This is a genomic window from Kitasatospora sp. NPDC053308, from assembly GCF_055585785.1.
Window position 1 is genome coordinate 1 of record NZ_JBVJJY010000027.1, and the last position, 55,623, is coordinate 55,623.

At 72.4% G+C, this 55,623-nt stretch carries 53 protein-coding genes and 1 pseudogene; 17 read left to right on the forward strand and 37 right to left on the reverse strand.

From position 1 onward, the window contains the following. Positions 1-1,212: 1,212 nt before the first annotated feature. Together ACZ6Y7_RS34770 and ACZ6Y7_RS34775 are read left to right on the forward strand one after the other, a co-directional pair. On the forward strand, positions 1,213-1,725 hold the full coding sequence (locus ACZ6Y7_RS34770) for a hypothetical protein (RefSeq protein WP_465761944.1): 513 nt from the start codon (positions 1,213-1,215) through the stop codon (positions 1,723-1,725). 572 nt (positions 1,726-2,297) lie between these two features. Next, the gene (locus tag ACZ6Y7_RS34775) at positions 2,298-2,660 is read left to right on the forward strand and encodes a hypothetical protein (RefSeq protein ID WP_465761945.1); all 363 of its coding nucleotides are present in this window, start codon (positions 2,298-2,300) and stop codon (positions 2,658-2,660) included. Between the two features lie 83 nt (positions 2,661-2,743). Here ACZ6Y7_RS34775 and ACZ6Y7_RS34780 read toward each other — a convergent pair whose 3' ends face one another. The 8 genes from ACZ6Y7_RS34780 to ACZ6Y7_RS34815 all read right to left on the reverse strand — a co-directional run bounded on the left by ACZ6Y7_RS34780 (position 2,744) and on the right by ACZ6Y7_RS34815 (position 9,420). Continuing rightward, a complete protein-coding gene (locus ACZ6Y7_RS34780) occupies positions 2,744-2,938 on the reverse strand; it encodes a hypothetical protein (protein WP_465761946.1) in 195 nt (64 codons plus the stop codon). Between the two features lie 616 nt (positions 2,939-3,554). Then, complete coding sequence (locus ACZ6Y7_RS34785; protein ID WP_465762005.1) at positions 3,555-3,965, reverse strand: hypothetical protein; 411 nt, start codon at positions 3,963-3,965, stop codon at positions 3,555-3,557. A gap of 329 nt (positions 3,966-4,294) precedes the next feature. Then, complete coding sequence (locus ACZ6Y7_RS34790) at positions 4,295-5,008, reverse strand: hypothetical protein (RefSeq protein ID WP_465761947.1); 714 nt, start codon at positions 5,006-5,008, stop codon at positions 4,295-4,297. Between the two features lie 189 nt (positions 5,009-5,197). Further along, positions 5,198-6,172, reverse strand: a complete 975-nt coding sequence (locus ACZ6Y7_RS34795; protein WP_465761948.1) for a S41 family peptidase — start codon at positions 6,170-6,172, stop codon at positions 5,198-5,200. Between the two features lie 809 nt (positions 6,173-6,981). Further along, positions 6,982-7,551 carry a hypothetical protein gene (locus ACZ6Y7_RS34800; protein WP_465761949.1) on the reverse strand — a complete coding sequence of 190 codons (570 nt, stop codon included), beginning with the start codon at positions 7,549-7,551 and terminating at the stop codon, positions 6,982-6,984. Further along, positions 7,548-7,865, reverse strand: coding sequence for a hypothetical protein (locus tag ACZ6Y7_RS34805; RefSeq protein WP_465761950.1), 318 nt, complete (start codon positions 7,863-7,865; stop codon positions 7,548-7,550). The genes ACZ6Y7_RS34800 and ACZ6Y7_RS34805 overlap by 4 nt, the downstream gene beginning before the upstream one ends. A 173-nt stretch (positions 7,866-8,038) precedes the next feature. After that, a complete protein-coding gene (locus tag ACZ6Y7_RS34810; protein WP_465761951.1) occupies positions 8,039-8,656 on the reverse strand; it encodes a LysE family translocator in 618 nt (205 codons plus the stop codon). A 20-nt stretch (positions 8,657-8,676) separates the two neighbouring features. Continuing rightward, on the reverse strand, positions 8,677-9,420 hold the full coding sequence (locus tag ACZ6Y7_RS34815; RefSeq protein ID WP_465761952.1) for a metallophosphoesterase: 744 nt from the start codon (positions 9,418-9,420) through the stop codon (positions 8,677-8,679). Between the two features lie 178 nt (positions 9,421-9,598). On the opposite strand from ACZ6Y7_RS34815, the gene ACZ6Y7_RS34820 reads away from it, so the two are divergent. Then, entirely contained in the window at positions 9,599-10,195 is a 597-nt protein-coding gene (locus ACZ6Y7_RS34820) for a CGNR zinc finger domain-containing protein (protein ID WP_465761953.1), read from the forward strand. Here ACZ6Y7_RS34820 and ACZ6Y7_RS34825 read toward each other — a convergent pair. Beyond that, entirely contained in the window at positions 10,162-10,791 is a 630-nt protein-coding gene (locus tag ACZ6Y7_RS34825) for a replication-relaxation family protein (protein ID WP_465762006.1), read from the reverse strand. The two genes, ACZ6Y7_RS34820 and ACZ6Y7_RS34825, sit on opposite strands and share 34 nt — an antisense overlap. Continuing rightward, complete coding sequence (locus tag ACZ6Y7_RS34830) at positions 10,739-10,888, reverse strand: hypothetical protein (protein ID WP_465761954.1); 150 nt, start codon at positions 10,886-10,888, stop codon at positions 10,739-10,741. Before ACZ6Y7_RS34830 ends, ACZ6Y7_RS34825 begins: the two co-directional genes overlap by 53 nt. A gap of 701 nt (positions 10,889-11,589) precedes the next feature. On the opposite strand from ACZ6Y7_RS34830, the gene ACZ6Y7_RS34835 reads away from it, so the two are divergent. After that, a complete protein-coding gene (locus ACZ6Y7_RS34835) occupies positions 11,590-12,438 on the forward strand; it encodes a replication-relaxation family protein (protein ID WP_465761955.1) in 849 nt (282 codons plus the stop codon). A 32-nt stretch (positions 12,439-12,470) separates the two neighbouring features. Here the strand turns inward: ACZ6Y7_RS34835 and ACZ6Y7_RS34840 are convergent, their stop codons facing one another. The 6 genes from ACZ6Y7_RS34840 to ACZ6Y7_RS34865 form a co-directional block, all read right to left on the reverse strand. Then, complete coding sequence (locus ACZ6Y7_RS34840) at positions 12,471-12,632, reverse strand: hypothetical protein (protein WP_465761956.1); 162 nt, start codon at positions 12,630-12,632, stop codon at positions 12,471-12,473. 2,601 nt (positions 12,633-15,233) lie between these two features. Beyond that, complete coding sequence (locus tag ACZ6Y7_RS34845) at positions 15,234-15,617, reverse strand: hypothetical protein (protein WP_465761957.1); 384 nt, start codon at positions 15,615-15,617, stop codon at positions 15,234-15,236. A 469-nt stretch (positions 15,618-16,086) separates the two neighbouring features. Then, positions 16,087-16,524, reverse strand: coding sequence for a hypothetical protein (locus tag ACZ6Y7_RS34850; protein ID WP_465761958.1), 438 nt, complete (start codon positions 16,522-16,524; stop codon positions 16,087-16,089). A 572-nt stretch (positions 16,525-17,096) separates the two neighbouring features. After that, positions 17,097-17,606, reverse strand: coding sequence for a hypothetical protein (locus tag ACZ6Y7_RS34855; protein WP_465761959.1), 510 nt, complete (start codon positions 17,604-17,606; stop codon positions 17,097-17,099). Continuing rightward, the gene (locus tag ACZ6Y7_RS34860) at positions 17,603-17,944 is read right to left on the reverse strand and encodes a hypothetical protein (RefSeq protein WP_465761960.1); all 342 of its coding nucleotides are present in this window, start codon (positions 17,942-17,944) and stop codon (positions 17,603-17,605) included. Before ACZ6Y7_RS34860 ends, ACZ6Y7_RS34855 begins: the two co-directional genes overlap by 4 nt. A 100-nt stretch (positions 17,945-18,044) precedes the next feature. Next, positions 18,045-18,752, reverse strand: coding sequence for a helicase associated domain-containing protein (locus ACZ6Y7_RS34865; protein WP_465761961.1), 708 nt, complete (start codon positions 18,750-18,752; stop codon positions 18,045-18,047). A gap of 168 nt (positions 18,753-18,920) precedes the next feature. Here ACZ6Y7_RS34865 and ACZ6Y7_RS34870 point away from each other — a divergent pair, with 168 nt between their 5' ends. The 4 genes from ACZ6Y7_RS34870 (at position 18,921) to ACZ6Y7_RS34885 (ending at position 23,120) form a co-directional block, all read left to right on the forward strand. Further along, positions 18,921-19,667 carry a DUF6193 family natural product biosynthesis protein gene (locus tag ACZ6Y7_RS34870; RefSeq protein WP_465761962.1) on the forward strand — a complete coding sequence of 249 codons (747 nt, stop codon included), beginning with the start codon at positions 18,921-18,923 and terminating at the stop codon, positions 19,665-19,667. A 695-nt stretch (positions 19,668-20,362) separates the two neighbouring features. Continuing rightward, positions 20,363-20,866: an allene oxide cyclase barrel-like domain-containing protein gene (locus tag ACZ6Y7_RS34875; protein ID WP_465761963.1), complete on the forward strand. Its 504-nt coding sequence runs from the start codon at positions 20,363-20,365 to the stop codon at positions 20,864-20,866. Positions 20,867-21,155: 289 nt separating this feature from the next. Beyond that, positions 21,156-22,538 carry a hypothetical protein gene (locus ACZ6Y7_RS34880; RefSeq protein ID WP_465761964.1) on the forward strand — a complete coding sequence of 461 codons (1,383 nt, stop codon included), beginning with the start codon at positions 21,156-21,158 and terminating at the stop codon, positions 22,536-22,538. A 162-nt stretch (positions 22,539-22,700) separates the two neighbouring features. Next, positions 22,701-23,120: a hypothetical protein gene (locus ACZ6Y7_RS34885; RefSeq protein WP_465761965.1), complete on the forward strand. Its 420-nt coding sequence runs from the start codon at positions 22,701-22,703 to the stop codon at positions 23,118-23,120. A gap of 11 nt (positions 23,121-23,131) precedes the next feature. Here the strand turns inward: ACZ6Y7_RS34885 and ACZ6Y7_RS34890 are convergent, their stop codons facing one another. The 5 genes from ACZ6Y7_RS34890 to ACZ6Y7_RS34910 all read right to left on the reverse strand — a co-directional run bounded on the left by ACZ6Y7_RS34890 (position 23,132) and on the right by ACZ6Y7_RS34910 (position 28,963). Continuing rightward, on the reverse strand, positions 23,132-23,320 hold the full coding sequence (locus tag ACZ6Y7_RS34890; RefSeq protein WP_465761966.1) for a hypothetical protein: 189 nt from the start codon (positions 23,318-23,320) through the stop codon (positions 23,132-23,134). A gap of 8 nt (positions 23,321-23,328) precedes the next feature. Beyond that, positions 23,329-23,529 carry a hypothetical protein gene (locus ACZ6Y7_RS34895; protein WP_465761967.1) on the reverse strand — a complete coding sequence of 67 codons (201 nt, stop codon included), beginning with the start codon at positions 23,527-23,529 and terminating at the stop codon, positions 23,329-23,331. A gap of 634 nt (positions 23,530-24,163) precedes the next feature. Then, positions 24,164-25,510: a Fic family protein gene (locus ACZ6Y7_RS34900; protein WP_465761968.1), complete on the reverse strand. Its 1,347-nt coding sequence runs from the start codon at positions 25,508-25,510 to the stop codon at positions 24,164-24,166. A 235-nt stretch (positions 25,511-25,745) separates the two neighbouring features. Continuing rightward, the gene (locus tag ACZ6Y7_RS34905) at positions 25,746-26,114 is read right to left on the reverse strand and encodes a WhiB family transcriptional regulator (protein ID WP_465761969.1); all 369 of its coding nucleotides are present in this window, start codon (positions 26,112-26,114) and stop codon (positions 25,746-25,748) included. Between the two features lie 35 nt (positions 26,115-26,149). Further along, positions 26,150-28,963: an AAA family ATPase gene (locus ACZ6Y7_RS34910; RefSeq protein WP_465761970.1), complete on the reverse strand. Its 2,814-nt coding sequence runs from the start codon at positions 28,961-28,963 to the stop codon at positions 26,150-26,152. 1,471 nt (positions 28,964-30,434) lie between these two features. On the opposite strand from ACZ6Y7_RS34910, the gene ACZ6Y7_RS34915 reads away from it, so the two are divergent. Next, positions 30,435-31,409 carry a hypothetical protein gene (locus ACZ6Y7_RS34915; RefSeq protein ID WP_465761971.1) on the forward strand — a complete coding sequence of 325 codons (975 nt, stop codon included), beginning with the start codon at positions 30,435-30,437 and terminating at the stop codon, positions 31,407-31,409. Between the two features lie 388 nt (positions 31,410-31,797). Here ACZ6Y7_RS34915 and ACZ6Y7_RS34920 read toward each other — a convergent pair whose 3' ends face one another. From ACZ6Y7_RS34920 to ACZ6Y7_RS34935, 4 genes are all read right to left on the reverse strand, one after another. Beyond that, positions 31,798-32,103 carry a helicase associated domain-containing protein gene (locus tag ACZ6Y7_RS34920; RefSeq protein ID WP_465761972.1) on the reverse strand — a complete coding sequence of 102 codons (306 nt, stop codon included), beginning with the start codon at positions 32,101-32,103 and terminating at the stop codon, positions 31,798-31,800. A 611-nt stretch (positions 32,104-32,714) separates the two neighbouring features. Next, positions 32,715-33,656, reverse strand: coding sequence for an ABC transporter permease subunit (locus ACZ6Y7_RS34925; protein ID WP_465761973.1), 942 nt, complete (start codon positions 33,654-33,656; stop codon positions 32,715-32,717). A 53-nt stretch (positions 33,657-33,709) separates the two neighbouring features. After that, a complete protein-coding gene (locus ACZ6Y7_RS34930) occupies positions 33,710-34,606 on the reverse strand; it encodes an ABC transporter ATP-binding protein (protein WP_465761974.1) in 897 nt (298 codons plus the stop codon). Then, complete coding sequence (locus ACZ6Y7_RS34935; protein WP_465761975.1) at positions 34,603-34,992, reverse strand: GntR family transcriptional regulator; 390 nt, start codon at positions 34,990-34,992, stop codon at positions 34,603-34,605. Before ACZ6Y7_RS34935 ends, ACZ6Y7_RS34930 begins: the two co-directional genes overlap by 4 nt. 509 nt (positions 34,993-35,501) lie before the next feature. Between ACZ6Y7_RS34935 and ACZ6Y7_RS34940 the strand changes: the two genes are divergently transcribed. From ACZ6Y7_RS34940 to ACZ6Y7_RS34950, 3 genes are read left to right on the forward strand one after another with little or no spacing between them, the layout of a single operon-like run. After that, positions 35,502-35,813 carry a YaaC family protein gene (locus ACZ6Y7_RS34940; RefSeq protein WP_465761976.1) on the forward strand — a complete coding sequence of 104 codons (312 nt, stop codon included), beginning with the start codon at positions 35,502-35,504 and terminating at the stop codon, positions 35,811-35,813. After that, positions 35,783-36,187: a hypothetical protein gene (locus ACZ6Y7_RS34945; RefSeq protein WP_465761977.1), complete on the forward strand. Its 405-nt coding sequence runs from the start codon at positions 35,783-35,785 to the stop codon at positions 36,185-36,187. Before ACZ6Y7_RS34940 ends, ACZ6Y7_RS34945 begins: the two co-directional genes overlap by 31 nt. A gap of 30 nt (positions 36,188-36,217) precedes the next feature. Further along, on the forward strand, positions 36,218-36,919 hold the full coding sequence (locus ACZ6Y7_RS34950) for an SMI1/KNR4 family protein (RefSeq protein ID WP_465761978.1): 702 nt from the start codon (positions 36,218-36,220) through the stop codon (positions 36,917-36,919). A gap of 376 nt (positions 36,920-37,295) precedes the next feature. On the opposite strand, the gene ACZ6Y7_RS34955 is transcribed toward ACZ6Y7_RS34950, so the two are convergent. The 3 genes from ACZ6Y7_RS34955 to ACZ6Y7_RS34965 form a co-directional block, all read right to left on the reverse strand. Beyond that, positions 37,296-37,859, reverse strand: coding sequence for a DUF6193 family natural product biosynthesis protein (locus tag ACZ6Y7_RS34955; RefSeq protein ID WP_465761979.1), 564 nt, complete (start codon positions 37,857-37,859; stop codon positions 37,296-37,298). A gap of 589 nt (positions 37,860-38,448) precedes the next feature. Further along, positions 38,449-39,132, reverse strand: a complete 684-nt coding sequence (locus tag ACZ6Y7_RS34960) for a response regulator (protein WP_465761980.1) — start codon at positions 39,130-39,132, stop codon at positions 38,449-38,451. Between the two features lie 98 nt (positions 39,133-39,230). Next, the gene (locus tag ACZ6Y7_RS34965; RefSeq protein WP_465761981.1) at positions 39,231-40,523 is read right to left on the reverse strand and encodes a sensor histidine kinase; all 1,293 of its coding nucleotides are present in this window, start codon (positions 40,521-40,523) and stop codon (positions 39,231-39,233) included. Between the two features lie 397 nt (positions 40,524-40,920). Here ACZ6Y7_RS34965 and ACZ6Y7_RS34970 point away from each other — a divergent pair, with 397 nt between their 5' ends. The 3 genes from ACZ6Y7_RS34970 to ACZ6Y7_RS34980 all read left to right on the forward strand — a co-directional run bounded on the left by ACZ6Y7_RS34970 (position 40,921) and on the right by ACZ6Y7_RS34980 (position 44,443). After that, positions 40,921-43,113, forward strand: coding sequence for an MMPL family transporter (locus tag ACZ6Y7_RS34970; protein WP_465761982.1), 2,193 nt, complete (start codon positions 40,921-40,923; stop codon positions 43,111-43,113). A 59-nt stretch (positions 43,114-43,172) separates the two neighbouring features. After that, positions 43,173-43,334: a hypothetical protein gene (locus ACZ6Y7_RS34975; RefSeq protein WP_465761983.1), complete on the forward strand. Its 162-nt coding sequence runs from the start codon at positions 43,173-43,175 to the stop codon at positions 43,332-43,334. A 749-nt stretch (positions 43,335-44,083) separates the two neighbouring features. Continuing rightward, positions 44,084-44,443 carry a hypothetical protein gene (locus tag ACZ6Y7_RS34980; protein ID WP_465761984.1) on the forward strand — a complete coding sequence of 120 codons (360 nt, stop codon included), beginning with the start codon at positions 44,084-44,086 and terminating at the stop codon, positions 44,441-44,443. 332 nt (positions 44,444-44,775) lie between these two features. Here ACZ6Y7_RS34980 and ACZ6Y7_RS34985 read toward each other — a convergent pair. The 3 genes and pseudogenes from ACZ6Y7_RS34985 to ACZ6Y7_RS34995 all read right to left on the reverse strand — a co-directional run. Next, positions 44,776-45,051 (reverse strand): annotated as a pseudogene (locus ACZ6Y7_RS34985) (NF041680 family putative transposase); the annotation flags it as partial. A 217-nt stretch (positions 45,052-45,268) separates the two neighbouring features. Next, positions 45,269-45,556 carry a hypothetical protein gene (locus ACZ6Y7_RS34990; RefSeq protein ID WP_465761985.1) on the reverse strand — a complete coding sequence of 96 codons (288 nt, stop codon included), beginning with the start codon at positions 45,554-45,556 and terminating at the stop codon, positions 45,269-45,271. 290 nt (positions 45,557-45,846) lie between these two features. Beyond that, positions 45,847-46,305 (reverse strand): hypothetical protein, encoded by a 459-nt coding sequence (locus ACZ6Y7_RS34995; RefSeq protein WP_465761986.1) that lies wholly within the window; start codon positions 46,303-46,305, stop codon positions 45,847-45,849. A gap of 478 nt (positions 46,306-46,783) precedes the next feature. Between ACZ6Y7_RS34995 and ACZ6Y7_RS35000 the strand changes: the two genes are divergently transcribed. Both ACZ6Y7_RS35000 and ACZ6Y7_RS35005 read left to right on the forward strand, forming a co-directional pair. Beyond that, a complete protein-coding gene (locus ACZ6Y7_RS35000) occupies positions 46,784-47,071 on the forward strand; it encodes a response regulator transcription factor (RefSeq protein ID WP_465761987.1) in 288 nt (95 codons plus the stop codon). Between the two features lie 256 nt (positions 47,072-47,327). Then, complete coding sequence (locus ACZ6Y7_RS35005; RefSeq protein WP_465761988.1) at positions 47,328-48,671, forward strand: hypothetical protein; 1,344 nt, start codon at positions 47,328-47,330, stop codon at positions 48,669-48,671. 304 nt (positions 48,672-48,975) lie between these two features. Here ACZ6Y7_RS35005 and ACZ6Y7_RS35010 read toward each other — a convergent pair whose 3' ends face one another. The 6 genes from ACZ6Y7_RS35010 to ACZ6Y7_RS35035 form a co-directional block, all read right to left on the reverse strand. After that, entirely contained in the window at positions 48,976-49,281 is a 306-nt protein-coding gene (locus ACZ6Y7_RS35010; protein WP_465761989.1) for an FtsX-like permease family protein, read from the reverse strand. A gap of 297 nt (positions 49,282-49,578) precedes the next feature. Next, positions 49,579-50,652 carry a Fic family protein gene (locus ACZ6Y7_RS35015; RefSeq protein ID WP_465761990.1) on the reverse strand — a complete coding sequence of 358 codons (1,074 nt, stop codon included), beginning with the start codon at positions 50,650-50,652 and terminating at the stop codon, positions 49,579-49,581. Next, entirely contained in the window at positions 50,649-51,233 is a 585-nt protein-coding gene (locus ACZ6Y7_RS35020; protein ID WP_465761991.1) for a DUF6426 family protein, read from the reverse strand. The genes ACZ6Y7_RS35015 and ACZ6Y7_RS35020 overlap by 4 nt, the downstream gene beginning before the upstream one ends. Before the next feature lie 115 nt (positions 51,234-51,348). Next, entirely contained in the window at positions 51,349-54,198 is a 2,850-nt protein-coding gene (locus tag ACZ6Y7_RS35025; RefSeq protein ID WP_465761992.1) for a helix-turn-helix transcriptional regulator, read from the reverse strand. A gap of 170 nt (positions 54,199-54,368) precedes the next feature. Beyond that, a complete protein-coding gene (locus ACZ6Y7_RS35030; RefSeq protein WP_465761993.1) occupies positions 54,369-55,190 on the reverse strand; it encodes a phytanoyl-CoA dioxygenase family protein in 822 nt (273 codons plus the stop codon). Positions 55,191-55,256: 66 nt separating this feature from the next. Beyond that, a complete protein-coding gene (locus ACZ6Y7_RS35035; protein ID WP_465761994.1) occupies positions 55,257-55,472 on the reverse strand; it encodes a hypothetical protein in 216 nt (71 codons plus the stop codon). Positions 55,473-55,623 lie beyond the last annotated feature (151 nt).

The following is a 55,623-nucleotide window of genomic DNA, read 5'->3' on the forward strand; positions in this document are numbered from 1 at the left end:
CGGAAGCCTGCGGCTTAGGCAATCGCTGGCGCGATTGCGGCGGTGCTGACGCACCGCCAGGTGCGGGGGTGCCGCCTGGCGGCGTCACCGTGGGTGGTGGCCGAGGCTGCGCCTCGGGGCCCGGCTGCGCCGGGCGGTGGTGAGTGGGCCTATTCGCCTGCGGCGAATTGGTGGGCGGGTGGCGGCCCCTGGCGGGGCCTTATGTGACGGGTGGTTGGGCACGGGCCTGCGGCCCGCCATCGGGTGCGTTGACGATGTGACGTGAATTTCCGGTAGCAGGCCCCTCCCTCCGGCCGGGACCGCGCGTTGACGATATGGCGCGAACTTCCGGTAAAGAGCCCACCCCTGACGGGGCGGCCCGATATCCCCAACGCCACCGTTAACGGTATGGCGCAAAATCCCCGGAGAAAACACGAAGCCCCGGACCGGGAACGCCACTGCGGGGCGTCCGAGGCTGTGCCCCGGACGGCACTCCGAGGTGGCCAGCCCGCCCTCGCCCCCACTTGCACGTCTGCTCCCGCCGGGCCCGCAGCCCCGGCGGGAGCGGGGATCGGGCGCAGCACCAGGCCCTCGCGTACGCAACAGGCCCCGGCCTGGCGGGGCCTGGCCGGGGCACTGGGGGGCAGCTGGATCCAACTCGAAGCTGGGTGCTGGAGACACTGCTGAGCTAGATCACGAGTGTTATCTGCGATGTCGACCGATATTGCTAGATATTCGGACGATCTCTCGGTCAAGGGTTCTTTCTTTCTCTCTTTTGATATTCTCTTTTCGTCGAATGGAGGGTATTTCGTAAATTGGCTTAGATCATCCATCGGAATCACTTTCCCTTTCTTTGGAATCGCGAACGAATCAGAAGAATGAAACTAGCGCCCAGAAGTACGAGTACGGCCTCTAATGACATCGAGTTGGACCCAGCTGCCAAGGACCACCATATCAAAGGCCGTCAATCGATTGACGCGGTTCCGGAAGTGACGAACAGGCAGTCATCCGCCGTCGCCAGCATCCAAATCCGGCGCCGGAAAACCCCTCACAACGGGGGCTTCTGACACGTGATCTTGACTGGTTGACAGGTGAGTTTGGTTGCCTGGTCCAACGAGCAGGTTTCACACCTCCTTGGAGGTGAGCCGGCTCTACCAGACCTGGCAGCCGTGGCGCGCACCGTGCCATCGGCACCCGGTCACGCGGCGGCCTTCCCTGTTCGGACTGCCTCCCATGAACATGGTGTCCACGGGGGAGCGCAATCGTGCGACCCCACCGCCGTTTGGAGGGACCGTGCCCCGACCTGCGCGACTGATCTGGGCCAACAACCGCGATAACCCGACGGGTGTCACGCTCACCGGGACCGGCCACTCGGAGCCCATAGATCTGACCGAGGTGGAGACGGTCCTCTTCTCCGTCGTCGTCGGCGACCCGCCCGAGGACATGGCACAGGGATCCACGGAGATCGGTACCCGTCTGACCGTGAGCCTCCAGGTCCAGGACGCCGGCAACACCTGGCTCCCCGTCGCCTTTCTGGAGCCCTATCGGCGGACGATCCTCCCAGCCGGGCACTGGATGCGCGCCGACCAGCCACACAGTTGCGTGTCCGTGGGGCTGTTCCTGCCGGACACCGGCAGCGGCGGGTTCTTGTCCACCGTGCCGATGCTCCTCCCGCCGACCGCGAGAATCCGCTGGGACGCCTCCGCGGCGTTCAACCAGACCGTGATCTCTCTGTACGGGCGTTGATCCCACCGCACTACCTGCCCGAACACAGCACAGGCCGGGCCACCCGACAGCGAGGACGGGACGAGACGGCGGCGCGGCACGGAGGACGGGGTCGAGGCCAACGGGACCACCCGGACGGCGGGACGGCGGGCGGCCCGGGCCTGGACAACAGCCAGGCCGACACGAACACCGGTCCGGAAAACACCCTACGAAATCCCACCGGAGAACCAGTCGGAAAATCCCCCGATAACCGCTCCCATAACCGTCCGGAGAACCGGCTCATAAACCACCGGGAAAACCCCCGGACACCCGCCACCGAACACCCCCGAATTCCACGGGCACCCGACCCTCCACCTCACAGGCCTGACATGCTCACATCAAATACTGAAAGTAACCAAAACCAGGCCCCGACGCGCCACCACCCCCGCCTGGACACCCCCGGTCCCACCCATCGGGCAGTACCGAGAAAAGCCTAAAACACCCAAAACGACACCCGAACCAGGAAAAGGTCACACCCTGCTCCCGTGACGGACACAGCCGACCCACCGACGGCCAGTACCGTCGGCGCAGGACCCACCCCATGGAGTGCCGACGTGCCCCGCTACCTGCCCGACCCGTCCGTCCCCACCGTCAACCCGGACCAGGCCGTCCTGGCGGCCCTGCGCGCCGCCGACCAGGCCCACGCCGCCCTACTGGCCGTCGCCTACCCTCCCAACGCCTCCCACCCCGGATGGCTCGTCACCGGAATCGACCCCGCCACCGGCGACATCGCCTTCCGCTTCGACACCGGCACCGCCGGGTGGGACCAGCCGGCCGTCGAGGCGCAGCTCCGCCACCGCGCCTACACCTCCATGGCCGGCCTGCTCCGCGAGGACTGGACGCCCCTGCCCGACGGCGCCGGGCGCAGCACCCACCTTCTGGACGCCCGGCCCCGAGGCGACGCCGACACCTGGTAGACCCGGCACACCCCCGGGACCGCGCCGCCGGGACGCAATCCGCCTCGGCGGTGCGGAAGCGGTGCCGAGGCCGCCGTCGTCCCTCACATGGCGTTGCGGATGTCGCCGAGCTCGGAGCCGATGCGGTCGATGTCGTAGCCCGTTTCCAGGACCGCCTCGGTCAACGCGAGCAGCGCCAGCGTGATCGCCCTGTGCCCGGGATCGGCGACCTCCCCGATCGCGGTCTTGGCCTCCTGCGCGTAGTACTTGGCCCACTCCAGGTGCTTGTCCTTCGGCACGGCTTCCCCTTCACTCCGGTCGGTTCGTGGCACGACGGTAGGGGCGGGCACGGGCCGCGGGGACCGGTTCGCCGGAATCCGGGACGAATCCGCCTCAGCCGAGCTGTCGTTGGACATGAAAACGTCAACGGGTTGGACACCCGGGAAGGCCTGCCACACCGCTGTCATCCATGGCCAAACCCACTGACGTTCCGTGTCCAACCCCGGGACATCACCACGTCCAACGGCAGTCGCCTGGCACCGCGCGCAGCGCTGTTCCAGCCGGCCGCAGGCCACCCGACCCGACAGCGCACCACCCCCGCCTCCACCACCAGGAGAACAGGGCGCGCAGGAAGGGTTGTCGGAATTTCCGGGGACCTTGGTGGGCCCGCTGACCTGCGCAGATGCCGCCAGCCACCCGAGGCAGGGGTGCTGGCATCAGGAGCTACATCAGGAGGTGCAGCAGGGGCTACATCGGGAGCTGCATCAGGAGCCGCCGCAAGAGGCCCTGGACGGGCCGTTTCCGGGCCGCACGGACGCCGGGCCACACTCCCGGGGGCCGGACAGTGCGTCAGGGCGCGGGGGCCGCTCCGGGGGCCGTCCAGGGGGTTCGGCTTCCCCTGGAGGGCCGGAAGTGTCAGCCGGTGGTGATGCGAGCGAGGGTGTCCTGGAGATGGCGGACGGCGGCCTCGGCCTGGGTGTACTGCTCGGGACTCGCGGGGACGGTGCCGAAGGTGCTGCCGTGATCGGCGTCCAGGGCGCGCCAGCGCAGGACGGGTTCGAGCGCCGCGATGGCTCCGGAGAGGAACCAGGCCAGGCGTCCGTGGGTGCGGGCAAGGACGATGGCAAGGACAGCGAGCACCTCCCGCAGATGCTCCAGCCGGTCCTTCTCGGACAGCAGTTCCTGGGTGTCCGGCGCACCGACGGCTTCCCGCAGCCCGGCCTCGGCCTGGAGCGCGAGGCTCCGGTCGCCGGGGCTCAGGTCCCATACCCCGTCGCGGATCTGCTGCTCGGCTTCGTCGGCAAGGCTCGCGACCGTCGTCTGCATATTCACTGCCTCACCGTAGTGGTGCGCCCCCGACCCGGCACAGCCCGAGGTGCGTCCGGCCTGCGCCGGGCGCTCACCAACCATCACGGCTCCGCAGGGTGGGGACCCCCTGCCGTCCGGACGACACGCACCAACGCACCACCCACCACCAGCAACCAGGGCAGAGGGATGGACCAGAGGGGGTACGTCTGATTTTCCGGCCGCCCGGAAACCCGCTCTGAGCTGCGGAAACGCGCGACACCGGCCGGACGCGAGGGGGTACCTACGGTGGTACCTACGCACGTACCTGCGGTGGTACCCACGGTGGTACCTGCGGTGGCACCTACGTGCTACCGCCGCGGCGCCGGGAACAGTCGGCTCGCCGCTGGGACCGGGCCCGTAACCGGGCCGGCGGGCCGGGGGTCGGACCCGTCATGACGAACCTCCCGCGCCTGGCCGCTGTCCCGACCACCACCGCCCCCGCTCACGACGCCGACGCCGAGCCGGCGGTGTCGCTCTTCGCCGCCGAACGAGCGGCCTTCGCCGCCCACCACGCCGCCCAGGCCCAGCGCGACCTGGAACAGCAGGCCGAGGACGAGGCATGGGAGGAGCAGCGGCGCGCCGAGACGGCGGCGGCGCTGCGGACGGCGGGGCGTGCGGCGGCGGAGGCCGCCGGGTGGGTGGTGGAGCTGGCCGTGCGGACCGGTGATCCGGTGCTGGGCGAGTTCGCCGAGGCCGTTCTGGTGTGTGGGCGGGACCTCGCCCCCGAGGACGGTGAAGAGGGCGGCGTGCCCCCGCGGGCCACCCGGGTGCTCGACGGGTCGGTGCCGCTCGACGACCGGCTCACCGTCCAGGAGAGCCTGCTCCTGGCGGCGGTCGGGGCGGTGGGCCCGTTGCTGCTCGTCCTCGCGGGCGGCCTGGCGAAGGTCGTAGGCGGCCCGGTTGTCCGGGTTCTCCAGCGCCTCGATGAGGGAGTGCCGGCCCGAGCGGCCGAAGCGCCACCACACCGGCCCGAGCGGCCCGTGCTCGGCCAGCAGCTGAAGGGTGGTCGCGACGATGGGCACGGCGTCCTCGTACTCGCACCACCCGTCGTCGTTGTAGTCGCGGACCTCCCGGCACCACCGGCCGCGCCAGCAGTCGGCGGACAGGTCCGCGACGGCCTGCTGCCGGCCCTCCAGCGCGACCGGTCCGGCGTCGGTGACGACCAGCGCGACCGGCGGGTACCCGGGCCGGGCGTGGGGGCCGGGCCAGGTTCAACGACGCAAGCAGTCCGGCTGCTGGTGGAGCCACGCCCTGGCGGCCGCCAGCACCCGGTCCCGATCGCCGCCCACGGCAGCGGTGGGGTCGTTGTCCACCTCTTCGTCAGGCCTGATCGGACCGTTGTACGTGCGGCCGGCGCGGTCGACGTCATCGGCGGTGGTGAGGACCAGGGCCGCTCCGTCGGACAGGTGGTACACCCCGTTCCCGGTGGGAACACCGTAGGTCGGCTCACCGAAGAAACGGGTGTCGGCACGGCCACGAAAGGCGACCGCGACCGCCTCACCGGAACTGCCGGTCCGGTGGCTGATCAACACGGCGACAGGCGGGGCACTGCGGGCGAGCGGTTCACCGTCCGTCCAGCCCACGGGCTCGCCGTCCGCGTACGCGTTGCCGTGCTGAATCGACCACGTCGAGCGGTTGCCGTCGGCGTCCACGAAGCCCCCCACCGGCCCGTCGCCCAGCACCGGCCCCAACACTGCCAGCATCGGCCACAGGTTTCCCCCGCGATCGTCGCGCAGGTCCACGATCCAGCCGCAGGCGCCGGCCCCGCCTGCCGTCGCGACTGCCGCCCGGCCCTGTCGCACGTACGCGTCGTAGGTCTGCCGGGTCCCCTGGACCTGCGGCAGCGAGACGTAGCCGAGGCCGTCCTCCAGCGCGCGGCCCGTCAGGCCCTCGAACGACAACGCGGTGGTTTCGTATCTCGCCCCGGCCTGTTGCGGATTGAGGAAGAAGCTGTGGCCGTCGCCCAGGGAGTTCAGCGCCAGGGCGATGACCCCGTAGGTGTCGGCCGCCGTCCGCGCGCCGTGCGCCTGCTCCAGCGCCCGCCGTCGCAGCTGGGCCCAGTTCACCTCGTGGCGCTGGACGGAGTGGTGTTCCATCAGGTCCAGCGCCGTCGTCAGGTAGGTCCGGGCGGCATGCGACACGCCGTCGTCCGGGCCCTGCGACAACCCGCTCGCGGACCCGGCCACCGGCAACAGGACTCCCACAGCCGCCACCAGGGCAGCCAGGCGCAGCGAACGTTTCCGTGCCATGTGTTCCCCCCAGTGTTACCCCAAGGCGTCGCGGGGCGTGCACCACTGTAGGACCGCCCGGCACCACCGGCACCGTGCTCTGCGCCACCGCTAACCACAACGTCCCGACCATCCCGCGGCCGTACTGGCGCGCTCCGGTCCCTCACCCGGCCCTCGCCAGGAACGTCACCCGCACGTGTCCCTGACCGCGCCAGGTTGAACCGCGCACAGTGAGCGGAACCGGGGCGGACGTTCTCACCGGCCGCTGACCTGCACCAACACCCGAAACTCACCGGGCAGCGCCCGAAACTCACCGGCGGGTGGCCGCCCGGGGCAGGTAAAGCAGGAGGTCCATGCGGTCGCCGTCGGTGAGCGCGTGGAGGCCGGCTCAGTCGAGGGCGGTGTCGAGGGCTGGGTGACAGTACCGGCGAGGCGGCGGTGGGCGGCGGCGGTGGTCTGGCGGGACCGGTGGGCTGCCTCGCGGGCGCAGGCCGCGACGGATCGTCCGGGGTGGAGACCAGGGCGGCCACCTGCTCGCGCTTCGTCGGGACGGGCAGCACCAGCGGGCCCAACTCCTCGACGGCGCGGTTCCGTTCGCACCGCGGGCACTCCAGCCGATCCGGGCCGGCCTTCTCCCGCAGCTCCAGCTTCGAGCCCTCCTTCCCCCCGACCGAGCCCCGGCACGTCCAGCACGGGCGCAGCGCGGCGTTCGCCACCCGGGCTGGACGGAGGGGCAGTTCCCCTTGAGAGATCGGTGGAGGACTGCGCTAAGCCTTGGGAGAGGCCATCGCCCCGCGCGCGATGCGGGCGCGGCCCTCGGCTGGCAGGACGACGAGGTACTGCCGGTCGGCGTCCTCGACGCGGGCCAGCGTGATGGAGGTGCCTCCCGCCGCGAGCGCCTCGGCGGCCGGGCCGGCCTCCTCCGTCATCTCGTCGATCCGCGAGTAGGAGCGGGTGAGGCCTTTCGCCGGGCCGGTGATCCAGATCGCGATCCGCGCACCCCGGCGCAGCGCGGCGAGCAGGTCCGTGCGCAGCGGCCCGTCGTCGGCCTCTTGGAGGAGCAGGTCGTGCAGGCGTTCCTGCCCGCACGGCCGGGACGGCGCCCCCTCGGCCAGCACCCGGCACTTGCGGCACGAGGCCAGAGCCCGCGGCTGGAAGTGGTGCAGGAAGATCTTCAGGTACCGGCCGCGGATCCCGCACAGGGTACGCCCCGCTCCCCCGGCGTGCTCGACCCCCGGTACGCCTTCGACCTCGGCCGCGGGGAACTCGGCCGGCTCGCGCGCGGTCGCGAAGGACCACTCCCCGCCCGAGGCGTCGATATCGGGTTTGTCGATCATGCGAGGCATGATGCCACCCACCCCTGGGAATCCACCGCCCGTGTAAGAAACGGGATCCACCCGGCATCAGTCGATCTCGTCGCGCTCAGACCATGCTGCTCATCCTCGCGGACGGCCTGGCGCAGGTCGTAGGCGGCCCGGTTGTCCGGGTTCTCCAGCGCGTCGAGCAGGGAGTGCCGGCCGGGGCGGCGGTAGCGCCACCAGACGGGGCCGAGGGGGCCGCGGGTGGCCAGCGGCTCCAGGGTGGTCGCGACGATGGGCACGGCGTCGTCGTACTCGCGCCACCCGTCGCCATCGTTGTCGTCGTGGGTCACGGTCCACCCGGTGCCGCGCCAGCACTCGGCCGACAGGACCGCGACAGTGCGCTTGCGGCTGGCGGGTTCAGTGTTTACGCAGAAGTGACAGCACCGGGACCAGGCGGAGAGCCTGGCCCGCCGTGCACCGCGAGTGCCACGTAGATCCTGCGGGGAACCCGCGCAAGTGGCGCTTAGGCAATGGAGTGGATGCCCATGGCGAGCAGGACGACGGCCGTGGCTCTCGTGCCCCAGTACCGCGGCCGCGGGTCGCGTAGTGCCTGCGTTGTCCGGCCGAGCAGGACGGTCCATGCCAGCAGCCAGCTGGCTACGAGCAGTGCGTGGGCGCTGGCGAGGGTGAGGATCGGGCCGGCGAGCGGCTGGTGCGGGTCCAGGAACTGTGGGACGACGGTGAGGTAGATCGAGGCCGCCTTGGGGTTGAGGACGTTGGCCAGCAGCGCCTGGAGGAGGGCGGGTCCGGGTCGTCGGGAGGCTGCCCGGTCGGGCCGGTCGGCGGCCGGACCGGCCCGGGCGGACCGCCAGGTCCATACGCCGAGACCGATGAGGTAGGCGGCGCCGCCGAGCCGGACGGCGGTGAAGGCCCAGGCGGAGTGCACGGCCATGGTGGCCAGCCCGGCGATGGCGAGGGTGGCGTGCACGTACAGGCCGCCGGCGGTGCCGAGGATGACGGGCAGCGCTTGGCGGCGGCCCTGTTCGGTGACCTGCTGGATCAGCAGGGCCAGGCTGGCGCCGGGGGTGGCGATCATCGGGAAGACCGACGTCAGGAATCCGGCGACGGCATACGGGTGCACCACGGTGTCCGCGCGGGGAGTCAGAGCACGACGCGGAAGTGCGTGGTGAGGCGGCCCGCGTCGTCCAGGACGTGGAAGGCGAGCGCGGGCGGCTGGTCGCGGTCGGCGGGCCGGTCTCCCTCCCAGGGCATCCGCAGGGTCCAGGTGACGGCCGGTCCGACGATCAGCGGGCGGCCCGCGAAGGTGGACGAGGCGGCGGTGTGCGCGTGCCCGGTGATCACCGCGGCGGCCTGTGGATGCGAGTCGAGCACGGCGGCGAGGCGTTCCGGCTGCCGGAGCATGCCGGAGTCGGGCAGGGGGTGATGGAGCGCCACCGGCGGCTGGTGGAAGGCGACCAGGGCCGGGGTGGTCGACGGCAGGGCGGTGAGGGTGGTGTCGATCCAGTCGAGCGTCTGCTGCTCCAACAGCCCTTCGTCACGGCCCGGGATGGTGGAGTCGCACATCAGGACCGCCGTGCCGGCGATGTGGTGGAGCCGGTTGATCGGATGCTCGCCGGGTGCCTCGCCGAGCAGGGTCTTGCGGTAGGCCGGGCGCACGTCGTGGTTGCCGGGGCAGGTGAGCACGGGGAACGGCGCGGACAGCAGCCGGGCCGCCTCCTCGTATTCGCTCTGCGCGCCGTGGTCGGCGATGTCGCCGGTGACCAGGAGTGCGTCGATCGGGCGCGGCAGGTTGCGCAGGTAATCCATGACCCGCGTGGCCCGCTCGGTCGCCCGTTCGCTGCCGTCCAGGTGCAGGTCGCTGATCTGGGCGAGCAGGACTGTCATTGATCTGTCTCCTTCGCTTGCCCGGTCACGCTTCCGCTCGGGGCAGGGTGGGGTCCGACCAGGACAACTAATGGTTAGTTCTCACTTTGGCGTTAGTGACCTTAGGGTAGGGACGTGCAGGTGATCAAGAGGATGTGATCAAGTAGGACTCGATCGGCCGGTGGAGAGGAGAAGCGGCATGGAGCGCTGTCTTGCCCTGGAGTTGGTGAGCACCATCCGCCACGACGGCAACGGAGGCGTCCTCGACGACCTGACCACGTCCGAGCAGACGGCTGCCTGGCTGGCGGAGCACAGCGAAACGGTGGCCGACACGACGGCGCGGCTCATCGTGGACGAGCAGCTGCACGACGAGATCATCGCGCTGCGCCGGGCCGCCCGAGCCCTGTTCGCCCGGGCGGTCAGCCCGGCTCCGCCGAGCCCGGCGGATGCGCGCCGACTCATGCCGGTCACCGAGGCGCTCGAGCTGCTGAACGCGCTGGCCGCGGCCGAGCCGGTCGTCCCGCAGCTGGACTGGCCGGGCGACGGCGAGCCCACCGTCCGACTGGCCCCCTCGGCGGTCGACTCGCGGACCCGGCTGGTCGCCGGACTGGCACGGGACGTGATCGACTTCCTGACCGGCCCGCACCGGGCGCAACTGCGGGCCTGTACGGCCCCTCGATGCGTCCGGTACTTCCTGAAGACCCACGGCCGGCAGGAATGGTGCAAACCCTCCTGCGGCAACCGGGCCCGGGTCGCCCGCCACTACGGGCGGCAACGCGCGGCCACGAGCACGTAAGGGTCCTGCTCGGCCAGCGCGGGGTCGGTGCTCTTCACCTTGATGCGGAACAGCTCGCGGTAAGCGGTGAACGTCGCAGCCACCCGCTCCGGCGCCCTGATCTCCGGGGCCCGCCCCACGCCGTCCGGGCGAACCTTGCGGCGGCCGCCCGGCAGCAGGAACTCCACCCCGGCCGCCCAGTCGGTCACGGTGCCGATCCCGCCCGCGGCTTCGGGCGCGGTGCTGCCGAGGACGAACGCGGTGATCGTCTCGTTGACCGCCATCGCGTGCCGGGCGCCGGAGCGGCCTGCGCCCCGGGCCGTTGAGCCCATGTCGGAGCGGGGAAGGCCGAGCACCTGCCCGGCCGCCTCCAGTCCGGCCGTTCCCTCCAGCCGCCAGATCTTGTGCCGGTCCCGGGTGTTGCCGTCGGAGGCGACCAGGCCGTGCAGCGCGAGATCGCGCAGCGCCTGCCGGATCACGGTGTTCGACGCCGCCTGCGGGCGCAGCAGCCGCTGGAGCTGATCAACGGTGGCGACCTTGAGGACACCCAGCGCGCCGAGGACATCAAGCCCGCAGCGCGGTGGTCGAGCCGTTCGGGTTGGCGGCGCCGCGCCGATACGCGGTCCGACCCGGCCGGGACGGCCCGGCGAGTTCGACGGCGTCGGCCTGGTCGTCGTTGTCGTCGGGCTGGGCGAGGCTCTGACGGGTGCTCACGGGCCTCTCCCGGTGGTCGCGGTCGGGCGTGCCTTCGAGGGATATCCGGCGCTCCCGACAGCCGCCAAGCCCGTTGTCGGCCCGCGCGCCGCGCCCTCTCCAACCATCCTGATTCCGGCCCCGCCGCCCCCGACCAGCGAGCGCCCGGCACCAGCCGGACGCGAGAAAAGGAAAAGCCCACCGCAGGTGCAACAACCCGAACCGACCAACCGACAACGCCACAACCACAAACCAAAAGCAGAAAGACGAGAGAAGAGGGTTGTCAGAATGCGGCGGCGGCCGGGATTCGGGCGCTGAGCTGGGCGGGTTCGCCTCTCGGGCCCGAGGTGGCCGGTAGGGGCAGCGGAGGGGGAAACGGCAGGGGGAACGGAAGCACTCCGGCAAACTAACCAGGCCCACCAAGGTATCGGTGAGTTTCCTTGATAAGCCGTCAAGGAAACTCACCGGGCAACCTTGATGGTCATCCCAGCAGGTCAGAGACGTGCCAGCCGGGCCACCGAGGGCCCCGAGGTCGGGACCGATTGGCGGACGGGATTACGGACCGCATTTCGGACCGATTAGAACGCAGGATACCTTGGTACCGGAAGTTGCCGAATCGTTATGGACTACCAACCTTGATCGCGAGAGATCCGGTGAGTTTCGTGGGGTTCCATTCTCCGAGCACGGGATAAGCCCGCGCTCGGGAATGAGGAAGCACATTCGTGCACGGGGATCTGGAGACCGACCACGACGTCTTGGTCACGCTTCATCGCTTCACGCTCGCGACCGCCGAGCAGCTCCACCAGCTGCACGGCGGCACCGCAGGGACCAAGCAGACCCAGAAGCGTCTGACCCGCCTGCACACCGACGGCCTGGCCGACTTCGTGACCCTGCCCCAGGCCGGCCGGGCGAAGGCCTGGCACCTCACCGCCCAGGGCGCGGCGGTGGCGGCCACCTTCCCCGAGGCCCGCCGCACGGACGCCCAGACACTGGACGGCGAGCAGTTGGCCGTCCGGCACGGTCGCGAGCACCTGCTCGACGTCGGCCGGATCCACGCCGCCTTCGTGGTCGACGCCCGCCGGCGCGGCGAGGACTGCGGCCCGCTCGACCTCCGCCCCGCCCCCGAGCTGCCGGTCGGCGCAGCGGCGTACCGGTCCGCCGCCGAGCTCACGTACACGACGGGCACCGGCGAGGAGCGGCACCGGCTGCGGGCGTTCGTCGAACGGCACCGCCCCGGGGTCGGCGCCGAGGAGACCGCGGCGCAGCTGGCGGCCTGCGCCGCCGTGTGGGAGCAGGCCGGGCCGGGCGGCCGGGGCCGGGCGTGGGAGCGGCGCTGGCGCTGCTTCCCGCGGCTGCTGGTGGTCCTGGTCGGCACGGCGGCCGCCGGGGTGCGCGGCGCGGTGGCGGACCTGCGGCTGGCCGCCGAGGAGAACCCGGTCGTCGCCGAGATGCTGGCCGCCGTCCCGGCCGACGCCGCCCGGATCGAGGACCTGGTCCAGCGCGGCCCGTCCGCACCCGTCTGGCATCCGCTCAGCAGCGGCGGGCGGGCGTGCGGGTGGACGGAGCTGTAGACGGCGAGTGAGAGCCGCGGGTGGCCTGTCGCTCAGTCGAGGTCAGCGGATGCCAGGGCCACGGCGAGCACCAGGTACGGGACGGCTGCCAGGCACCGCTCGGCCATCATGCTCGGATCCGGCGCCGTGCCTGCCTCGTTCAGCGCCAGCAGCCCGGCACCGATGGCCGCATCGACCACCGGCAGCCACACCACCGGCGCCTGGTCGGGGTCGTCCTGCTCGACCGCCGCGACAGCCGCCGCCAGGTGGTCGGGCAGGTGGGCAACATAGACCAGGTGCCGGCGGAGGTGGGGCCGGGGCCGTTGCCATCGCCAGGCGAGGCCTTCTCCTGGCGGTTGGTCGAGTGCCCGGTACCTGGTCGCCGTCGTGGTGCCCCTGGCCGGGTCGGGATGGTCCGGTCCGGGTGGGCGGCTTCCTGATGGCGGTGTTACGACCCAGCTCCGCGTATCCCGGCTGATACTTCGAGTCGTGGTCGGCCCCTGCACCCCACCGCACAGTGTCTTCGAAGTGCACCAGCCTCAACCAGGCCTCTGGCCTCCTCTGACATCCGGGTCTCCGCGTTCACCCTTAAGGGTGGTGCTTGAGCTGTAGCCATGCCTGGGCACTGCAGCCTCACTAGAATTGCCACAGCGCCGGAAAGCTATAGGCACCCGTCTCCTACTCCCCGACCGGATGTCAAGGGAACTCCACTGACACACCGAAACGGGTGGGCCAGTGTGCTCTCCCCTCCGTGGGAAGATCGAGGAGATCGGGGTGGAATTGATCGAGTGGACCAGCGAGCGGGGCAGGAGCGAGGAAAGTCGGCATCTCGGCGCCTCAGTCACCACTCCCCCTCGCGAGGGCATTGCGGGCAGGTGCCGGTCCCACCGGACGCATGACACTTACCGATTCCCGGAGATGGCGCTGCTTTCCCTGCGGAGCGCCACGTCGGCACACCGAATGTGTAGACCCGCGTCAGGGCAACGGCGTCGGAACGCTGTCCCGTGAGCAGGGAAGCCGGATTTTCACTTTGCATGGTGGAAGTTCACGCCGTTCGGTAGCCCTTCCCCGGCCCCGGGCCTGAATCGAAAACCCACGAGGAGTCATAATGCAGACTTGGAAGAAATGCGGACTTCAGACCGTCATCGCCGTCAGCGGCCTGCTGACGCTCGGCACTGGTGTCGCGTTCGCCGACAGTGTCCAACACCATGCGGGGCCGCTGATGGCCGACGCCGCACCGGTGGTGCCCTCGGCTGAAGGGGCCACTGCCGTCCAGGTCCCCACCGGTGACGGGGCCGGCCGGACGCGCGGCACTTCCACAGCACCCGATGGCCCGCCCGCGAAGAGCAACGCGCCGGCTCACCGCGATCGAGGTCCGGTCTCAAGCAACACGCAGACCGCCCCTACGGCAGCAGCTGCTCAGGTATACGGCTACACCGCGGGCCTTGTGGGCAACACCGTCTCAGACTCCGCCAACGACGTTACGGCCCCCGGAAGGGGTGAGCCAGTCACCCCGGCAACCATGGGCCTAAACAATCCGTTCGCGGACGGTGCCACGCTTGTCGGCGGGGGATCCTCGGATGAGTGAAGGCCTTCTGGGGCGGTGTGGATGACGACAGCCGCATCACGCCCGAAAAGGCCCTATGTGACACCGTAACGCACCACTGTGTAACGGGAGCTCTACACCCGGGCCTGGTGCGTGGTGGCGTTCGGTGGAGCGCCGTAGCGGTCCGCCGAACGCCACCAGACTTCCACCGAGGGCAAACACGGGGCGAACCGCGAGCACGCTCTCGGCGAGAGCGCGGTCGGAACGATCTTTCCAGCAGCACGCACCGAAGTCAGCACCGGCCGCCCACGACACACCGAGCGGCGGATCGTCAGGGACCGCTTCGCGCTCGGCCGGCACCGGGCCCACAACTGTGGCCTGCTCCACCTCGACAAGGCGACCATCCATCTGCCCTGCTATCGCCTCGCTCGCTTTACCCATCTCGACCGAGCCCTCGCCTGGCCGGTCCGCCCCTCACGGACACCCCGCAGAGGGCCGGTTGTCCCCATCGGCATCAAGGGGCTCAGCACCTCCTCCGACCGCGGGACCACGAGGCGCCGACCGCCAGCGGCTCCGGAGCACCAACCGGCGCCCGAACAACGCCCTGGACGACCGCACCCCCGACTCACAGCACGATCCCCGTAGGACACGAAGACCCGCCAGCAGGCCCTGAACCTGCGCCAAGGACGCCTCCCGCGGGCCCGGGACCACTGTCCAACGAGTACTCACTGACAACGACTCCTGCCACCACGGGCTCGGCCCCATGCCCTTCCGGCCGCAGGCTCCACAAATCGGCGCACCAAATCCCACCGGCTCCGGGCACGTCCGCCGCATCCTGGCCGGTACCGAGCGACACGACGAGTTCCTGCGGATCCACGCCGAACTACCGAGCACGGGCGATCAGGGGAACCTCACACAGGACGAGCACGTGACACACCAGGTCGGCTTCCGAAGCGCCAGCCCGCCGCCCTGGACCTGTTCGCGCATGCCTTCGCCACGCCGACACCTCGGACCGTCCGGGAGTCGCCGGCAGCTCACCGACCCGGCCGACACGCTCCCCACCGGCATGACAGAGAAGGAATCAAGCCAGACAGGGGTGGCACCGGATCGTACGACGCCACCCCTGCGAAAGACTTGTACGAGGCCCGGAAAACCTCGAGCGTCTCACCGCCCAGGCAACCTCACCGACGCCAACCTCACGCCGCCCGCGTTCACCGACGGCGCGCGACGTCGGCACGCGCTCTACGTGCCCCCTTGTCGTCAGGTCGGTTCATCCACCCGCGCGACAATAGGTGGCGAGCTTGTTGTCATCGCTCTTCACAGGCACAGACGCCGCGACATCGACCGCCGGCGGCGCCGCATCCGGGTCATCGGGACCGAGAGGGGTGGCAGGCTGGACGCAGTCGGCCTTGGGACGAACGACCTGCGGCGCCAAAGCGCTGTTGGGGTCACTGGTCATGTCGCCAGGCGTGACGAGCTTGTTGCCATCGCTCCTCACAGGCACAGACGCCGCGACATCGACCGCCGGCGGCGCCGCATCCGGGTCGACGTCGGCGGACGCACTACCGGTGCCCAGCAGGAACAGTCCAGCCGTGAGCGATACCACTCGGATTCCGCGCTTCATCCTGAACGACGTCAGGGACATTTTCTTCATTTCGAGGAAAGCCTTCCAAGAGTTCGAGGATCGCAACGGCCCGGACGGCTCGTACGCCGATCGGCCGTGATCAGGTCGACCGGAAATGCGAGAAGACGGCGCTTCTACGGACCCGTAAGGTTCAGATAAAGAGGTCCGCGACGAGAAGCCAACCAACAGCTGCTCCTTGCAGGATGCCTCGTCTGCATAGAACGCATTCCAGGGCCGCCCACTCGCCCGGGAGTCTCCCGGGCGAGCAGATGCCCTGCCGATCCGGGCGTGGCGTTCACGGATTCGACGCTCCGCGCAGGAGACCCGCAGGCCCCGACGTCGGGGCCCAGGAACGCCAGAACTCCGCCCAAGCGGTCATCCAAAGCCGCACGACCGCCGTACACTTCCGCCTCGGCCACCGGGTGCCCCGAACGAACCCGTACTTAGGCGGCCTCCGCAGCCGGAGCGCGGAAGTGGTTCATCCAGGACGATCCGGCTCTCAGGAGCGGGTGATGTGGAACGTTCCCCCGCCGGCCTTGCCGTCGATGGCCGTGACCCGGGTGCCCACCGAGCAGGCGACGGAGTAGCTGGCAGCCGGCCCGCGCGGCGTGCTGAAGAAGATGCCGCCACGGCCGTCCGTGCTGACCACGATGGCCACGGGGGCTTCGACGGCAAGGTCGTCGGCGGAACCGCTGGAAAGCTCTGTGCGGACCTGGCCACTGAGGCCGATCGGCGTGACGGACATGGTGAAGGTGTTTCCGTCCTTGGCGTAGGTACCGGTGAACGGGGTGTCGAGAGCGAGGATCCCGACGTAGTCCGAGGTCGTTCCGCCACAGGCGTCGGCAATGGACGCGGAAGCCGGCGACGGCGCCATGGCCACCACCAAAGAAGCGACCGCGGCAGCGACAACGGTCGACACACGGAGCGAAGAACGCATCAGAACTCCTAAAGACGAGGAACGGACCTGAACGCAGAGGCTAATCAGCCGTCAATCATCGGTCACGGCGGCACGCGAGTCGAAAATCGACCTTCCCGCGGCAGCGGGTCAAAAACGCCTACCTCTACAGGCTCGCCAAGCAAGAAGAATTTCGATGCAAAAGCGACGCATTAACCCGGGGCCTCGCCCGGGCCTACCAGGGAGCTGGGAGCTGACGGCCGGTTCACGTCATCCACCAAGTCCTCGGCCCGGCGAAAGCGAAACCCTTTCCTCCCGGACGAAGGCGGTCAGAGTGTCGGTGCAGCCGGGGCGAGTGGTGAGCGGGGCGAGCGCGGCGAGGACGACGAGGACGGCGTCGTCAGCCCGGCGCCGTGCGGCTGCGGGCCGGCCACAAGGCCGTGGAACAGCTCCAATGCCGCCTCCACACGCCGCCGGCCGCTGCCCGCCTACCGCGCCCGACCGCACCCGTGCCAGCCTCTACGACCACACCGTGCGCCTGACCGGCCCCGCACCACCGGCCTGCTGTGCGGGTTCAACGCGGCCGCCACCAGGTAGTGGCGGCCGGTGGGCGGTCAGCGCCTCCACGGCTTCGGGGCAGGATCGGGCGGCGCTGCGGGGGTGAGCGACTGGTCGGCGCAGCGGCTGATCTGGTGGTTGCGTAGGCCGCACCCCCCGGGGCCGCGGTCGAAGGCGACGACGTACGGGAACGGGGTCGGGTAGCGGCGGACTCGGGTGATGACGCCGAGGGTCCCGGCCGGGACATATACGCGGACGCGGGAGTCTTCCTCCCAGTACTCCTCGGCCTCCAGGTCCTCGTCGATCCACGACGCGCGCACCGGTTTCAGCAGCTCGACCCTGTCCCCATCCTTCAGGCGCACGTGGCTGGTGAGGACTTGGGCCTGGTAGCGGAGCAGCTGCACGAACGCCTGCTCCCGCTCGGCCGGGTCGGCCAGGGCGCCGGGATCCAGCGCCAGCATCCGCGGGGAACTGGGTGCGCTCGTACCGGTGGAGGCCGGGGAGCGCTGGGCACCCGGCCGGGCCGCTGTCGGCGCCAGGGTGGTTGGGGTGGTGGTGTCGGTCATCGCGCGGTGGCCCCGTCGCCGCCCGCGCCGAACAGGTCTTCCACCGTGTCAAGGTCGAGACCGGCGGCGACATCGGTCAGATACTCCCGCTGCTCGCCGGTGAGGCCGAGTTCGGGATCGTCGGCCAGCCGGACGAGCGCTGCGGCTACCAGGCCGGGCGCGGCGGTGGCGAGGGCGTTGTGGAGTGCCTCTTGGCAGGCCTCGGGGGTGCAGGCGTCCTGGTAGTGGAGGGCGATCTCGAAGGCGTCGTGTGCTCGTTGGGCCAGGGCGTGGTAGGCGGGGTCGTCGAGGGGATCGGTGCGGTGGTCGCCGAGCATCGGCACAGGACGGGGGGTCATGAGAGCTGCGTCCCTTCGGGGTGTTGGGAAGGAGGTTGGGGAGCGGGCGGCCGTCCCGGCCCGAGGCGGGGCCGGGACGGCGGGATCGGTGTCGTGTGGGTCAGCCGCTGACGGTTTCGGCGTGCCGGGTGAGTGCGTCCAGGAGCGCGGTCTGCTGCTCGGTCAGCTTGCCCTCGGCGCGGGCCTTGTCCTGCTTGCGCAGCCAGGTGCCGGGGCGGAAGGTCGGGTCGTCGCCCAGGCCGGTGCGGTTGGCGGGGCCGTCGAGGGTTCCGCCGGCGGCGAGGTAGGCGAGCAGGCGGCGGTAGGAGCGGTTCCAGTCCGGCTCCAGGCGCCACAGCTCGTCCAGGCCGTCGAGCTTCGCCTCCTGGTCGGCGGTGAGGCCCGCGGCCTTGCGCTGGCGGCGCATCCACGCGCCCACCGCGTAGTCGTCCAGCTTCGCGGTCGCCGGGATGGCCAGGTGGCCGTGCTGGCGGTGGAACGCGGCGGCGTAGGCAGCCCCGCGTTCCCAGGCGTTGGCGTTCTTCGACCAGATCATGCCGAGCGCGTCCAGCTCCGAGACGCGGGCCGCATCCAGCAGGCCCTGGCCGTTCAGGTGGCGCTGGCGGGTGAGCCAGGAGATCAGCTCGGCATGCTTGCTCTTGTCGGTGGGGTCGAGGTGGCCGTGCTCCAGGTGGAACCGGGCGGCGACGGCGTGCATCCGCTGCCACTCGACCGCGCGCGGGTTGAACGCCCGCAGCTTCACCGTCTGCAGGATCGCGCCGGCGTGCCGCTTCGCGTCGATCCGCAGCCACTCCGCCGGCGACTCCACCGGCGCCGCCGGCTCGCCCTCCCCCACCCCGGCCGGCCCGACGCCCCGCCAGATCGGAATACCCCCAAACGCCGCCTTGCTTCCTCTCGTCGAAGTCCGACGCAGCGCGCCGTCGGGAAGCGCCAAAGGGCCGACCGCACCCGGAGTGCATCGGCGGAAGGGGGAATCATGACACCTGGCCCCGACACGGATGACTTGGTCAGCGTCTATCCCGAACTCGGGCGGGACGAAACGCTCCAGAGCATCCTGCACACGGCCGTTCACCGAGCTGGACACGGGCTGGACGTACTCCCCGAACGGGCGCCAGGGTGGTGGCGGTCCGGAGCCCGCGTAGACGGTGACAGCCGGACGACCAACGTTCACCTCGGCATCGCAGAGCGCGCCTTCATCGTGAACTTCTGGGAACGCGGCGTCACGATGGCCAAGGGCACAACGACCAGCTTGGACGCTGTCGTGTCGGCCATCGGAGCCTGGCAGTCCGGCGCCACCTTGGCACGTCTGAAGTCCGCCTGCCCGTTCGTCGACTACAGTCCGCTCGCCGAAGCCCACGAGCGCGGTGTCGCAGTCGAAGCCCAATGGACGAGCTATCGGCACACCACAGCACGGCACGTGGACCATGGACTCATCGAGGCTGCATACGCCCAGCCACAGCTGCGAGCCCTGTTCCCCTTCCACAGCCACCGGACCCTGAACTTCAGCCGCTGCACCGGGTTCCCCTACACCCACGACGTTCCAGTGATTACTCCCGTGGACGGGAAGTACCGCGTCACCTGGTGGAAGACCCGCTCGCCGCACGGACCGGCGGACATCGGAGAGACTGACAACCCGCGTGACGCCGTTGCCCTGGTCCTCGTCCACCTTCCCGCCAACTGCGGGCCAGCAGTCGCCGGCACTGCCAATGATCTTGACAAATAAGATTCCACATAATGATCTTGTTGTTGACGCCCCCGGTGCGGCCGTTGTGTCAGGGCATGGTGAGGGCATGGTCGACGCCGGCGCGGTCGCGCTCAAGACCGGTGGCGTAGGCGTGCAGGAACGGCAGATCCGCCGCCCGGACCCGTGTGATCCATCCGGTCAGCGGCTCGGCGTTGGCCGAGTTCGGGATCGTCGGCCAGCCGGACGAGCGCTGCGGCTACCAGGCCGGGCGCGGCGATGGCGTCGGCGGCCTGCTCGGCGGGCCCTGGGGCGGGCTGCGGGGCGTCGGGGCGGGTTGGTGGGGCGGGAGACGGCGGCGGGGGTGCCCAGGGCGGCTGTGGGCGGCCTGGACGGTGTTGGGGGCCGAGGGGCGGGCGGCCTTCGCCGGTCCTGGCCGCCGGCGCAGATAGCGGCCAGGGGCGGGCACCCTCAGGCACCGGGACGACCGTGACGCCGGCGGGAACGGGGCCGGAGTCCGCTTGACCCGAGCGCGGCAGCATCAGCTGCGGCCAGCATGCTCGACGGCTGGAGCAGTAGGCGGGGGCTCGGTGCCGGTCTCGACGGGACTGAACCGGCCGGAGGGCCGAACGGTCGAATCTGTTGGCGGGCTGTTCGTGGCCGACCGGCGTGGTTATGGGGCTGAGGTTATGAATTGGGACGCCTGATCCCTCACGCACACCGACCTCAGGAGAGACATGATGCGTTCCCTCGCGAGGGCTGGTCTCGGCATGGCCGCCGCGCTGCTCACTTCCCTCACCTCCACCCCGGTCGCGACCGCCGCGACGCACACCGAATCACCCGCTGCCCGGGACCGGGTCATCACGGTCATCGGCCACCTCGCGCAGCAGACATTCTTCCCCGTCAACCCCGGCGGCGCCCCGGCCCAGGGCGACCGGACCGTCTTCCGCTCGGTGCTCTTCGACCAGGACGGCAACCAGGTCGGCGAGACCGGCGGCACCTGCACCACCACCAGGGTCGAGAACGGCGGCGCGGAGGACTGCAACGTGACCTACACCCTCCACGGCGACCAGATCACCGCCCAAGGGTTCGTCTTCGGCTTCCTCAACCCGTGGCCGCCCCCGTCGTTCGACAACGCGATCACCGGCGGCACCGGGAACTTCGACCGGGCCAGGGGCACGATCCACGCCGACACGATCGCTCCGGGCACGAGGCGCTTTACGATCGACCTCGACCGATAACCGTCCTGCGGCTGACGCGAACGCCCAAGCCAGGCCGGCCTTCAGCGTCACCAGCCGACCGACGCATGGCCCTAGAGCAGGACCGGGCAGCTCCGAGGGAGCCTCGTCACCGGCCCGGGCCGCCACGTCCTCGGCCCACGCCCGGGCCCGCCGCTTCTGCTCCCACGGGCTGAGCTTGTGATCTATCCGGTGCGGCGTGGTTTGGTGCCGACCTTGTGATGGGTTGGTCGGCGGTAGGGCTCGCCGGTGGCCAGGAGCAGGCCCACGTCGTAGCGGTCAGCAGCGATGGGTGACCTGCAGCGGCTGCGGCACCGTCGCCCAGGCCCGCGGCGGCACCTGGGAGGAACCGTTGTGCGCGAAGTGCACCAACCCCGACCCCGATTTCTGGGGCCGCTGCCCCGTCTGCGCGACCACTTGGCAGCTCAGCCCCCGCCCCTGCCAGCGATGTGTCCTCGACCAGAAGGTCCGCGACCTCCTCGGCGACAGCGCCGGAGCCATCAGGCCCGGACTCGCGCCCTTCCATGAGGCGTTGACGAGCACCGAGCGCCCGGACGTCGCCCTGTCCTGGATCTCCCGCTCCAAGGCCCGGGACCGGCTGGAACGCATCGGCCGCGACGAGCGTCCCGTCACTCACGAGGTTCTCGGCGAACTCCCATCGGGCAAGGTGCTGGCTCACCTGCGCAGTGTCCTCGTTGCGACCGGCGCTCTGCCGCCGCGCGTCGAACGGCTCGTCGCCCTGGAGAAGTGGATCACCACGACGGTCCAAGCCCGCACGGACCCCGCCGAACGCCGGATCCTGCACGGATACGCGGTCCGGCACCACCTGCGTCGACTTCGCCGCCGTATCGGCGAACAGCACACCACCCAGCTCCAGGACCTCAACGTTCGCTGCCATGTCACTGCGGCCGACAACTTCCTCACCTGGCTCGCCGGTGAAGAACTCACCTTGGGCACCTGCACACAGCCCGACCTGGAACGCTGGATGACCGATCCCGCCTTCAGCTACCGCGACGAGACCGGCCACTTCATCCGCTGGTCCGTACAGCATCGCCATGCCCACGGTCTCACCTGCGGCGCCGTCCGCTGGACCGGCCCGCAGGGCACCATCGACAGCGAGAAACGCTGGGCGGACGCACGGCGCCTCCTCAACGACAACGCGCTGCCCACCGCGGACCGCATCGCTGGCCTGCTGCTGCCCTCTACGCGCAGAAGATCTCCGCCATCAGTCGGCTCACCGTCGACGACGTCGACATCACTGGCGAAACCGTCGGGATCACCTTCGGAACCTCGCCCGTCATCCTCCCTACCCCGCTGGCCACCCTGGTCCGCGAGCTCGTCGCGACCCGACACGGCAAGGCCAAGATCGGCACTCCGGACAACGTCCCTTGGCTCTTTCCTGGAGGACAACCCGGCCGTCCGCTCAGCGACAGCCAGCTCGGCATACGGCTTCACAAGATCGGCATCCGGCCCCAACAGGACCGCTCCACCGCCTTGTTCACCCTCGCCGCCGAACTGCCCGCCGCGATCCTCGCCCGGATGCTCGGCATCCACATCCAAGTCGCCGTCCAATGGCAGAAAGCGTCCGCCGGGGACTGGGCCGCCTACGCCGCAGACGTCAGCCGACGGAAAAACCGGCCCGACCCGAGCGGAAGTAGCACATGACTCCTCATGAACAGCACCTTTGGGTCTGGAGCCGGCCTTCAACGAAGCATCATGCTGAGAATCGCGTCCCGCCGCTGAAATGATCACCTCCCGGAAAACCTCCTCGTGTCGGGCGGGATCAGCCCGATATGGTCAGGCGCGGACTGGTCGAGCGTGGGATACGGGGGCGGCGATGGCGGGAATCCGGGTCGTGGCCTGTCTGCCCGCGGCTGCGCGGGATGACCTCGTCACGGCACTCGGACAGGCGATGGCACCGTTCGCGATGTACGTCAACCCGCAGTGGCGGTGTATCTGGGACTGGTGGGCGATCCGCGGAGGCAGTGACGGCAGCGGATTCTCGGCACGCCCCGGGTTCCACGACAGCACGCAGCTGATCCACGACGACCCGCGCAGCGACGGCACGCCACTTCCAAGCCTGCCCGGGATGTGCGCCGGCGGGCCACGGGGGCTGCTGGACTTGACCGACTTCCGCGCACTCTCGAAGCGGATGGCGACCGTCCGATCCCGAGCGGGTGATCCGTGGGATCTGTGGCACCGCCTCGCCCCCGAGCATCCGCCGATGCTGCCGTGGTCGACCAGACGCGCCGACTAACAGCGGACCCTTCAGTCCGCAGTGTCCCCGAGAAGCTTGGCCTCCATCGCGAGCAGGTCAGCCTCACTGACAAGCGGAGCAGTCCAGTCGTTGCTCCGGGCGTGCGCGATGAACCGCGGGTCGAGCGCGACATGATGGCGCTCGACATAGTGGGCCAGGTCCGAGTACCAGAGCCAGTGTCCGTCCGTCAGCAGGTGCAACCCGCCGATCACGGCATGTCGGGGCTCAGAACGTCGTGCACAAGCGTGGTCGTGGCGGCCAGGACCGTACCGGCGCGCAGGTACTCGACCAACTCGCGAGCGTGTGCCGGTTCCTGGGCGCGAACGGCGGACCGGAACGATGGTCCGTCCGGCCTGCCGTGCCCAAGCTCCCGGAACTCACCGACCAAAGGGAACGTCTCATCGATCACCCGCAGAGGGTAGAGCACGAAGACTGCACGATCGACTGAGATCTCAAACGCGGTCTCACACGATATGCCCGGCACCGCAGGTGCCGGGCATATCGCGCTCTAGACTCAGAATGGACGAGAGCGCACAGAACGGCTCGGCCACTGGCAGGCGGCGATCGGCGACCTCGCCCACGGCTCACCGCTGCCGCGCCGGACCGGCCGCTGCCGGGGTGGGGTGGCTCATGCCACGCCGCCCGAAGCCGCTACCACAGCCCCTTGCCCGCGGCGCCGAACGTCCGGCCGTGGTGATCCCACCGGTCCGCGCGCGGGAGAATGAGCCAGGTGACCAGCAGCCAGAGGCCCGTCCGCAGCCCACTCGGGGGTTCAGGCGCGAACCGGCCGTCTTCCAGCCTGTGCGGGCCTGGACGGTGCCGTGGAGCGGAGGTGAGCAGCGCTTCCCCTTCCCGCGCTCGGTGCGGCGCCGGGTTGGGGCCGGGCGTCGCCGCGTCGGGCCTACGGTGTCGCGGTCGGCTCAGCCGTCGCCGGCGACCGGCAGGCGTGTCGGGGAGACGGGCACGACCAGGACCGGGCGGCGGTCGGGCATCAGCTCCGGCCACGGGCAGGCCTCCGCCCCGGCGCTCGGCTCGGCAGGCGGTCACCGAGCGGCGTCGCGGCTGTGCCTGAGGTGGAACTCGACGGACCGGCACAGGCTCAGCGCGTCCTGCGGGTCGTCGGCCCGGTGGCTGAACCGGCGGATGAGTACCACCGAGTCGAGTGTGAAGTCCGCCCGGGCCAGCACGAACAGCAGGGTGAGCAGGGCGGCCCGGGCGTTGCCGTCGTTGAACGGGTGGAAGAAGCAGACATCCAGGTAGGCCCGGGCTGCTCTGGCGGCCAGCGAGGGCCGGCGGTCGGCGGCTTGCGCCAGACAGGCGTCGAAGCGGGTGCGGGTGTCGGGGCCGATCCCGTAGCGCTCCGCGCCGCCCTTGGCGAAGGCGGGTCCGGTGCGCAACTGCGGCGGCTCGGGCGTGCACAGTACGTGCTGTTGCCAGCTGCGCAGCAGCTCGAAGTCGAGCACGGCACCGCGCGCCGCGTCGGCCCGCACCAGCTCCAGTGCGGTGAGCAGGCCGGTGGCGCGCGCGGGGTCCACCGCGGCGTCGAAGGAACGGAAGTCCTGCGCCGCGCCGTCACGGGCGGCAGCTGTCGCCGGTCCGCTGTCCTCGCCGTCCGGCCACGGCACGCTCTCGCGTACCGCGAGCCAGCGCTCCAGGTGGTCCGGGAGCTCGCCCGGGTCCGGAGACCAGCGGGTGTCCTCGGTGCGTAGCGGGCCGACGAGCCGCTCAGCGACCTCCTCCGCCAGGACGGTGTCCGGCGCGGTCCAGCTCTTGAACCGGCCGCCGATTGCCTGGTGCACAAGTTGCTCGGCCACGTCGGGGGCGACACCCCAGTGGCTGAGGAACCAGCCCAGGACCTGTTCGCAGTGCCCGTACCAGCCGCTCTCGGCGCCTGTCCGGTCGGCCACGTGCAGGATCAGGTTGCGGGCGGTGCGCTCCCACAGGATCCGGTCCGCCCTCAGGGTCTCCGGGTCCAGGGGGTAGGCCTCGAACCACTGCGCGAGGCGCTCCAGCCACTCACGCCACTCGCACAGCGCTGCCACGACATGGTCGAGGGTCTGCTCCGCGGTGGTGATCGAGTGCGACCCGCAGCACCAGTTCCCGACCGGCCCGCCGTCGACGTCCCCCTCGCCGAGCGACCAGCGCCACCCCACCGCCCACCGGCCGTAGCGTTCCATCAGCGCGTACGTCATAGCGTCGGACCAGGGCCTGGCCACCTCCCAGGCCCAGTTGACTCGGGCCGGATCGAGGCTGGGGTCCAGCCGGGAGGGTACCCGCCACGCCGGGCCGAGGCTCTGGACCACCTGCGCCGCCGAAGCGGGGTCGAAAGGGTGGCCGACGGGGTCGACCTCGTCCCACGTCAGGCCTATGGGGTAGAGCGCATTGAACACCCGCTCAGGGTGCCACGGCGGCCAGGTGGGCCAGCAACGCCTTTTCCGCGCGTCGCGTGGGTCATGGGCCGCAGCTTGGTAGGCGGGATCGTCGAGGGAATCGGTCCAGTACAAGCTGATCAACCACTACCGCGCGGACCAGGCACCGGTCGCATCCCGGCTGACCGCGCTCGCCGAGACCAGACTCTGCGCCCCGGGCGTACCCGTCCCCCACCGATGAGGTCCTGGAACTCCTTCACCATGTCTGTACACGTGATCGACCGGCGGTGTCGTGCTCGGCGGGCACCAGGAACCGTCGTGCCGCAGCCACCGCGGCGTGCGGACCCGCGGCGCGGCTTCGCCGCGAGGACGCCGATGCCGTCCCGGGCCCTTCTCCTCCGTCCACTGCGTCCACGCCATGCCCTGCCCGACGACCAGCCGAGCCCAAACGGCACGCCCCCGGGGCACAGCGGCCGGCCTTCGCCGGGCGGCCCAGCAGTTCAGCCCACGATGCCACCTCGGGGCGGCGCAGCAGCAGGGCCCGGCGTTCGCGCTCGGTCATCCCGCCCCACACGCCATGCTCGACCCGTCTGTCCAACGCGTGTGCCAGGCACTCTGTGCGCACAGGGGCGGCCCGTGGATGCCGCCGTGCACGGCTTCTCAAGTGTCGGGGCCGGATCGCTCGGGCGGTGGCAGGGCGCTCAGGGCGTCGCGTAGCGCGGCCCTGGTGGCGACGCCGAGCTTCGGGAAGACCCGGTAGAGGTGTGAGCTGACGGTGCGTGGGGACAGGTGTGTCTGCTCGCCGATCTCCTTGTTGGTGAGTCCGCTGGCGGCGAGTTCGGCGATCCTGCGCTCCTGGGCGGTCAGGGACACCGGTGGTTGCGCCTGCGGGCCCCGGGGAAGGTTGCTCCGGCGCAGTTCGGCGCGGGCGTGCATCTCCCATGCCGTGGCTCCGAGCCGGTTGAACTCTTCGGCTGCCAGCAGCAGCGGGGCCTGCCGTAGCGCCCGGGGCGCGTTCAGCTGCCGCAGCCGGAAGCCGTGGGCCAGGCGGATCCGTGCCAGTTCGAAAGGGAAGTCCCGGGCGTGCGGGTACGCCTCGACGCGGGCGTAGGTTTGGCCGGCCTGTGTGAGGTCTTCGGCGGTCATCGCGAGGGCGCCGTAGGTGGACAGGGCCATGCGTGGGGAGGCTTGCGGCAGACCTGCCTCGCAGGCCGCGAGCGCGTGCCGGCGTGCCTGTTCGTGACGGCCGCTGTACAGCGCGGCCTCGGCCAGTTCGAGCAGTGCCCTGGGGGCGATCTGGTGGGCGTGACGCTCGAAGCTGCCCGGCGGTGTCATGCCGATGGCGTACAGGTAGGCCGCTTCGAAGTCGCCTTCGGTGAGCGCGACGCCGGTGGCGATGGCTTCCGTGATCTGGGTGAGCAGGCCGACGCCGCGCGGCCGTGCCCAGGCGTCCACGGCGCGCTGCAGCTCGCGTGCCTCCTCGAGCAGTCCCTGGCGGGCCACGAGTTGTCCCAGGCACGCGCGGGCGTGGTAGGCGAGCAGGACGTGGTCGTGGGCGGTGGCCAGTTCGAGCGCGCGCTCGGCGGTCCGGCGTGCTTCGTCCCACGTCCCGGCGTACATCTGGTCCAGCATGAGCATCCTCAGAAGGACCATGACGCTCGACACCGCGCCGTGTTCCTGCTCGCGCTCGACCGCGTCGGCCAGCTGGGTGCGGTACTGGTTCAGGGCGTCGACGTGGGACGCGCAGACGGCCAGGCGTGCCAGGTCCCAGGGGGCCGCGTTCGCGGGGTCGGCGAAGGCCTCCTCCAGGCGCGCCCGCAGGCCGACCCCGCTGCGGGCGACGGCGCTCGCGTCGTGGTACATCAGCGTCAGCGGGTGGACGAGGTCGCCGAGGGTGGCGAGGATCGTGTCGGTCCGCTGCCACAGAGCGGGGTCGCCCGCGTAGTGGGCCATGGTGACCAGCGCGTCGGCCGCGCGGGTCAGGGTTTCGTCACCGGGAGGCGCCGCACGGTCGCAGCGGCGCTCGACCGCGGCGGCGAGCCGCTGGAAGGCGGGCCGCACCGCTCCGAAACGGACGAAGTCGGCGTGGGCGGAGGCCAGCACGGCGGCCAGCGGTGCGCCCGCGCCCGGTTGCGGCTGCGCGTGGTGGAGCAACTCCTGGGCCCTGTCCAGCAGGGCGGCCTGGCCGGCGATGTAAGCCGCGTCGCCGAGCCGGCGGGCGCGCGGGGCGGCTTCCTCGCTCAGCTCGGCCGCGCGGGTCAGCCAGCTGACCGCGGCTGCCGCTCCGCCGCGCCTGGTGGCGGAGGCCGCCGCCGCCTCCAGCGCCGTCGCCGCGTACTCGTCGGGGCCGTCGGCCGCCGCAGCCAGGTGGCCGGCGTACCGCTCGACATCGGCCCGGTGCACCCGTGCCAGGTCGGCGTGCGCGGCCCGGCGCTGCTCGGCCGTCGCCAGCTGGACGACGGCCGAGCGCACCAGCGGGTGCCGGAAGAGGAAGCCGCCGCCGCACGGGTCGGCGTCGATCAGCCCGGCGACGACCGCCGCATCGACACCACGCATCCGGTAGCGGGCGGTGCCGTGGCCGGCTTCCCGCAGACGGCCCGCGGCGCCGTCGAGGGCACCGCGCAGCAATTCGGCTCGTGCCGGGGGCTCCAGGCGCTCGATCCTTGCGGCGTAGAGGAGTTGGAGTCGTCGGGGCAGCGGGAGACCGGTTCCGTCCAGCAGATCGGCTTCGTGTTGCACGCCGACGGGAGGCGGCAGTTCGTACAGAGCGAGCGGGTTGCCCCGGGCCTGGTCGAGGACGGTGCGGCGGGTACGCGCGTCGAGCCCCGGGTGGTGCAGCTCCAGCAGGCGTTCCGCGGCCTGCTGGGACAGCGGCTCCACCGGCAGTTCCGGCAGGCGCGCGTGGTCGAAGCGGGACCGTTCCTCCGACCGCAGGGCGATCAGCATCTTCACCGCGCCGGCCGCCAGCCGGCGGGCGACGAACCCGCACACCTCTGCGCTGGCCTCGTCGAGCCAGTGACCGTCGTCGATCAGCAGCAGCACCGGACGCTTGGCGCCGGCCAGGGCCAGCAGGTCGAGTACCGCGATGCCCAGGGCCATGACGGACGGCGGCTCTCCGGCACCGTGCCCGAACACCACGTCCAGTACCGCCCGCTGCGGCGGCCTGAGCCGGGCGGAGAACTGCCCCAGCACGGGGTACAGGCACTGGTGCAGCCCGGCGAAGGGCAGATGCGACTCGGCCTCGACTCCCGTGACCCGGATCAGCTCGTACCCCAGCCCCACAGCCAGATGAGCCGTGCGGTCCACCAGGGCGCTCTTGCCGACACCCGCCTCACCGCGCAGCACCACAGCACGGCCCTCGGCAGCAGACACGAACGAGGTCAGCACGGCCAGTTCGCGATCCCGGCCGATCAACGCCGCACCCGACGGCTCGACGACGCCGGGCCCGGACGCAGCGACATCGACAAGGACCATGCCGTCAGCGGCCACGTCCCGTCCCCACCCTGTCGCTCACCCCTGAAAAGCCGGCAATTGTCACCCTGCCGTTGTAATTTACACGCTTGCCCTGGAGCGCGCGGCCGCGGGAATCGAGCGGGCCGGCCACCAGGAGGTGATCCCGGGCGGCGACGGCCGGCTGGCCGAGGAGCTGCGCTACGCGCTCGGCGCGGACGTGTTGCTCGGCGCCACCTACACCGGCACCCTGCCCGACCTGGCGCCTGATGAGGGCCGCCGCTGGTCACGGTGTGCGCGCTCGCCGCCATGCCGGCCTGCGTGCTCGGCGACCTGCCACGCGAGCTCGTCCCGCTCGGCGGCGAACTGGACGCCGTCACCATCGCCGGACGCGCGCGGTGGGTCGCGGGGCGAGGTCCGCGCGGCGTGGTGCGGGTGCGGGACGGGGCGCACCACTCCGGCCGGTGGGGTGCGCGGCCGGAGGACGGTGCGGTGCGGTCGCCAGGCTTCCTCCGGCACCGCGCGCGGCACTTTGTCCAGGGGAAATGCGCCGTTGTCCAGGAGAACGTGTGGCCGCGCCAGTGTGGCGGACCACCGCGCGACGCACTCTGCAGGGGCCTGTCCATAGGCACGCCGCGCGCTGCTGGGACTGTCCATCGCGCGCGGGCCGGCGCGCGGTGCGGGCGCGGGCCGCATGGCGCGGTGCGGTAGCGGCGCGACTACCGCACCGGCCTTTGCGGGTGCGGTGCGGAAGCCGACGCGGTGCGGGGCGAGGTCCGCGCGGTGCGGTGCGCGCGGAGCCCGCGCGGCCTGTCCATGGGCGCGCCGTGCCGCGGCGGCGGGCGCCGGCCGGTGAACGGTCAGCCGGTGACGGTCTCGGCGTGCCGGGTGAGGGCGTCCAGGAGCGCGGTCTGCCGGTCGGTCAGCTTCCCGTCGGCGCGGGCCCGTCGCCTGCTTGCGCAGCCAGGTGCCGGGGCGGAAGGCGGGGTCGTCGGCGGATCCGGTGCGGTTGGCGGGGCCGTCGAGGGTGCCGCCAGAGGCAGCACCGGGCCAGCCGCGGTGGTGTCGGGCTGGACGGCCTGGTGGGGGCGGCGCGGACATCCGGGTAGAGGTGGAGGCCGGCCGCGTCCGCGACGGGCGCGCGGTCCGGAGCATCCTGCTCGACCACCGCGACGGCCGCCGCCAGGTGGTCGGGCAGGTGGGCCACGTAGGCCGGGTGCCGGCGCCGGAACGACTCCGTCTCGCCGAGCAGCCCGCGCTCCTGGCTATCGACGCTGCCCTCGTCGAGGGCGATGTGCCGGGGGTTGCTCGTCGGTTGGCGTAGTGCGGAGTGCTGGTGGTGGGGATGGTTTCTAGGTTTGTGCACAGAAGACGGCGTCGGCCGGTGCGGGCTCGTGCTCTCCCCCGCCCCTGTTCTGGTGGCTGAGGGCGGACCGGGACGTTGCCAAGTGCGTGGTCGGCCGGGTGCGTCCGGCGGCCCGGTGAGGAGAGTGGCATGGTGGAAACGTCATGTGCGGTCTACGTGGGCCGGGCGGCCGCGACGGCGGCGGTGGTCCTGGCGGGGACGATGGTGCAGTCCGCACCGGCGTCTGCGGCCTCGGGGACACAGACGTTCACCGTGGACGGGATTTTCGTCGTGCCGTCAGGTGTCACGTCCATTGACGTGGAGGCGTGGGGTGGCGGCGGCGCGGGTGGCGCCGGAGGCGCCTCCGGTGATGGAGGCAACAGTTCCTTCACGGCGAACGGCGGCGGGGGCGGCGGTGGAGGCGGTGCCGGCGGCGGTGCGGCCGGGTTCTACGTGAACTGCCGACTGTCCGGCGTGACGTCCGGACAGGTGTACACGGTCACGATCGGCCAGGGCGGCGTTGTCCTCGTGACCCCGCATGGAGGGAAGACGCGGGTGTCCGCACTCGACGGCAGCGCGGTCGAATCCGAGGGTGGCAACGGCGGGACGGACGGTGGCGACGGCACCAGCGGCGCGGACGCCGGGAGGTTCAGCGGCGGTGCCGGTGGCGTGGCCGGCGGAGCGGGCGCGGGCGCATCCGGCGCCAGCAGCGGCGCGAACTGCAAGAACGGCGGCAACGTCACCACCGAGCGTCTTGCCAATCATGTCGGCGGTGACGGCCTGGCCGGCACCGCCGGTACAGACGGCGGCAAGGGCGCCAACCGCGGCAGAAATGGAGGCACCGGTGGGGCCGGCGGAGCGGGTGGGGCAGGCGGCACCGGCTTCAACGGCTTCGGCAACGGCAGCGGCGGAGGGGGCGGAGGAGGCGGTGGCGGCGGAGCCAGCTACGGCGCCCCCGGCACCGGCGGTCCCGGAGGCACCGCGGGCAGCAGCGACCTCGACGGCGGTAACGGCCATACGGGCCGCGGAGGCTTCTACTCATCGGGAGGCCCCGGCTCTACGGGAGGCGGAACCCCGCCGGCAGCCGACGGCCGGGTCGTGATCACCTGGCAAGCCGGCACCTGATCCAGCGCCCCGGAAACGGCACGTCGTACACCACGGCTGTTCCCGGGCCACCGTCCAGACGACGGCCGCTGCCGGCAGGCCCCAGCCTCGGTGTACCGGCTGAGCGCGGCGGCCCACCTCCTGCGCCTGGCCGCTGTCCCGTCCGCTGACGACGCCGAGCCGGCGGTGTCGGTCTTCGCCGCCGAACGGGCGGCATCCGCGGCCCACCACGCCGCTCAGCGGCCGCCGCCACCTGCTGGCGGCGGCCGGTGGGTGGTCAGCACCTCCACGGCTCCGGGGCCGGATCGGGCGGCGCGGCGGGTGTGGCTGGCCACGTGTCTCCTCCGGGTGGTGGCCGTCCCGTGCCGAGGCGGGACGGTCGGGACGGCGGGGGGCCGTGCGGGGCCGGTCAGCCGGTGACGGTCTCGGCGTGCCGGGTGAGGGCGTCCAGGAGCGCGGTCTGCCGGTCGGTCAGCGTGCCGTCGGTGCGGGCGGTCCCCTGCTTGCGCAGCCAGGTGCCGGGGCGGAAGGCGGGGTCGTCGGCGGATCCGGTGCGGCTGGCGGGGCCGTCGAGGGTGCCGCCGGCGGCGCGGTAGGCGAGCAGGCGGCGGTAGGAGCGGTTCCAGTCCGGCTCCAGGCGCCACAGCTCGTCCAGGCCGTCGAGCTTGGCCTCCTGGTCGGTGGTGAGGGCCTCCGCCGTGCGCCGGCGGCGCATCCTGGCGCCGCCGGCGTAGCCGTCCGGCTTCTCCGTGGCGGGGAGGCCGGGATGATGACCCAGGGCGCACCTTGGCCTGCCGGTAGGACTGCCGCAGCGCCCGGCCCACGGCCTGGACGATGTCGATCACGCTGGACTTGGGGGCGGCGCAGCGGATCGCGTCCACGGCGGCGACGTCGATGCCCTCCGTCAGGAGGCGGCTGTTGCACAGGGTGCCGCATTCCTCGCCGTCGTCGCCGGTGTGGGCCTTGCACTCGGTGAACACGGCGCGGCGGTCCTGGAGGCGGTCGCTACCGGCCACGGCCTTCGCCCAGATCCGTTCCGGCCGGTCCGCGTCCGGCAGCAGCTCGGAGGACTCCAGCAGTCTGCCGGCGAACTCCCGCACGGCGGTGATGCGCGAGTGGTGATGACCCGGCGCAGGCCGAGGTCGGCGGCCGCACGCGGCAGCGTGCTCTGCAGGGCCGGGCGCAGCAGCTCCTCGTTGGAGCGGTCGGATGCCGTCAGCTTCGGGCGGGAGGAGCTCGTATGGTGGTGGGGCGGCCGAAGCCAGTTGCGATGGCTTCGGCCGCCCAGCCCGGTGTTCTCCTTGTGTCGCTGCCCCGCAGGGGATGTCAGGCGAGCTTGCCGCGCAGCCACCAGGCACTGAAGCCCGCCAGGCCGGCGGTGAGTGCGAGGAAGATCGCCGTCTCGTACCACTGGAAGGCCCAGTAGCGGTCAGCGGGCTGGTAGGTGGCCGTCACGTGCAGGTCGGCCTTGGCGAGACAGGCATCGTGGGTGGCCGCGTCCGAGGCGTTCGCGCAGGGCTGGGTCGCCATGGTGAGCGCTTGACCGGACGAGGTCCTGACCGGTTCGGTCCCGGAAAGGACCCAGGCGCCGGGCACGTTCAGGTCCGCCACGAACGGGGCGGTAGGTGCGCTGCTCGTGAATCCGATGAGCGACGCGGACTTCAGCGCCTCGGAGGTGAGTGCCACGTTCCCGCGGACGGGCGGCTCCAGGTGCGGCCGGACCGCCAGCGGCATGAGGGCCTGGACGGCGGCGAAGACCGCCAGCGTGGCCGCCATCGCGGGCACGCTGCGCCGGATCAGCAGGCCGACACATGTCCCGAGGGCCACCGCGAAAGCGGCGTAGCTGAGCGGGACGATGCCGCGGGCGCCGAAGAGCAGCGGGGCGAAGCGGTTGCTGTTGATCCGGTCGAGCGGACTGGCGAACCAGGACACCAGCAGGCTGAGCAGTCCGGTGGTGATCACGGCGGCGAGGCCGATGAACAGGAGCTTCACCGCGAGCCAGCGTGTCCGGGTGATGCTCTGGTTCCAGATCAGCCGGTGCGTGCCCGTCTCCAGCTCGCGGGCGATGAGCGGCGCGCCCCAGAAGGCCCCGATCAGGCCCGGTACCAGGAGCACCAGGCCGCTGCCGACGTAGTACGGGAATTGGTACTGGGAGGGCAGCTTCGACAGCGGCGAGCAGCCGCCGTTCGGGCAGCCGGCCAGGGCACTGTTGTAGGCGTTGTGCAGCTGGAAGCCGGAGATCAGCAGGTAGACCGCGACGGCGGTCAAGGCGGCTGCGGCTACCAGAAGTTGCACGCGGAATTGCCGCCAGGTCAGCCAGGTCATCGCTGCGTCTCCAGCACGGGTCGGTGGTCGGCGCCGGTGGCACCGGCCTGGGTCATGTAGGAGAGGACGAGGTCCTCCAGGGCGAGCGGCTCCATCGCCCAGGAGGGGTCGTCGATGGCCGCGTCGGCGCGCACGACGAAGGTGCTCTGCCGATCGGTGTGGTTGGCCTGGATGACCCGCATGCCCGTGGGCAGCGTGTCCGCCTCGCGGCGGGCCGTGGTGAGCCGGAAGTGGGTGGCCAGCAGGTCGTCGATCTCTCCGACGGCCTGGACCCGGGAGGCGGCCAGGACGATCAGATGGTCGCAGACCCGTTCCAGGTCCGAGACGAGGTGCGAGGAGAGCACGACCGTCGCCTCGGTCTCGGCCACGAACTCCATCAGGCTCTGCAGGAACCCGCGGCGAGCCAGGGGGTCGAGCGCCGCGACGGGCTCATCAAGCAGCAACAGGTCGGGGCGCTTGGCCACGGCGAGGGTCAGCGCCAGTTGGGCACGCTGGCCGCCGGACAGCCGGCCGGCCCGCTGCGCGGGGTCGAGGCCCAACTGCTGGAGGCGGCGCTCGGCCAGCCCCGCATCCCAGCGGGGGTTGAGCCTGGCGCCCAGGCGCAGGTGGTCGGCGATCGACAGCGCGGCGTAGGTGGGCGTGTCCTGGGCGACGAAGCCGACCCTGGCCATCTGCGCGGTGGTGGACGCGGGGCGTTCGCCGAGGACTTCGATGCTGCCGGAGGTCGGGGTGAGCATGCCGCAGGCCAGCTGCAGCAGGGTCGACTTGCCCGCGCCGTTCGGGCCGACCAGCCCGACGACCCGCCCGGCCGGCACGCTCAGCGTGCAGTCGGACAGCGCCTGGCGTCGGCCGTAGCGCTTGCCGAGCCCTCTTGTTTCGATGATCGCGGTCATTTCTCCTCTTCGGTGGAGCTGTGAAAGGTGTTGAGGAACAGGGCCTCGATGCTCTCCTCGTCCAGTCCGGCGTCACGGGCCTTGGCGATCCAGCGCTGCAACTCCCGGCGCAACGGCTCGTGCGTGGATCGCGGCGTGTCGCCGAGCGTGCCGGTGACGAACGTGCCGACCCCGGGCTTGGGGGAGACCAGGCCCTCGTTCTCCAGCTGCCGGTATGCCTTGAGCACGGTGTTGGGGTTGATCGCGACCATGGCCGCGACGTCCTTGACCTTCGGCAGGCGATCCCCGTCGGACAGCAATCCCAGCCGCAGGGCCTGGCGTACCTGGTGGACCAGCTGCATGTAAGGCGCGACACCGGACCGGGCCTCGATGTGAAACTCGATCACCGTAACCTCATTTATCTATCTTCCTAGCACTATAGGACTATGGAACTGAGGACCTGTCAAGCGAGATGACCGACAGCCTCCTAGGGACACGGGTGTCGTACGGCCACCGCGTCAGGTCGCTCCCGCAAACGACCCTTTCTGGCCCGTCCTCCTCTGGCATGAGCACCACCTCCACTCCCCCGGCGCCGCAACCCCTGCCCCTGCGCACGGGCGCCCTGGATCCAGGGCGCCGGACTCTGCGCGTCGGTGACCGCGCAATCCGCGTTCCGCTGACACCAGGGCGGAAGGTGGCGGTAGAACCAGCGCGGGGAATCGGCCGTGGACGCGGGTGCGCTCAGCCGCACGATGGCGTCGCCGATCACGGTGTACACCATGGTCGCCTCGACCGGGCGCCGGGCAAGGTCCCGGAGCCGGCCGAGCGCAGGACGGTGGCCGCAGGCCCAGGGCCCGACGGAGCGGGAAGCGGACGCCAAACCGCCGCTTCCAGCAGCGCCTGGAATGCTGAGGCGATGCCGACACGGCACAGGCCGCCGGGCCGGGCGTCCTCGGGGGACCGCAGGGCCACGTTCACCTCGTCGCTCGAACAGGCGGAGCAGATGTTCAGGGCCGCGGCGACGGTCGGGTACGCCACCCGCCCGTTGCTGTTGTTCTACGGCATCAGCCAGGCCGGGCGGGCGGTCGCGGCCGCAGCGATGAAGGCCGGCCCGAACGGCTACACGCCGGCCGGATCGGTTTCGTCGACGCCGACGACATCGCCGCCGTCGCCTCGCACGCCCTCATCGCCGACACCGTGCCTGACGGCGACCGCGACCTCCTGCTGACCGCCTCGGCCGCGCCCACCCACGACGAGGTCGCCGCGAGCGTCTCGGAGGCAACCGGCCGCCCGGTGGTCCACCGCCGTCTGACGCGCCGGGAGCTGTGCGGCCGTCTGTCCGCTCTGATGCCGGAGGAGTTCGCCGCCCTCCTGGCCGCCATGGACCGGGCCATCGCCGACGGCGCCGAGGACCGGACAACCGACACCGTCCTGCGCCTCACCGGCCGCCCGCCCACGACTTCCGCCAGGTCGCCGAACGGGAACTGCTCCGGCGCTGACACCCCGCGCTCCCCGGGGCCACAGGACCGGCCGCCCTCCGGACCCTTGGCTGTCAGTGGCGGGGTCTACCGTTTTCCCGCACGGGACCAGCCGTGGCCGTGATCATCGGCGGCCGAACCGAGGGGGAAACCGATGGGCGAGGCGGAAGACGTACGCGAGGCGTGGGCCCGGGTCACCACGTGGCTGGAGCGGAACAACCCGGCGGCCTTCGCCGCCCTCGGCGGGCCGGGCAGTGCCGAGAACATCGCCCGGGCCGAGTCGGGCATGGGACGGCGGCTCCCGACGGAGCTGCGGCAATGGCTCCTCACCCACGATGTGGACACCGCCCCGGGGACCGAACCCCGCGAGACACTGGTCGAACGGGGGTACGACGTTCCCCTCCCCGGTGGCCACCTCCTGCTGGGCCTGGGCGACATCGAGCGGGTCTACCATCACCGGACGGCCGTGGAGCGGATGGAGCCCTCCGAGGACCCGGACTGCCCGTCCTGGCGCCCGGAGTGGATACCGATCGCCGCGGAGCGCGACGGCCTCTACGGCACGTTCCTCGACACCGCCACCGGGACGATCGGACGCTGGGCCGACGGCGACCTTCCCGAGGAGGGCGTGTACGCCTCCCTGTCCGCTTTCCTGCACCTGACGGCGGACCAGCTGGAGGGAGTCGACGCCGGAGGGCGGAGCGGCCCCGGCGCGCCAACCCGGCACCTCCACCGGGACAGGCCCTGCCCGGAGGACGACGGGACACACCGCTGGGCCCACGGCCAGGGCATCGTGATGAACGACCGTGGCCGCGTCCCGTCCGCCCTCCGCGAGGCCTACCAGCGATCGCGGAGCTGACGGGCCCCGCCCCACGGTGTGAACGGTCAGCGATTTCCCCCACTTCTGAGGCTTCGCGGTCACGGAATCGGCCAGGCTCGTGGTCACGAGTCCCCAGGGGGAACCTGACCGCGGCGGAAGCCTCGAATACCCCAGATCAGGTGGTTTGACCTGCGAGTGATCGTTCCCTCCGAATCGTTCAGGTTCCCCTTGGGCATCCCCGAGCCGGGTTGAGCGTCCTGACCGTCTCGGAGTCGTCACCGTCCCTCGAGCGACAGGCCGAGAGGTCGGCGGACACTCCGGATGGCAAGGAGCCTCAATGACCGAGTCAAGCCATCGACGCATGAGTCCGCGGGCGCGCGCCGCGAGCGTCACGGTGCCGACAGCCGACGTGCCTCTACGGCTGGAGATACTCCTGGAGCGCCGTTACAGCTGTCGCCACCGCCTCATCAGCGCTGGTCGTTTCCAGCAGCATCTTGGCCGGGTCGCGCTTGTGAGCCACTGAGTAGCTGCCCCCGGGAAGAAGGGCGATGCACACCGGGAGAACGTCGCCCTCTCCCAGCCAGTGCCGCTGACCTGTGCTGAAACAAAGCCTGGCATGGCTGGTGAAGGGATGGAACCGGCCGAGCGCGCTGTTCCGCGCCGCGTCGACGAGGGCCCCCATGATCGGCGGTACCCATGTCTCGGCGGAGCCTCGGGACCGGTCGTCCCATTGTGCTGCGGCACGCGCCTGAAAGTCCCACTCGGCCTCGACCGAGTCGTGGGATTCGCGCTCTTCCATGGTCTGATCCCCCTCCAGAATGCTTGCGGCACGGTACCGCCCGGGGCGTGGAGGTCCCCATCGCAGGTCGGCGCCGGGCCCCTTGCCACGGCCGGGCGAGGCCTTCGCCTGGTCGGCCTGGTGGTGGTCGGCGGCCCGGTCGCCATCGTCCGGACCGGGTGCGGCGAGCGAGGTGGACATCGAGTTGGCCTTCCGTCAGCAGGAAGCCGGGGCCTGCGTGGTGGCCGGCCTCGGCACCCGGACCGGCGCCCGGGTGCGGCCGACACTGCACACCACCCCCTTGTCCGCGGCCTGACCACACCCCTTGTCCACCCCCGTGACCAGCGTGTTGTCCCGCCCGATTCGCCCCGATCTTGGGCCTTGTCCTCCCGGTATGTCCGTGGCCGACACCACAGACCGTCAGGCCGCGCGCCCAGGCGCCGACGCGCGCGGCGCAGGTGCGGGGGCGCGGTGCGGCGCGCGGCCGGAGGACGGGTGCGGTGCGGTCGCCGGGCTTCCTCCGGCACCGCGCGCGGCACTTTGTCCAGGGGAAACGCGGGACTGGCTCTGTTCACGAGTTGCGGTTCTGGTCCGACTTCTGGTGCGACTACTCCCTGTGACCATTGAGCTCGTCGGGATGCCTCCCGAGATCGTCTGGAAACGGCCGGTGAAGTCGCCGCGAACGTCGTCCAGGGCGGATCCCCCGGTAGACCCGCTCAGGGAGCGCAGGTGGGTCAGAGCCGAAGCTCGTGCACAGGACCAGGCGGTCGAAACCGCCCGCGCAGCCCCGCTACCCGCGGTCCCCGTCACCGGCCCGGCCGCCGCCCACCCCACGGGTGGTGACCAGGCCGGACTCGTAGGCCGCGATGACCGCCTGGGCGCGGTCCCGGACGTCGAGCTTGCCGAACAGGCTGGTGATGTAGTTCTTCACCGTCGAGAGGCTGATGTCCAGGGCCCGGGCTATCGCGGTGTTGTCGAGGCCGGTGGCCATCAGGCGCCACACCTCGACCTCCCGTGGCGTGAGCCCGTCCGTGCCGACGACGGGCGGCGAAGTGTCGGCCGGGGCCCGGACGTAGGCGGCGATCAGCCGGGTGAGCAGGCGCGGGGCGACCACCGCCTCGCCGCCGTGGACGGTGCGGATCGCCGCGCCCAGGTCTTCCGGCGAGATGTCCTTGGGCAGGAACCCGTGAGCGCCGGCCCGCAGCGCGGCCACCACGTACTCGTCCATGTCGAAGGTGCTGAGGGCGAGCACCCGACAGGACGGCAGCGTGCGTGTCAGCTCCCGGGTCGCGCCGACACCGTCCAGCCCGGGCATACGGATGTCCATCACCACCACGTCGGGACGCAGTCGGTGGGCGGCGGCGACGGCCTGTTCGCCGTCCTCGGCCTCGCCCACCACCTCGAAGGACGGATCGGGAGAGAGGATCAGCGACAGGCCGCGCCGCACCAGCGGCTGGTCGTCCGCGATGAGCACCCTGATCGCCGCCGCAGCCGGACCGCCGGCGGTCCTCCCGCCCGCTACCGCTCCGTCCTTCGCAGCACCGCCCGCGTCCGCTTCGTCCGCCCCCGCGCTCACCGTGCCGCCACCGTTCCGTGGTGGACGGCCGCGTCGGCCGTCTCGTCCGGGGCCACCGGCAGGTCGGCCACCACGGTGAAGCCGCCCTCCGGTTGCGGGCCGGCCTCCAGGGTGCCGCCGTGCAGGGCGACGCGCTCGCGCATGCCGATCAGGCCGTACCCGCCCCGGATCCCGCCCGTCGCCGCGTCCCGGCCGGACGGTGCGCTGTCCCCGTCGAGGCCGCCGCCCCTCCCGCCGTCGTCGCGCACCTCGACGGTGACCCGGTCCGCCTCGTACGTCAGCCGTACGGTCACGCGGGCGGGCCCGGCGTACTTGCGGGCGTTGGTGAGGGCCTCCTGGACGATCCGGAACACGGTCAGGCCGACGGTCGGGGGCAGCGGGCGCGCGGTGCCGTGGACGTCGAGATCGGTCGGCAGCCCGGCCCGGCGGGACTCGACTACCAGCCGGTCGAGGTCCTGCACCCCGGGCTGAGGTGTCGGCGGTTCGGCGTCCGGCTCGTCGCCGGCCCGCAGGACGTCCAGGAGCTGGCGCATCTCGCGCAGGGCCAGTCGCCCCGAGGACTCCAGGGTGACCAGGGCTTCCCGGACCACCGCCGGGTGGGCGAGGTTGGCCCGGGCTCCGCCTGCCATCAGCTGCATGGTGGTGATGTGGTGCGCCACGATGTCGTGCAACTCCCGGGCGATGCGGCGGCGTTCGTCGGCCACCGCACGGTCGGCCAGCAGCCTGCGGTTGGCCTCCACCTCCCGCTGCCAGCGGGCGATCGCGACGCCGCCGCCGGCCACCAGCAAGGCGGCGGACGGCGCGCTGACGGCGGCCTGCCAGGTCGGCATGCGCAGGTTGCTCTGGCCCAGCATCGTCAGCACCGATGTCACCGCCACGGCCACCGCCGCCTGCGCGACGGGGACGGCTCTGGCCACGGTGTACAGGGCGACCGCCAGGACGGCGCCGAAGTGAGGGGTCGGCTGTGGTGCGGACAGGTCGGCCGCGGTCCCCAGCGCCAGGACACCGGCCAGCACCGCGACCGGGCGCCTGTGCCGGACGAGCAGCGGCAGGGCCGCCAGGGCGACGAGGAGGAAGCCCGGCAGGCCCGCCCCCCGGTCGATGCTCCCCCCGTTGAACACCAAGTAGCCGAGCAGGTCGATCGTGCAGGCGGCAGCCGCCACCAGCGCGTCGGTGTTGCTCCACGGAGCGCCGTCGGCGTCCGACGGAGGGTCCGCCGCCGCGCCGGGCCTCCGGCCGGGGTCCACCCCGTGCCCCGCGTCCGCCGCGGGACGCTGACGCCCGCTCATGTCCGTTCCCCTCCGAGTCGTTCCCGTGCCGTACCTCCGCACTGCCACCGCCGCCCGAGCGACCGCCATCCGAGGACGACCGCCCAAGCGACCGACCCTCACCGGATGACCGCCCGGACCAGCGCTGATCAGCTGCGATGACGCCATTCTGGCATCGATCCACCCCGCCCCCGCATGGTCCGCACGGCCGATCACCGGCCCCGGACCAGGACCAGGGTCCCGGGTCCGGCCCCGGTCCGGGCCCGGGGGCCCCGGTGCGAATCGTCCCGCGCGAGGACGTCCGGGCCCGCTGCGGGTGATGGTCTGGAATCCGTCCGGGAACCCCCCGGAGCCGCCCGGGACCCCCGGGAGCCGAGACCGACCTGCGGACGCTCGCGTCCACCGCCGGAGGATTTTCGTGATCCGCGCACTGACCGGATACGCCACCAGGAACCCGTGGAAGGTGATCACCCTCTGGGTGGTGCTGGGGATCTCCCTGACTCTGCTGAGCCCGATGCTGCTCTCCCGCGTCACCCAGTCCCAGACCGCGGACTTCCTGCCCCAGAGCTACGACTCGGCCGCCGCGCTACGGATCGCCGAGGAGAACTTCGGGGCGAGGCCCGACGCCACCACGGTCACGGTGCTGGTGGCCAGGACGGACGGCAGGCCGCTCGCCGTCGCCGACCAGCAGCGGATCGAGACCGAGGCGGGGAAGCTCGCCCAGCGCCGGGTCGTCATGCCCCGGAAGGAGGACGAGCCGGCCTTCCTCGTGCCTGACCGCTCGCAGACCCCCCGCATCGCCCCTGCGATGGTGGCCCCCGACCGCACCTTCGAGCTCCTCTCCGTCGAACTGACCGGGAGCGCCGCCGACGAAGGCGTCCAAGGCGTGTACCGAACCTTCCGGGACGCCGCCCGGGCGCAGTTCGCCGACGCCGGGATGCGCACCGGGTTCACCGGGGGGCTGGCCGACTCCGTCGACACCGCCGACGCCAACCGCACCGCCGCGACGGTCGGCGGCGCACTCGTCACCGGGCTTATCGTCCTGCTCAACGTGCTGGTGTTCCGCAGCGTCCTCGCGGCCCTGCTGCCGCTGCTCGCGGTCGCCTTCATCGGCGGTGTGGCCGGCGGTGCCGTGGCCGGCGCCGCGATGCTGACCGGCCTCAAGCTCGACGCCGGTACCCCGGGACTGGTCGCCGTAGTGCTGCTCGGCATAGGCGTCGACTACCTGCTCTTCCTGCTCTTCCGCTTCCGCGAGCAGCTGCGCGCCCGGCCCGAGCAGCCCGCTCGCGAGGCGGCCGCCCAGATCTGCGCCCGGGTGGGCACCGCGATCACCTCGGCCGCGCTGACCATCGTCGCCGCCTTCGCCACCCTCGGTGTGGCGAGCTTCGGCCAGTTCCGCTCGCTCGGCCCGGCCATCGCCGTCGCCGTCTTGGTCATGCTGCTGGGCAGCCTCACCCTGATGCCCGCCCTGCTCGCCGCCTGCGGCCGGGCGATGTTCTGGCCCTCCCGCAGCCTGCGCCGGCAGCCGCGCGAGGGCTTTGCCGCCCGCTTCGGCGCGGTGGTGGCCCGGCGCCCGCTGCCGCTGCTGCTCGCCGCCGTGGCCCTGCTCGGCGCCTTGAGCGCCGGGACGGCCGGGATCCGGATGGACTACGGCGTGGGCGGCGCCGGGAAGAAGACCCCGGCCGCCGTCACCGCCGCCGAGATCTCCCGCTCCCTGCCGGCCGGTGTCTCCGACCCGACGAGCGTCTACGTCCTCGCCACCGACGGCATCGCCCTCACCCCCGGACGGCTCGACGACCTCGCCCGGGCGGTGGCCCGGGTGGACGGCGTCGGCACGGTGGGCGCGACCGTCCTCAACGCGGATCACCGCGCCGCCCGGATCGACCTCTACCTGAAGGCGGAGCCGCAGAGCCAGCGCGCCCGCGACCTCGCCTCCGGCCCGGTGCGCGCCGCCGTCGCCGCCCACACGCCCGCCGGGACCACCGCCCACGTCGGCGGCACGGCCGCGGTCTTCGCCGACGTCGCGACGGCCGTCGACCGCGACCTGGCGGTCGTCTTCCCGGTCGCGGCTGCCCTGATCGCGTTCATCCTGCTGCTGCTCCTGCGCAGTCTGCTCGCCCCGGTGGTCCTGATGCTCTCCGTCGGGCTCGGCTTCGCCGCCACTCTCGGCGCCGCCACCCTGCTGTTCCAGCGCGGACTGGGCGAACCGGGCGTCAGCTTCACCCTCCCGCTGGTGCTGTTCCTGTTCGTCGTGGCTCTGGGCACCGACTACAACATCCTCATCACCGACCGGATCCGCGAGGAGATGCACACCCCGGGCCCGGCCCGCGCCGCCGTCGCCCGCGCCGTGCGGCACACCGCGCCCGCCGTCGCCACCGCCGGCCTGGTCCTGGCCGGCTCCTTCGCCACCCTGGCCACCACTCCGGGCAGCGAACAGGTCGCCTTCGCGATGACGCTCGGCATCCTGCTCTCCGCCGTCGTCCTGTCCCTGGTCCTGGTACCCGCCGTCGCCGCCCTGTTCGGCCGCGTCCTGTGGTGGCCCGTCCGCACCGCGCGCCATGAGCGTACGGCCGCCGGGACCCCGGAGCCGGCCCGCATGCCGGTGCCCTGACGCACCGCGGGTGCCCCCGGCCGACGGGGGCACGGCACCGACGCGCCGGGCCCTCCGACGTGCTCCTCGGCACCGACGGCGCCCGGCACGTGCGCTACGGCCGCACCTACCGCAGCCTGCCCGTCATCGGCGGCGACCTGGTCGTCCACCACGAGTTCGCCGGCACCGAGGACCCCTACCTGACGACCGTCTTCCTCCTCGACGACATCGCCATCGGCTAACCGCCCCCGCACTCCCGTGGCCGGCCCCCGCTTGTGGGGCGGCGCCGACCACGGAACCGCCGCGTTCACCCCGGGTAGCGGCGAACGCGGCAGCCTGGCCGACCCGTTGAGGCGGGTCGGCCACCGGGACCGTCCCGCCGACCGCCGACCGCCCCTCTACGGCTCGGTCCCGCCGGCAGGACACCCGACGCGGTGGAGCACGAGCCCGGCTCAGCAGCCGACCCGCTGCCAAGAGCACCCCAGGCCGCAGCCGGAGCCGGCTCCGCCACGGGCCGGCAGCCGACCACCCAGCGGCTGCTCCCGGCCCGGCGGGTCCCGATCGGACCCGCACCGGAGCCCGGCTCTCCAAGGCGAGTGACCGGTGCCGCGCCGTCCCCGTCCTGCCCGCGTCCGCCCGGGCGCGGGGCGGCTGGTGTCTGACGGGTCCGGCGCCGCGCAGGCGAGCCGTCGGCCCCCGCGGGGCCTGCGTCATGGGTTTCCGAACCTCATCGAATCACTGGGGGGACGGGCCCGTCAGCGGTTTCCTTGAGTCCGGAACGAGAGGCACGACCGCAGATCGCGGAGTGTGTCGTCCGTCCCCGACCGGCCTGGGGGGGAGACCCCCACCTGGGAGTGGATCTCTCGACGGGGTCGAAGCCGCGCTCAGCGGGGGCCCGAAGCCGGGCCAGGGCGGGACGGCAGGACTCGGACCACCTCGATCACCGACATGGCATCGGGGCCACCGCAAGGCACAGGAGATGATCTTGATAGTGCGCAGGAAACTCTCGGCCGTAGCCCTCACCGGCGGCATCCTGGCCGGTGGCATGGCGATCGCCACGCCGGCCAGCGCCATCGGCCCCGTCACGTGCCCCACCAACAACAGCAGCTACCCCATGAGCCACGGCCTGGAGGTCTGGACCACGCACGGGAACTTCTGCTACGCGGGCACCCCCGGCGCGTGGAACGTCAACCAGGATGGCGTCTACAGGATCACGGCCGACTGGAACCACGGGACCTTCATCACCGACCAAGGTGCCATCGGCCTCGGGCCGACCGGAGGTCCGCGGCCCAACGAGCGCGACTTCAGTCCCACCACCTACGTCTGGAGCGTGACGATCCTCAACGGCTAGAGCGGGCCCTGGTGGCAGCCGTTCGGTTCGCCGTCGCGGTGACGGCGAACCGCACGGCTTCATCACGTCGCCGGTCCGCACAGGCCCCTGACGTCCCGCGCCGGCATCCGGCTCACGTCGTAGGCGCCCACGGCGCCGGTGTGGATCGAGCCGACGATCCGCAGTACGTCCTCCTACTGACTTCGGCTCGCCAGGGTGAGGTTGTGGTTCGAGGATCCGCCCGGTGCCGGAGGCCGTCGCCCAGCCCCATTCGACGGGGTTGAGGTCGGGCGAGTCGAACAGCCATTTTGTGATGGCGAGCCACGCGTACGCCTCCCCGGGAGCCGGACTCCGCCCACCTCGTAGCGGGCGGCGGGCCGCTGGTTCTTCGAGCCAGACGGCCGGCCGGGGCCTGGGAGGGTGGGTTTCGGTGCACGCGCTGGTGAGGGGGCCTTCGAGCGGAGGCTCCTGGACCCGCGCCGGACACGGGCGGGTGTGAACTTGTTCAGTTCCGTCGGAATCTCCCACGGGTGGCGGAGGTCGGCGACGAGCGGACGGGCGCGGCGGAGCTGGGTGTGGGCGGCGATCACCGGCCAGGTCCGGCGGTCGGCGGCCTTGGAGTCGCGCAGGCCGGCCGCGAGCCGCCGCATCGCGCCGTGCTCCCTGCCGTCGACGGACAGGCCCCAACAGGCTTTCACGGCGGTCCAGTCCGTGAGGTAGGTGCGGCGGGGGCAGCCACTCCGAGATGTCCTTGTCCGCCTTCGCGCGGTTGCTGCGCGGGGCGCACACGGCCAGGTGCCCACCCGCGAGGCGACCAGCCGCCGGCCGGACCGGTTCGACGGCCGCTCACCAGTGTGCGTGGAGGACGGCCGCTCCCGTACCGAACGTCCACACGAGCAGCAGACCCCACATACCGGGGGACGGGCGGTCCTTGCGCAGCACGGCCATGGCCATGCCGGTGAGGAGGCAGAGCAGGGCGAGTCCCTGGCACATCCAGGAGATCGCGGTGAAGGAGGGGTGGGCGGCCGTGTGTTCGGCTGCCACCCGGAGGAGGAAGGAGCCGATGAGCAGCGGCACGCTCGTGTGAGCGACGATGTCGGGGAGGGTGGAGGTGCGAGGGGCGGGGTCGGTCACGCTGGTTCCTTGACGGTGGGCGGTGTGTGGGCCGTTCCGCGCCGACGTGGGAACTGGTGGTGCGGCGGACCTGGGAGGAGGGGCGGTAGTCCGTCGACTCGCCGTCCGGCCGCGCCGCGTGTCAGCCGGGCGCCGCCCGCGCGCCGGTGCCGGCACAGGCCCGGAGCCGGGTGTGGGGAGACCGCGCGAGACTCGTCGGGCGGTCGGCCGCACTCGGTGGGCGTCCCCGTCGGACGGGCCCCGGCCCCGGTCCCCGATCCGACGGACCGGGGACCGGGGCGACGGAGCCGTCAGCCGATCAGCTTGGCGAGTTCGTCGATGACCAGGCTCTGGGCGTAGCCGCCCGCCGCCCACCAGGCGCCGCGGACGACGATGTTCTGATTGCCCATCCACTTGTCGAAGGCGTCCTTGCCTTCCTTGGCCTTGCCGATCGCCGTCTTGAAGAGCTTGGGGGACTTCTTCAGGAGCGCGACGAACTTCTCGGCGGCATCGCCCTTGGCGCTGAACACGGACACCCCCGGCGTGGGGCTGTCGCTCGCGGCGGCCTCGCTCGTGATCTCGTCCGCGATGCGCTGGATCTCGGCGAGTTCGGCCGGGGTGAGTTCGACGGTCTCGTCGCTGATCGTGGAGACCACGGCCGGCGTCCGGGCCGTCTGGTGGGGCTGCGCCGCGGTGGCGAGCGGCGCTGCGGCCATCAGTGAGGCGGTGACGGCGACGGTGGCGGCGGCAACACGCAGCTGGGAACGCACGGTTCTTGGTTTCCTTCCATCGTGCGCCGGGGGCAGCAGGCGGGCTGTCCGGTACGTCCCGGGCCTGTCCTCGCTTTCCGAGAGCTCGTCCGGCGGCGGACAGAAGTCTCGTCAGTTCGCAGTAGTACGAATAGTGGACTTCGGGGCCGGTGTACCGAGGTGCACCGGCCCGTCGACGACCGGAAGCCCTGGCCGCGGTGCGGCCGAGGAGCGCCGCGACGCCGGGACACGGCGGCGGCGCAGGGCAGTGTGCCGGACGGGGCGCCCGGTCGCCGGCTCTCGGGCCGGCCGCTCCCCCGAGGGGGTGCTTGGGGGTGCCTTGCCACCTGGAACCTTCCGGACGGTGTTCCTAGGATCGGAGGCGACGACCTCGGGCGCGACGATTCAGGGCGCTTCCCGGCGGCTGCAGGGCCCGATCCCTCCCGCCCTGCCCCTCCCGCCGCGCCGATCACAGCGCCACCACCGCACGAAGGACGCCATGCCCATCCCTGCCCTCATCGACACCAGCAGCTGCGTGTGCGAGAGGAACGCCCTTCACGCGCCGCGTGACTTGACGACCCTGACCGAACGGGAGACCAGTGTCCTGTTGCTCCTGTCCTCCGGCCTCGGCAACGCGCCCATCGCCCACCGGCTGGGGATCACCGAGCGCACCGTGAAGAAGCACGTCACCACAGTGCCGGACAAACTCCGCGTCACCTCCCGGCTCGAAGCGGCGCTGATCGCCAGCCGCCAGCACCATGAGATCTGCTGCCGTACCGGCTCGTGATCCCTTCCGGCCCCGACCGCCCGGTCCACCGGGCGCCTCCGGCACCGGCAGGGGCCGTCGGGACCTGAGGCCGGGACGACGAGTGCGACCGCCTCCGGCGGCAGCCGGCGGCGCAGGAAGCCCGGCGTCTGATCGCACCGCCGGGTCGCGGCTGTCGGCCCGGTCCCGGAGCATGCCGCGGCGTCTGACACCCGGAAGAAGTGCGTGTACGATTTGCCATCCTGTCGACAGAGCACAGCAGAACCAGGTCACCTCCATGACGCATCCCCTCACCGTGCTGCGGGCGGCGCTGGGCCTGTCGCAGCCCCAGTACGCCCGTCTCGTCGCGCGCACGCACGCGGATCTCGGCCTGGGGCGGATGTCCGCCCGCCGGGAGAAGGTGAGCCGCTGGGAGTCGGGGCGCATCGCGCCCGAACGCTCCGCGCAACTCGCCATGGCTCACATCCACGGGGTGTCGGCCTGCGACGTCGCCCGCCTCGGCTGGCCGTTCTGGATCCACCTGGCCGCCGGTGACGGCATCCCGCTGGACGCCGCCCGCACCGACCCGCGGCTGCACATCCCCCGGGCGCGGCCGGTCCCCCGATCCGGAGGTCCTGCGGCGTTCGCGCTGCGGGGCCGAAAGCTGACCGGCCACCTGCGCCAAGCCCTGGCCACGCTCGCCTCCCCGCAGCGCCTCCCCCGGCGCGCGGCGAACGGACGATCCGTCGAACGCGTCGACTGGATCGAGGCGCGGACTGCGGCTCTCGAGGAGCACATGCTCGCCAGCCTCCTCCCGACCCGGTTCCTCTACGGCGCGGCGCACACCGAACACCGGCAGGTCGTGCGCCTCCTGGCCGCCGCGGGCGACGACGGCCCGACCGCGCGCCGCCTCGGCCGACTGTCCGCACGCACCGCCCTGCTGTGCTCCGGGTTCAGCTGCGCCCTCGGGGAGCTGGCCCACGCCGAGCGCCACGCCCTGACGGCCATCGGGGCGGCCGCAGCCGCAGGGGACGGGGACCTCACGGCGGCCGCCATGACACAACTCGCCCGTCACCATCTGCTGGCGGGCGGCGCCGACGACGCCCTCGGGCTCCTCGGCGCGGCCCGCACGGCGGCCCCTGTCCTGCCCGCGCCCACAGCACTCGAGGCGCACAATTGCGAGGCTTCGGCGTCCGCTCAACTCGGCCGGGCCACCGACGCCCTCCGAGCGCTGGACCGTGCGGCCGAGGCCTTCACCGCGTCGCACCGCGACGCGACCGCCGCCGCGGACCCGGAGGCCTACCGCCGTTTCGTCGCCATCGGCCGGGCGGCGGTCTGGTCCTTCCTCGGCCAGCACCGCAAGGCCAAACCCCAGCTGGCCGTCCTGGCGGACAGCCTCGCCGCCCAGGACGGTTCCCTCCCGTCGCCCTACAGCGCGCTCTGGTTCCTCTACGTCGTCAACGGGCACCTGTCACTCGGTGAACTCGACGTCGCTGCCGACGCCGTCCACCGCGCCGGCGCCCTCACCGGCGGACTGCCACCCGTGCTGGCCGCCGACCTCCGTCAGCTCCTGGACCCGCACCGGCACGAACGTCTGCTGCGCGAGGCGCTCGACGGGCTCAGGGCCGCGAGCGGACCGTGAGCGCATCCGCCCGCCCGGACCGGCGGCCGTCCCGCGGCCGGTACGTTCCGATACCGGGCACCCGGCGATGACCACAAGCCGCTGCGGCCGGTACCGCCACGATCGCCTCCGCAGCAGCACGGTGATCGGCGCCTCCCGGTGCCACCGGGCCCCCGGGGAGGCCTCCGCCCCGGCGCAGCGGGCGCGGTGGACGAGACCGCCGCCCGCTCGGGGGCCCCGGCGCGGCCGCGGCGCGCCTTGCGGCCGACCACGGCCCTGCCCGGAGGACGACCGCAGCGCTCTCGCTGACTGCTCACGCCGGCCCTCACTCGTTGTGCAGCACCTTGGCGATCGTCAGCCGGGCCGCCGAACGGGCGGGGACCACCGCGCCCAGGGCGGCGAGGACGACGCCGGAGAACACCAGCACGGTGACGTCGCCGAGGTGCCGGACGTCCCGCATCGACGACGGGAAGTCGATCCCGCCCGCGTGGCCGGTGACCGGCAGGATCAGGGAATGGGCCAGCATGCCCAGCGGCAGCCCGACGAGCCCGCCCAGCAGGCCGAGCGCGGCCATGGAGGTGACCGTCACGGCGGTCACCTGGCGGGGTGTCATGCCGATGGACTTCAGCATGCCGAGGTCCCGGCGCCGCTCCCGCGTGTGGTCAGGGTCGGAGCGTGCCCTCCCGGCCCGCACCTGCACAGGCGGGCGGTGACGGTCCGCAGGGTCAAGACCCGCGTGCGAGTGCGGCGGACGGACCGGGCCGAGACCTACGCCGAGGTCGCCCGCCGGCGAGGCCCGCTCCGGCCCCGTCGAGCTGCTCCGTCTGCCCTCGCCGCCGACCGGCTACTCCCGCCCTGGACGTGGCCGCCTTCGTCCCGCGGGGCCGGACCGCACTCCCGGTGCCGACCGCCGCGCCACCGCGGGCGCTCAGTCACCCGGCTCCGCGTAGGGGGCGTCGAGGAGGGCCAGCAGCCGGGGCTGGACCAGCGCGCCGGGCAGCCGGGGGTGCGGGGCGAGGATTCCGGCGGCCCTCAGCCGGGCGATCGCGGGAGCCGCCGACCCGGGCGCGATCCGCCCGCCCACCGAGTCGGCGGAGACCGCGGGGGCGGAGCGGAACGCGCCCAGCACCGCGACCGCGTCCTGGTCGTCGGCCACCAGCTCGGCGGTGCCGTCGAGGACCCGGCGGTACTCGGCCAGCGTGGCCGTCCGGTGTCGGGCGGTCTCGGTCACGGCCCGGGCGAACAGCGCGCCCCAGCGATGGGGTTCGCCCTCGGCGGCGGCGACCACGGCCTGGTCGAGCGCCTCCCGGTTGAGGTCGGCCCAGCCTTCCAGGTCGAGCAGCAGCCCGGGCAGCAGCCCCGCGCCCACCAGATCGCACTGGGCCAGCAGCCGGGCGGTGCGCCCGTTGCCGTCCGGGAACGGGTGGACGGTGTACAGCCGCACCATCTGCAGCGCCGCCGCGTCCAGCGCGGGCGAGGTGGTCCGGGTCCCCCAGCGGTACCAGCGTTCCACGTGCCCGTGCAGCGCGCGTCCCGGGGCCACCGCGACGACGAAGCGCTGTCCGTCCGGCCAGGTGACGGTGGCGGGGGTGCGCCGGAATCCGCCCCCGCCGGGGACATCGGGATCGGCGGCCACCAGCAGCCGGTTCAGCTCGGCGAGCGCGGCCGGGGTGAAGCACGGCCGCTGCCCGGGGCGTTCGGCGAGTTCGGCGCGGACCGAGCGGACCGCCAGCAGGCCTGCCGCGACCCGCTGTTCGGCCGCCGCGGTCACCTGCTCAGCGAGCAGGCGCGGGTCCGCCGACCTGACGCGCGGGAAGTGCAGCCTGGTACGGACCCGGGGCCGGTGGAACAGATCGGGATCCGCCAAGTACCGTGCGGCGTCGGACAGTTCCGCTAACGCGCCGAGGGCCCGGGCCCGGTCCTCGGCGGGCACGGCCTCGGCGCCGAGCGGCGGCACGACGGGCTTGATCCGCCGCGCCGCCGCAGGGAGCTGACGGGTCATGAGCAGGGCGCGTCGACGACCGTGCCGGTCGCCTTGTCCACGTCCACCGTCTGGGTGGAGCCGTTGGGCATGGTGACCGCGTAGGTGATGGTCTGGTGCTCGGAGAACAGGCCGTAGCTCTGGCCCGAGAGGAGTTTGACGTCCACGCTGTACGACAGCGTACGGCTGCTGCTGAACTCGGCGCCGATGCTCGCCTTGAGGGCGTCCACCACCGAGGCCGAGAGCGAGGACGACACCTTGTAGCCGCTGAACACGTCGATCGTGACCTTCAGGGGGACCGGGTAGAGCTGGGTGTTGACCTTGCAGAACTCCTTCTTCCGGGTGACCTCGCCGACCGAGACGACGTGCGCCGACAGCGAGCCACCGCCGCCGCCGTACCACGGCACACCGCCCACGCCGCTCTCGGGGGGATTGGCGCCGGTCACGATGATCGGGTCGTTGACACGGTTCGGGTCGTCCCACGGGTCGCAGTTGGTGTAGCAGTCGGCGGCGGCCGCCACCTGCGGCACCACCAGGGCGGGTACGGCGGTCAGGACGGTGACGCCGAGGGCGACGGCCCCGAGGGCGCGCTTGAGCTGCATGCTCTCTCCACGGAAGAGGTGTTCGAAGGGGAACGCCGAGGAGTCTGCCCCGGGCCCGGATGCCCGGGCATCGGCAGAACTACGCAAGGTACGTACCGAACCACCGGCCCCGGCCTCAGGTCTGACGGCGCAGCAGCCGCGCCAGGGCGGAGCGCGAGGAGACGCCGAGCTTGCGGTAGACGCTGCCGAGGTGGGTGTCGACCGTCCTGGGACTGAGCACCAGGTGTCCCGCGATCTGACGGGAGGACAGCCCGTCGGCAGCCAGTTCGGCCACCTCGCGCTCCCGGGCGCTCAGCACGGTGACCGGGTCCCCGGTGGGAGCCGCCGCGGGCGCGCCGGCCGCGGTCAGGGCGGCCCGCACCCGGGCCCCGTCCTCGCACAGCCGCAGCGCCCCGCAGGCGCGGGCCGCCTCCAACGCCTCGTCCAGCGGCGCCAGTGCCGCGGCTGGGCCGTGCACCTGGGCCAGCACCGGAGCGGCGGCGATGACCGTCCAGGCGTACTGGACCGGCATCCGCAGGCCGCGCAGCACCCGGGCCGCGCCCATCGCCAGCTCGGCCGAGCGCGCTGGGTCGCCTTCCGCGAAGGCGAGGGCGGCGGCAGCCCGGTCGGCCTGGGTCTGCTGGAAGGGCAGCCTTCCCAGCCGTGCCGAGGACTCGTCGGCCGCCCTGACGCTGCGCCGGGCGGTGTCGAAGTCCCCGCAGAGCAGCGCCGCCGTGGTCATCAGCGCGAACAGCGAGGGGTGGGCGGCGGGTTGGAGCAGATGGAGGTCCTCGCCGCCGCTGTCCTCCAGCAGGGTCCGCAGGCACGCCGCCGGGTCCCCGGCCACCAGCTGGGCCTGGGCCAGCAGCCCGACGGCGGAACCCGCCCACCAGCCGGTGCCGGGGACGGTGTGCCGCAGGCCCTGTTCGGCCAGGGCCAGCACCTCGGCGGTCCGCCGCCGGGGCGCGACCCAGAGCAGGGCGCTGGCGCGCATCGCCATGGCCAGTCCGACCACGTCCGGGGCGCCGATCTCGCCGCCGAGCCGCTCGGCCTCGCGGGCGTGCCGCTGGGCGGCGTCCAGGCGGCCGGCCCACTGGTCGAGGATCGACAGGCCGAGCAGGTGGTTGACCGCGATGTGCTTGTGGGCGCCGCCGCTGGTGGTGGCCAGACCCCGCGTCAGGTGCCGGTGGGCATCGGTGAAGCGCTCCAGGTACAGCTCCGCGCAGCCGAGCAGGGCGAGCACCTCGGGCGCGCGTCCGGCGATGGTGTCCGGGGCGGCGTCGACCATCCGGCCGCACCGCTCGGTCTCCGGCCCGGCCCGGGGGACGTCGCCGGCGTACGCGTCGCAGAAGGTGGCCAGCACCTCCAGCGCGGTGCGGGCCTCGGTGTCCGGGGCGCTGGCGGTGGCGGCCCGGCGGGCGAGGTCGCGGACCCCGGCCACGGTGCCCCGGACGGCGCGCAGCAGCCCGTAGTCGAACACCAACTCGCCGGTGGAGGTGGGCAGGGGGGACGGCAACGGGTCGGGCAGCCGGTCGATGACGGTGCGCGCCATCGCCTCGGCCTCGGCGTACCGGCCCAGCAGCCGCTCGATGCCGACGCAGACCGCCAGGGCCCGGACGTCGAGCGGCGCGGGCAGGCCGCCGGGCGTGCGCAGCAGCTCGTGCCCGAGCGTCCGGGCCTCGTCCAAGCGGCCCGCCGCGGTCAGTGCCCGGCAGCGGCTCAGGGTCAGAGCCGCCCGGGTGCGGGCGTCGAACGCGCCGTCTGCGGCGGGGGCGGTCTCGAGGGCGGTCTTCAGCCAGCGGGCGGCGGTGGCAGGCGAGCGGGCGAGCACCTCGGCCGCGCCCCGGACGAGTACCGGCAGCGCGCCCTCCGGCTCCCCGCCGATGAGCAACTGCTCGGCGTGGCGGGCCCGCAGGGCCGCGGGGGCGCCACGGGTGTCCAGCAGCTCCAGGGCTCTGCGATGGGCCTCCAGCCGGCGGCCGGGGTTGAGCCGGTGGTGGACCAGGCGGCCCAGCACGGGGTGCCGGAACACGAGATCACCGCCCGGACCGGCGGAGCGGACCAGATCGGCCCGGGCGAGTTCGGCGAGCGCGTCGGCGGTGGCGCCGGCCGGTTGCCCGGCCACCTCGGCGACGTCCCCGAGCCGGAAGGGTTCCCCGAGCACGCAGGCCGCGGCCAGCACCGCGGCGGGCCCGGCCGGCAGGTCGTCGAGTTCGGCCAGCAGCGGCGCGGCGGCGCGCAGCAGCGGACCGGCGGCGGCGTCGGAGCGCTCCGGCCAGTGGTCCGGGTCGGGCCCGGCCGCGAGCAGGAGGTGGAGGATGCGCGGATTGCCGCCGGAGGCGGCGTGCAGCCGTGGGGCCCGGCCTTCGGCGGTGTCGGGGAGCAGGGCGGCGATGGCCTCGGTGGTCAGCGGCGCGGGTTCCAGGCGGACGGCGGTTTCGGCCCGGCCTGCCTCGTCCAGCGCGGCCAGCAGGGCGGGCGGGGTCTGCCGCGGCCGGTGGGCGAGCGCCAACAGCAGGCGGTCCGGCGGTGGTTCGTCGAGGAGGCGCTCGACCAGGCGCGCGGAGGCCGGGTCGCAGAGGTGGAAGTCGTCGAGCAGGAGGACGGTGCCGATGGCGTCCCGGCCGCGGTCGCGCAGGGCCCGCATCACGTCGTGCTCGGCCCCGGTGTCCCAGGGGACGGTGTCGAGGCCGTCCGCTTGGGCCCGGGCCCAGGCGTCCCGGAAGACCTGGTAGGGCTTGGCGTGCGGGCTCTCCGCCCGGGCGCGCAGGACGGTGGCGCCGCGTTCGGCGGCCATCCGGGCGAGGAGTCGCAGCAGGGCGGTCTTGCCCAGGCCGGGATCGGCTGCGAGGTCGAGCGCCGTGCCCTGACCGGCGGTGAGCCGGTCGACCGCGCGGGTGAGCGCGGAGCGCTCCGCCTCGCGTCCGGGTAAGGCCGGGCGGCCCGATCCCGACGGACCCGGCACCGGTCCCGACAGCACTGGCATGCCCCTGCCCCTCCGACGTGCGCGAACGCCGACGCGGGCATGTTAGCGATCTTCACAACCGTCTTACAAGGAGCTCCCGTCCCGGCAGCCGATGAGGGGGCCGGCACCCGGCGGAGGTCTCAACGACGCCTCCCTGGAACTCGACGACGCCGCCCTGAAACGGCACGCCGTCACCACCAGTCCAGGCCCAGGCCCTGGCCGGCGTGGCCGGCCGGCGCGGGGGTGTGCTGTCCCAGGCCGCGGCGGATCGCGATCTCCACGGGCGAGTACGCTCCGTCGGCCCGCTCCAGCTCGTACGGCGCCGCCGGCAGCAGCGGCGGCTGGGCCATGAAGCGCGGCAGCGTCCCGCGGTGCGGTTGCGCGGCGTGCACCAGGAACGGGTGGCACAGGAAGACGTCGCCCGGAGATCCGGTGGCGAGTGCGAGTGGCCGGTGCTCGGACGCCGCCACCACGTCGGGCGCGAGGGTCAGCACGCTCGCCCCGTCCTCGCCGTACCGCTCCAGCACCTTGGGTACGTCGAGGTGCGAACCGACCCTGATCCGGGTCGGGGCGTCCTCCTCGCCGACCTCGCTGAACAGGAACAGCATCAGCAGCGCCCGGCCCTGGGAGCGCAGGTTGGCGAAGTACCAGCTCTCGCCCTCCGGAAGGTAGCTGCCCTCGATGTGCCAGCCCGCGTCGGCCGGCTCCTCCGCGTGCGGGAAGCGCAGCGGGAAGGTGCCCAGCGAGTAGCGCGGCTCCCAGCGCCCCGCGCCCACGAGCAGGTCGTACGCGTGGTGCAGGGCAGGTGAGTTGGGTGCGGCGGCGAACGGGCCCTGCGCCATGCCGCCCACCCAGTGCACGGGCTGCGTCCACGTCGACGGGTCGTCCGGGTCGCAGCCCGTCTCCCGCCACAGCAGCCGCCCGCAGTCCGCGGCCACCCGCGGCGCGACGGCGCCTTCCAGCTTCACGAAGCCGTCGCGCAGGAACCGGGAAACCAAGGTCGTGTCATCCATGCCCTCATCGTGCGGCGATCGCCGATCCGGCCACCCGACATTCCCCGCACCGCCTTTGTCGGGTGGTCACGACCGCCCTCCCGCCGTCCATCCGGTCGCCCCTCCACCGCCGTCGGGTCCCCGGCCGACACGGGCCGCCGGGCCGGCGTGGGCGGGGCGGGCCGTCTCGCCGCGTCGGGCCAGCGCGCCGAGGACGGCCGTCAGGGCCCGGCTCCGCTCCCAGCCGTCCGCGAGGGCGCGGGCCAGGACCTCGGCCCGGTCGGTGTCCCCGGACCAGGCCATCGCCTCGACGATCTCGGCCTTCCGCGCCGCGTCCGGCGCGCGGGGCCGCCGACCCGCGCGCCGGGCCTGGCTTAGGTGGGTCTGATGGTCGGGCCGGTCTCGGCGGGGCGGCCGTCTGTGACCCAGAGGCACCCCCGAGGCACCTCTGGAT

What these genes read in the sequence shown, in the direction of transcription:
- ACZ6Y7_RS34955 (WP_465761979.1), bottom strand. Translation starts at nt 37,859, where the DNA reads ATGTCCACCTCGCTCGCCGCACCCGGTCCGGACGATGGCGACCGGGCC.
- ACZ6Y7_RS34950 (WP_465761978.1), top strand. Translation starts at nt 36,218, where the DNA reads ATGGGCGAGGCGGAAGACGTACGCGAGGCGTGGGCCCGGGTCACCACG.
- ACZ6Y7_RS34930 (WP_465761974.1), bottom strand. Translation starts at nt 34,606, where the DNA reads ATGACCGCGATCATCGAAACAAGAGGGCTCGGCAAGCGCTACGGCCGA.
- ACZ6Y7_RS34845 (WP_465761957.1), bottom strand. Translation starts at nt 15,617, where the DNA reads ATGAAGAAAATGTCCCTGACGTCGTTCAGGATGAAGCGCGGAATCCGA.
- ACZ6Y7_RS34860 (WP_465761960.1), bottom strand. Translation starts at nt 17,944, where the DNA reads ATGACCCCCCGTCCTGTGCCGATGCTCGGCGACCACCGCACCGATCCC.
- ACZ6Y7_RS34940 (WP_465761976.1), top strand. Translation starts at nt 35,502, where the DNA reads ATGCCGACACGGCACAGGCCGCCGGGCCGGGCGTCCTCGGGGGACCGC.
- ACZ6Y7_RS34815 (WP_465761952.1), bottom strand. Translation starts at nt 9,420, where the DNA reads ATGACAGTCCTGCTCGCCCAGATCAGCGACCTGCACCTGGACGGCAGC.
- ACZ6Y7_RS34875 (WP_465761963.1), top strand. Translation starts at nt 20,363, where the DNA reads ATGATGCGTTCCCTCGCGAGGGCTGGTCTCGGCATGGCCGCCGCGCTG.
- ACZ6Y7_RS34870 (WP_465761962.1), top strand. Translation starts at nt 18,921, where the DNA reads ATGACACCTGGCCCCGACACGGATGACTTGGTCAGCGTCTATCCCGAA.
- ACZ6Y7_RS35035 (WP_465761994.1), bottom strand. Translation starts at nt 55,472, where the DNA reads ATGGCCTGGTCCGGGGACACCGACCGGGCCGAGGTCCTGGCCCGCGCC.
- ACZ6Y7_RS34785 (WP_465762005.1), bottom strand. Translation starts at nt 3,965, where the DNA reads ATGCAGACGACGGTCGCGAGCCTTGCCGACGAAGCCGAGCAGCAGATC.
- ACZ6Y7_RS34850 (WP_465761958.1), bottom strand. Translation starts at nt 16,524, where the DNA reads ATGCGTTCTTCGCTCCGTGTGTCGACCGTTGTCGCTGCCGCGGTCGCT.
- ACZ6Y7_RS35025 (WP_465761992.1), bottom strand. Translation starts at nt 54,198, where the DNA reads ATGCCAGTGCTGTCGGGACCGGTGCCGGGTCCGTCGGGATCGGGCCGC.
- ACZ6Y7_RS34920 (WP_465761972.1), bottom strand. Translation starts at nt 32,103, where the DNA reads ATGCGCCGCCGGCGCACGGCGGAGGCCCTCACCACCGACCAGGAGGCC.
- ACZ6Y7_RS35030 (WP_465761993.1), bottom strand. Translation starts at nt 55,190, where the DNA reads ATGGATGACACGACCTTGGTTTCCCGGTTCCTGCGCGACGGCTTCGTG.
- ACZ6Y7_RS35010 (WP_465761989.1), bottom strand. Translation starts at nt 49,281, where the DNA reads ATGCTGAAGTCCATCGGCATGACACCCCGCCAGGTGACCGCCGTGACG.
- ACZ6Y7_RS34855 (WP_465761959.1), bottom strand. Translation starts at nt 17,606, where the DNA reads ATGACCGACACCACCACCCCAACCACCCTGGCGCCGACAGCGGCCCGG.
- ACZ6Y7_RS34910 (WP_465761970.1), bottom strand. Translation starts at nt 28,963, where the DNA reads ATGGTCCTTGTCGATGTCGCTGCGTCCGGGCCCGGCGTCGTCGAGCCG.
- ACZ6Y7_RS35005 (WP_465761988.1), top strand. Translation starts at nt 47,328, where the DNA reads ATGACGCATCCCCTCACCGTGCTGCGGGCGGCGCTGGGCCTGTCGCAG.
- ACZ6Y7_RS35020 (WP_465761991.1), bottom strand. Translation starts at nt 51,233, where the DNA reads ATGCAGCTCAAGCGCGCCCTCGGGGCCGTCGCCCTCGGCGTCACCGTC.
- ACZ6Y7_RS35015 (WP_465761990.1), bottom strand. Translation starts at nt 50,652, where the DNA reads ATGACCCGTCAGCTCCCTGCGGCGGCGCGGCGGATCAAGCCCGTCGTG.
- ACZ6Y7_RS34770 (WP_465761944.1), top strand. Translation starts at nt 1,213, where the DNA reads ATGAACATGGTGTCCACGGGGGAGCGCAATCGTGCGACCCCACCGCCG.
- ACZ6Y7_RS34885 (WP_465761965.1), top strand. Translation starts at nt 22,701, where the DNA reads ATGGCGGGAATCCGGGTCGTGGCCTGTCTGCCCGCGGCTGCGCGGGAT.
- ACZ6Y7_RS34800 (WP_465761949.1), bottom strand. Translation starts at nt 7,551, where the DNA reads ATGATCGACAAACCCGATATCGACGCCTCGGGCGGGGAGTGGTCCTTC.
- ACZ6Y7_RS35000 (WP_465761987.1), top strand. Translation starts at nt 46,784, where the DNA reads ATGCCCATCCCTGCCCTCATCGACACCAGCAGCTGCGTGTGCGAGAGG.
- ACZ6Y7_RS34965 (WP_465761981.1), bottom strand. Translation starts at nt 40,523, where the DNA reads ATGAGCGGGCGTCAGCGTCCCGCGGCGGACGCGGGGCACGGGGTGGAC.
- ACZ6Y7_RS34820 (WP_465761953.1), top strand. Translation starts at nt 9,599, where the DNA reads ATGGAGCGCTGTCTTGCCCTGGAGTTGGTGAGCACCATCCGCCACGAC.
- ACZ6Y7_RS34915 (WP_465761971.1), top strand. Translation starts at nt 30,435, where the DNA reads ATGGTGGAAACGTCATGTGCGGTCTACGTGGGCCGGGCGGCCGCGACG.